General features: G+C 62.1%; 61 protein-coding genes and 1 tRNA gene (1 of these 62 cut by a window edge). 42 read left to right on the forward strand and 20 right to left on the reverse strand.

The window, feature by feature from the left end; all coding sequences use genetic code 11:
* From L2I41_RS17690 to L2I41_RS17835, 30 genes are all read left to right on the forward strand, one after another.
* On the forward strand, nt 1–761 hold a 761-nt coding region (locus L2I41_RS17690; RefSeq protein WP_237154907.1), incomplete at its 5' end, for an elongation factor Tu.
* A gap of 67 nt (nt 762–828) precedes the next feature.
* Complete coding sequence (gene rpsJ / locus L2I41_RS17695; RefSeq protein ID WP_026782425.1) at nt 829–1,137, forward strand: 30S ribosomal protein S10; 309 nt, start codon at nt 829–831, stop codon at nt 1,135–1,137.
* A 28-nt stretch (nt 1,138–1,165) separates the two neighbouring features.
* Nucleotides 1,166–1,873, forward strand: coding sequence for a 50S ribosomal protein L3 (gene rplC, locus L2I41_RS17700; protein ID WP_237154908.1), 708 nt, complete (start codon nt 1,166–1,168; stop codon nt 1,871–1,873).
* Entirely contained in the window at nt 1,873–2,493 is a 621-nt protein-coding gene (gene rplD, locus L2I41_RS17705) for a 50S ribosomal protein L4 (RefSeq protein ID WP_237154909.1), read from the forward strand. Before rplC ends, rplD begins: the two co-directional genes overlap by 1 nt.
* Nucleotides 2,490–2,783: a 50S ribosomal protein L23 gene (locus L2I41_RS17710; protein ID WP_237154910.1), complete on the forward strand. Its 294-nt coding sequence runs from the start codon at nt 2,490–2,492 to the stop codon at nt 2,781–2,783. Before rplD ends, L2I41_RS17710 begins: the two co-directional genes overlap by 4 nt.
* A gap of 16 nt (nt 2,784–2,799) precedes the next feature.
* Nucleotides 2,800–3,639 carry a 50S ribosomal protein L2 gene (gene rplB, locus L2I41_RS17715; RefSeq protein ID WP_237154911.1) on the forward strand — a complete coding sequence of 280 codons (840 nt, stop codon included), beginning with the start codon at nt 2,800–2,802 and terminating at the stop codon, nt 3,637–3,639.
* Between the two features lie 15 nt (nt 3,640–3,654).
* Nucleotides 3,655–3,933 carry a 30S ribosomal protein S19 gene (gene rpsS / locus L2I41_RS17720; RefSeq protein ID WP_237154912.1) on the forward strand — a complete coding sequence of 93 codons (279 nt, stop codon included), beginning with the start codon at nt 3,655–3,657 and terminating at the stop codon, nt 3,931–3,933.
* A 1-nt stretch (nt 3,934) separates the two neighbouring features.
* The gene (gene rplV / locus L2I41_RS17725) at nt 3,935–4,315 is read left to right on the forward strand and encodes a 50S ribosomal protein L22 (RefSeq protein ID WP_237154913.1); all 381 of its coding nucleotides are present in this window, start codon (nt 3,935–3,937) and stop codon (nt 4,313–4,315) included.
* Entirely contained in the window at nt 4,315–5,106 is a 792-nt protein-coding gene (gene rpsC, locus L2I41_RS17730) for a 30S ribosomal protein S3 (protein ID WP_237154914.1), read from the forward strand. Before rplV ends, rpsC begins: the two co-directional genes overlap by 1 nt.
* Nucleotides 5,107–5,128: 22 nt before the next feature.
* A complete protein-coding gene (gene rplP, locus L2I41_RS17735; RefSeq protein WP_237154915.1) occupies nt 5,129–5,542 on the forward strand; it encodes a 50S ribosomal protein L16 in 414 nt (137 codons plus the stop codon).
* Nucleotides 5,543–5,585: 43 nt separating this feature from the next.
* Nucleotides 5,586–5,786 carry a 50S ribosomal protein L29 gene (rpmC, locus tag L2I41_RS17740; protein ID WP_237154916.1) on the forward strand — a complete coding sequence of 67 codons (201 nt, stop codon included), beginning with the start codon at nt 5,586–5,588 and terminating at the stop codon, nt 5,784–5,786.
* 12 nt (nt 5,787–5,798) lie between these two features.
* Nucleotides 5,799–6,041 carry a 30S ribosomal protein S17 gene (gene rpsQ / locus L2I41_RS17745; protein ID WP_237154917.1) on the forward strand — a complete coding sequence of 81 codons (243 nt, stop codon included), beginning with the start codon at nt 5,799–5,801 and terminating at the stop codon, nt 6,039–6,041.
* 270 nt (nt 6,042–6,311) lie between these two features.
* Entirely contained in the window at nt 6,312–6,680 is a 369-nt protein-coding gene (rplN, locus tag L2I41_RS17750; protein ID WP_237154918.1) for a 50S ribosomal protein L14, read from the forward strand.
* Between the two features lie 2 nt (nt 6,681–6,682).
* On the forward strand, nt 6,683–7,000 hold the full coding sequence (gene rplX, locus L2I41_RS17755; RefSeq protein WP_237154919.1) for a 50S ribosomal protein L24: 318 nt from the start codon (nt 6,683–6,685) through the stop codon (nt 6,998–7,000).
* Nucleotides 6,993–7,550, forward strand: a complete 558-nt coding sequence (rplE, locus tag L2I41_RS17760) for a 50S ribosomal protein L5 (protein WP_304610564.1) — start codon at nt 6,993–6,995, stop codon at nt 7,548–7,550. Before rplX ends, rplE begins: the two co-directional genes overlap by 8 nt.
* 18 nt (nt 7,551–7,568) lie before the next feature.
* The gene (rpsN, locus tag L2I41_RS17765; protein ID WP_237154920.1) at nt 7,569–7,874 is read left to right on the forward strand and encodes a 30S ribosomal protein S14; all 306 of its coding nucleotides are present in this window, start codon (nt 7,569–7,571) and stop codon (nt 7,872–7,874) included.
* Between the two features lie 13 nt (nt 7,875–7,887).
* Nucleotides 7,888–8,289, forward strand: coding sequence for a 30S ribosomal protein S8 (gene rpsH, locus L2I41_RS17770; RefSeq protein WP_237154921.1), 402 nt, complete (start codon nt 7,888–7,890; stop codon nt 8,287–8,289).
* Nucleotides 8,290–8,315: 26 nt separating this feature from the next.
* Entirely contained in the window at nt 8,316–8,852 is a 537-nt protein-coding gene (gene rplF, locus L2I41_RS17775) for a 50S ribosomal protein L6 (protein ID WP_237154922.1), read from the forward strand.
* A gap of 10 nt (nt 8,853–8,862) precedes the next feature.
* Complete coding sequence (rplR, locus tag L2I41_RS17780) at nt 8,863–9,222, forward strand: 50S ribosomal protein L18 (protein ID WP_237154923.1); 360 nt, start codon at nt 8,863–8,865, stop codon at nt 9,220–9,222.
* Between the two features lie 29 nt (nt 9,223–9,251).
* The gene (gene rpsE, locus L2I41_RS17785; protein WP_237154924.1) at nt 9,252–9,827 is read left to right on the forward strand and encodes a 30S ribosomal protein S5; all 576 of its coding nucleotides are present in this window, start codon (nt 9,252–9,254) and stop codon (nt 9,825–9,827) included.
* A gap of 65 nt (nt 9,828–9,892) precedes the next feature.
* Nucleotides 9,893–10,093, forward strand: a complete 201-nt coding sequence (gene rpmD, locus L2I41_RS17790) for a 50S ribosomal protein L30 (protein WP_237154925.1) — start codon at nt 9,893–9,895, stop codon at nt 10,091–10,093.
* A 28-nt stretch (nt 10,094–10,121) separates the two neighbouring features.
* On the forward strand, nt 10,122–10,592 hold the full coding sequence (rplO, locus tag L2I41_RS17795) for a 50S ribosomal protein L15 (RefSeq protein ID WP_237154926.1): 471 nt from the start codon (nt 10,122–10,124) through the stop codon (nt 10,590–10,592).
* Between the two features lie 292 nt (nt 10,593–10,884).
* The gene (secY, locus tag L2I41_RS17800; RefSeq protein ID WP_237154927.1) at nt 10,885–12,219 is read left to right on the forward strand and encodes a preprotein translocase subunit SecY; all 1,335 of its coding nucleotides are present in this window, start codon (nt 10,885–10,887) and stop codon (nt 12,217–12,219) included.
* Complete coding sequence (locus tag L2I41_RS17805; protein WP_237154928.1) at nt 12,216–12,794, forward strand: adenylate kinase; 579 nt, start codon at nt 12,216–12,218, stop codon at nt 12,792–12,794. The genes secY and L2I41_RS17805 overlap by 4 nt, the downstream gene beginning before the upstream one ends.
* A gap of 345 nt (nt 12,795–13,139) precedes the next feature.
* Nucleotides 13,140–13,508, forward strand: a complete 369-nt coding sequence (gene rpsM, locus L2I41_RS17810; protein WP_237154929.1) for a 30S ribosomal protein S13 — start codon at nt 13,140–13,142, stop codon at nt 13,506–13,508.
* 294 nt (nt 13,509–13,802) lie between these two features.
* Nucleotides 13,803–14,195, forward strand: coding sequence for a 30S ribosomal protein S11 (gene rpsK / locus L2I41_RS17815; RefSeq protein ID WP_237154930.1), 393 nt, complete (start codon nt 13,803–13,805; stop codon nt 14,193–14,195).
* Nucleotides 14,196–14,310: 115 nt separating this feature from the next.
* Nucleotides 14,311–15,339, forward strand: coding sequence for a DNA-directed RNA polymerase subunit alpha (locus L2I41_RS17820; protein WP_237154977.1), 1,029 nt, complete (start codon nt 14,311–14,313; stop codon nt 15,337–15,339).
* 92 nt (nt 15,340–15,431) lie between these two features.
* Nucleotides 15,432–15,869, forward strand: coding sequence for a 50S ribosomal protein L17 (gene rplQ / locus L2I41_RS17825; protein WP_237154931.1), 438 nt, complete (start codon nt 15,432–15,434; stop codon nt 15,867–15,869).
* Between the two features lie 129 nt (nt 15,870–15,998).
* Nucleotides 15,999–17,423 carry a DegQ family serine endoprotease gene (locus L2I41_RS17830; RefSeq protein WP_390634429.1) on the forward strand — a complete coding sequence of 475 codons (1,425 nt, stop codon included), beginning with the start codon at nt 15,999–16,001 and terminating at the stop codon, nt 17,421–17,423.
* A complete protein-coding gene (locus L2I41_RS17835) occupies nt 17,420–18,727 on the forward strand; it encodes a replication-associated recombination protein A (RefSeq protein ID WP_237154932.1) in 1,308 nt (435 codons plus the stop codon). The genes L2I41_RS17830 and L2I41_RS17835 overlap by 4 nt, the downstream gene beginning before the upstream one ends.
* Nucleotides 18,728–18,774: 47 nt before the next feature.
* Here L2I41_RS17835 and L2I41_RS17840 read toward each other — a convergent pair whose 3' ends face one another.
* Both L2I41_RS17840 and L2I41_RS17845 read right to left on the reverse strand, forming a co-directional pair.
* Entirely contained in the window at nt 18,775–19,005 is a 231-nt protein-coding gene (locus tag L2I41_RS17840; RefSeq protein WP_237154933.1) for a DUF2798 domain-containing protein, read from the reverse strand.
* A 206-nt stretch (nt 19,006–19,211) separates the two neighbouring features.
* Nucleotides 19,212–19,655, reverse strand: coding sequence for a c-type cytochrome (locus tag L2I41_RS17845; protein ID WP_237154934.1), 444 nt, complete (start codon nt 19,653–19,655; stop codon nt 19,212–19,214).
* A gap of 410 nt (nt 19,656–20,065) precedes the next feature.
* Between L2I41_RS17845 and L2I41_RS17850 the strand changes: the two genes are divergently transcribed.
* Nucleotides 20,066–21,070 carry a hypothetical protein gene (locus L2I41_RS17850; protein ID WP_237154935.1) on the forward strand — a complete coding sequence of 335 codons (1,005 nt, stop codon included), beginning with the start codon at nt 20,066–20,068 and terminating at the stop codon, nt 21,068–21,070.
* A gap of 204 nt (nt 21,071–21,274) precedes the next feature.
* Here L2I41_RS17850 and L2I41_RS17855 read toward each other — a convergent pair whose 3' ends face one another.
* The 9 genes from L2I41_RS17855 to gph all read right to left on the reverse strand — a co-directional run bounded on the left by L2I41_RS17855 (nt 21,275) and on the right by gph (nt 30,826).
* Complete coding sequence (locus L2I41_RS17855; protein WP_237154936.1) at nt 21,275–22,303, reverse strand: extracellular solute-binding protein; 1,029 nt, start codon at nt 22,301–22,303, stop codon at nt 21,275–21,277.
* A gap of 26 nt (nt 22,304–22,329) precedes the next feature.
* Nucleotides 22,330–23,139 (reverse strand): ABC transporter permease, encoded by an 810-nt coding sequence (locus L2I41_RS17860; protein ID WP_237154937.1) that lies wholly within the window; start codon nt 23,137–23,139, stop codon nt 22,330–22,332.
* On the reverse strand, nt 23,132–24,052 hold the full coding sequence (locus L2I41_RS17865) for an ABC transporter permease (protein ID WP_237154938.1): 921 nt from the start codon (nt 24,050–24,052) through the stop codon (nt 23,132–23,134). The genes L2I41_RS17860 and L2I41_RS17865 overlap by 8 nt, the downstream gene beginning before the upstream one ends.
* A 4-nt stretch (nt 24,053–24,056) precedes the next feature.
* Nucleotides 24,057–25,160, reverse strand: a complete 1,104-nt coding sequence (locus L2I41_RS17870) for an ABC transporter ATP-binding protein (RefSeq protein WP_390634432.1) — start codon at nt 25,158–25,160, stop codon at nt 24,057–24,059.
* Nucleotides 25,161–25,630: 470 nt separating this feature from the next.
* Nucleotides 25,631–27,295 carry an amidohydrolase gene (locus tag L2I41_RS17875; RefSeq protein WP_237154939.1) on the reverse strand — a complete coding sequence of 555 codons (1,665 nt, stop codon included), beginning with the start codon at nt 27,293–27,295 and terminating at the stop codon, nt 25,631–25,633.
* A 307-nt stretch (nt 27,296–27,602) separates the two neighbouring features.
* Nucleotides 27,603–27,677: transfer RNA gene (locus L2I41_RS17880), tRNA-Val, on the reverse strand.
* 155 nt (nt 27,678–27,832) lie between these two features.
* Nucleotides 27,833–28,234, reverse strand: a complete 402-nt coding sequence (locus L2I41_RS17885) for a response regulator (RefSeq protein WP_237154940.1) — start codon at nt 28,232–28,234, stop codon at nt 27,833–27,835.
* 28 nt (nt 28,235–28,262) lie between these two features.
* Nucleotides 28,263–30,131 carry a PAS domain-containing sensor histidine kinase gene (locus L2I41_RS17890; protein ID WP_237154941.1) on the reverse strand — a complete coding sequence of 623 codons (1,869 nt, stop codon included), beginning with the start codon at nt 30,129–30,131 and terminating at the stop codon, nt 28,263–28,265.
* 5 nt (nt 30,132–30,136) lie between these two features.
* Nucleotides 30,137–30,826, reverse strand: coding sequence for a phosphoglycolate phosphatase (gph, locus tag L2I41_RS17895; protein WP_237154942.1), 690 nt, complete (start codon nt 30,824–30,826; stop codon nt 30,137–30,139).
* Between the two features lie 134 nt (nt 30,827–30,960).
* Here gph and rpiA point away from each other — a divergent pair, with 134 nt between their 5' ends.
* From rpiA to L2I41_RS17915, 4 genes are all read left to right on the forward strand, one after another.
* A complete protein-coding gene (rpiA, locus tag L2I41_RS17900; RefSeq protein WP_237154943.1) occupies nt 30,961–31,665 on the forward strand; it encodes a ribose-5-phosphate isomerase RpiA in 705 nt (234 codons plus the stop codon).
* A gap of 20 nt (nt 31,666–31,685) precedes the next feature.
* Entirely contained in the window at nt 31,686–32,195 is a 510-nt protein-coding gene (locus L2I41_RS17905) for a DUF2059 domain-containing protein (RefSeq protein WP_237154944.1), read from the forward strand.
* A 65-nt stretch (nt 32,196–32,260) separates the two neighbouring features.
* Complete coding sequence (gene gor / locus L2I41_RS17910) at nt 32,261–33,628, forward strand: glutathione-disulfide reductase (RefSeq protein ID WP_237154945.1); 1,368 nt, start codon at nt 32,261–32,263, stop codon at nt 33,626–33,628.
* Nucleotides 33,625–34,218 (forward strand): tyrosine phosphatase family protein, encoded by a 594-nt coding sequence (locus L2I41_RS17915; RefSeq protein ID WP_237154946.1) that lies wholly within the window; start codon nt 33,625–33,627, stop codon nt 34,216–34,218. Before gor ends, L2I41_RS17915 begins: the two co-directional genes overlap by 4 nt.
* 454 nt (nt 34,219–34,672) lie before the next feature.
* Here L2I41_RS17915 and L2I41_RS17920 read toward each other — a convergent pair whose 3' ends face one another.
* From L2I41_RS17920 to L2I41_RS17930, 3 genes are all read right to left on the reverse strand, one after another.
* Nucleotides 34,673–36,421 (reverse strand): ATP-binding protein, encoded by a 1,749-nt coding sequence (locus tag L2I41_RS17920; protein WP_237154947.1) that lies wholly within the window; start codon nt 36,419–36,421, stop codon nt 34,673–34,675.
* 9 nt (nt 36,422–36,430) lie between these two features.
* Nucleotides 36,431–37,456: an SIR2 family protein gene (locus tag L2I41_RS17925; RefSeq protein ID WP_237154948.1), complete on the reverse strand. Its 1,026-nt coding sequence runs from the start codon at nt 37,454–37,456 to the stop codon at nt 36,431–36,433.
* 1,128 nt (nt 37,457–38,584) lie between these two features.
* The gene (locus tag L2I41_RS17930; RefSeq protein ID WP_237154949.1) at nt 38,585–39,637 is read right to left on the reverse strand and encodes an aldo/keto reductase; all 1,053 of its coding nucleotides are present in this window, start codon (nt 39,635–39,637) and stop codon (nt 38,585–38,587) included.
* Between the two features lie 212 nt (nt 39,638–39,849).
* Between L2I41_RS17930 and L2I41_RS17935 the strand changes: the two genes are divergently transcribed.
* From L2I41_RS17935 to gmk, 3 genes are all read left to right on the forward strand, one after another.
* Nucleotides 39,850–41,322, forward strand: a complete 1,473-nt coding sequence (locus L2I41_RS17935; RefSeq protein ID WP_237154950.1) for a C13 family peptidase — start codon at nt 39,850–39,852, stop codon at nt 41,320–41,322.
* 93 nt (nt 41,323–41,415) lie between these two features.
* Nucleotides 41,416–42,300, forward strand: coding sequence for a YicC/YloC family endoribonuclease (locus tag L2I41_RS17940; RefSeq protein WP_237154951.1), 885 nt, complete (start codon nt 41,416–41,418; stop codon nt 42,298–42,300).
* Nucleotides 42,301–42,305: 5 nt separating this feature from the next.
* On the forward strand, nt 42,306–42,956 hold the full coding sequence (gmk, locus tag L2I41_RS17945) for a guanylate kinase (protein WP_237154952.1): 651 nt from the start codon (nt 42,306–42,308) through the stop codon (nt 42,954–42,956).
* 122 nt (nt 42,957–43,078) lie between these two features.
* Here gmk and rsmA read toward each other — a convergent pair whose 3' ends face one another.
* The 6 genes from rsmA to L2I41_RS17975 form a co-directional block, all read right to left on the reverse strand.
* A complete protein-coding gene (gene rsmA / locus L2I41_RS17950; protein ID WP_237154953.1) occupies nt 43,079–43,927 on the reverse strand; it encodes a 16S rRNA (adenine(1518)-N(6)/adenine(1519)-N(6))-dimethyltransferase RsmA in 849 nt (282 codons plus the stop codon).
* Nucleotides 43,924–44,964 carry a 4-hydroxythreonine-4-phosphate dehydrogenase PdxA gene (pdxA, locus tag L2I41_RS17955; RefSeq protein WP_237154954.1) on the reverse strand — a complete coding sequence of 347 codons (1,041 nt, stop codon included), beginning with the start codon at nt 44,962–44,964 and terminating at the stop codon, nt 43,924–43,926. The genes rsmA and pdxA overlap by 4 nt, the downstream gene beginning before the upstream one ends.
* Nucleotides 44,964–45,929, reverse strand: coding sequence for a SurA N-terminal domain-containing protein (locus tag L2I41_RS17960; protein WP_237154955.1), 966 nt, complete (start codon nt 45,927–45,929; stop codon nt 44,964–44,966). The genes pdxA and L2I41_RS17960 overlap by 1 nt, the downstream gene beginning before the upstream one ends.
* Before the next feature lie 108 nt (nt 45,930–46,037).
* Nucleotides 46,038–48,416 (reverse strand): LPS-assembly protein LptD, encoded by a 2,379-nt coding sequence (locus L2I41_RS17965; RefSeq protein ID WP_237154956.1) that lies wholly within the window; start codon nt 48,414–48,416, stop codon nt 46,038–46,040.
* A gap of 2 nt (nt 48,417–48,418) precedes the next feature.
* Nucleotides 48,419–49,510 (reverse strand): LPS export ABC transporter permease LptG, encoded by a 1,092-nt coding sequence (gene lptG / locus L2I41_RS17970; protein WP_237154957.1) that lies wholly within the window; start codon nt 49,508–49,510, stop codon nt 48,419–48,421.
* A complete protein-coding gene (locus tag L2I41_RS17975; protein ID WP_237154958.1) occupies nt 49,507–50,676 on the reverse strand; it encodes an LptF/LptG family permease in 1,170 nt (389 codons plus the stop codon). Before L2I41_RS17975 ends, lptG begins: the two co-directional genes overlap by 4 nt.
* Before the next feature lie 363 nt (nt 50,677–51,039).
* On the opposite strand from L2I41_RS17975, the gene L2I41_RS17980 reads away from it, so the two are divergent.
* The 4 genes from L2I41_RS17980 to gltX form a co-directional block, all read left to right on the forward strand.
* Nucleotides 51,040–52,533, forward strand: a complete 1,494-nt coding sequence (locus tag L2I41_RS17980; RefSeq protein ID WP_237154959.1) for a leucyl aminopeptidase — start codon at nt 51,040–51,042, stop codon at nt 52,531–52,533.
* Between the two features lie 24 nt (nt 52,534–52,557).
* Complete coding sequence (locus L2I41_RS17985; RefSeq protein ID WP_237154960.1) at nt 52,558–53,010, forward strand: DNA polymerase III subunit chi; 453 nt, start codon at nt 52,558–52,560, stop codon at nt 53,008–53,010.
* Between the two features lie 569 nt (nt 53,011–53,579).
* Nucleotides 53,580–54,230: a methyltransferase domain-containing protein gene (locus L2I41_RS17990; protein ID WP_237154961.1), complete on the forward strand. Its 651-nt coding sequence runs from the start codon at nt 53,580–53,582 to the stop codon at nt 54,228–54,230.
* Between the two features lie 53 nt (nt 54,231–54,283).
* Nucleotides 54,284–54,601, forward strand: the start of a protein-coding gene (gene gltX, locus L2I41_RS17995; protein ID WP_237154962.1) for a glutamate--tRNA ligase. 1,065 nt of this gene lie beyond the right edge of the window; the window shows 318 of its 1,383 coding nt (coding positions 1–318); it begins with the start codon at nt 54,284–54,286; its stop codon lies off the right edge, out of view.

Consider the following 54,601-nt stretch of genomic DNA (forward strand, 5'->3'; position numbering starts at 1 on the left):
CGGAACTGCTCGAGCTGGTGGAGATGGAAGTTCGTGAGCTTCTGTCGTCCTACAACTTCCCCGGCGATGACATTCCGATCATCAAGGGTTCGGCTCTGTGCGCCCTGGAAGGCACCAATCCGGCCCTGGGCCATGATGCCATCCTCGAGCTGATGAAGGCGGTCGACGCCTACATCCCGCAGCCGGAGCGTCCGGTTGACCAGCCGTTCCTGATGCCGATCGAAGACGTGTTCTCGATCTCGGGCCGTGGCACCGTGGTGACCGGTCGCGTCGAGCGCGGCATCGTCAAGGTCGGCGAGGAAGTCGAGATCGTTGGCATCCGTCCGACGACCAAGACCACCGTGACCGGCGTCGAGATGTTCCGCAAGCTGCTCGATCAGGGCCAGGCCGGCGACAACATCGGTGCTCTTCTGCGCGGTACCAAGCGTGAAGACGTCGAGCGCGGCCAGATCCTGTGCAAGCCGGCTTCGGTTACCCCGCACACCGTCTTCAAGGCTGAGGCTTACATCCTCACCAAGGAAGAAGGCGGCCGTCATACGCCGTTCTTCACCAACTACCGCCCGCAGTTCTACTTCCGTACAACGGACGTGACCGGCATCTGCACGCTCCCCGAAGGCACCGAAATGGTGATGCCGGGCGATAACGTGTCGATGGAAGTCAACCTGATCGTTCCGATCGCCATGGAAGAAAAGCTGCGCTTCGCCATCCGCGAAGGCGGTCGCACCGTCGGTGCCGGCGTCGTTGCCGCCATCATCAAGTGATTGATCGTTTTGGGACGAAACGGGGCGGGGCTTTCGCTCTGCCCTTGTCGTCTTAAGAGGAATAAAAATGAACGGTCAGAATATCCGTATCCGTCTCAAGGCGTTTGACCATCGTATCCTCGATGCGTCGACCCGTGAGATCGTCAACACGGCCAAGCGCACCGGCGCCCAGGTTCGTGGACCCGTTCCGCTCCCGACGCGGATCGAGAAGTTCACGGTTAACCGGTCGCCTCACATCGACAAGAAGAGCCGCGAACAGTTCGAGATGCGCACGCACAAGCGCCTCCTGGACATCATCGATCCGACCCCCCAGACCGTGGACGCGCTGATGAAGCTCGACCTCGCCGCTGGTGTGGATGTCGAGATCAAGCTCTGAGAACTAGAGCCGGGTTGAGAGAAACGCTATGCGCTCAGGTGTCATCGCACAGAAGGTCGGCATGACCCGCGTCTATAACGACGCTGGCGAGCATGTTCCCGTGACAGTCCTCAAGGTTGAGAACTGCCAGGTGGTCGCTCACCGTACCGAAGAAAAGAACGGCTATACCGCGCTCCAGCTTGGTGCGGGTACGGTCAAGGTCAAGAATGTCTCGAAGGCTATGCGCGGTCATTTCGCCGTTGCCGAAGTCGAGCCGAAGCGTGAGGTCGCTGAATTCCGCGTCTCGCCGGAGAACATGATCGAGGTCGGCGCTGAGCTGACGGCCGATCATTTCGTCCCCGGTCAGTTCGTGGACGTCACCGGCACCTCCATCGGTAAGGGCTTCGCCGGTGCCATGAAGCGCTGGAACTTCGGTGGTGGTCGCGCCACCCACGGTAACTCGGTCTCGCACCGCGTCCTGGGTTCGACCGGTCAGCGCCAGGATCCGGGCAAGGTCTTCAAGAACAAGAAGATGCCTGGTCACATGGGTGACGAGCGCATCACGACGCAGAACCTCAAGATCGTCCGCACGGACGCCGATCGTGGCCTGATCCTCGTCGAGGGTGCAGTTCCCGGCGCCAAGGGTGGCTGGATCCTGGTTCGCGACGCGGTCAAGAAGAAGCTTCCGGAAGGTGTTCCCACCCCGGGCAAGTTCCGCAAGGCGGTGGAAGCCGTGGCTGCGGAGGCAGGTGAGTGATGGAACTCGAAGTCAAGACCCTTGACGGCGCCGTCGCTGGTACGGTCGCGCTTTCCGACGAGATCTTCGGTCTCGAGCCGCGCGCCGACATCCTTCAGCGCGTCGTCCGCTGGCAGCTGGCCAAGCGCCAGGCCGGGACCCACAAGACCCTTACCCGTACGGAAATCTCCCGCACGGGCAAGAAGATGTACCGCCAGAAGGGCACCGGTGGCGCCCGTCACGGCAACAAGGCGGCTCCGCAGTTCCGCGGCGGCGGCAAGGCCTTCGGTCCGGTTGTGCACAGCCATGCGCATGACCTGCCCAAGAAGATCCGCGCCCTCGGCCTGAAGCTCGCGCTGTCGGCCAAGGCTCAGGGTTCGAACATCGTCGTCCTCGATGAGGCCGTCGCTGGGGATCACAAGACCAAGGCTCTGAGCGTCAAGCTCGCGGCTCTCGGCCTGACCAATGCGCTGATCGTCGATGGGGCCAATCCGCAGGATGCGTTCCGTCTGGCTGCTCGTGCCATTCCGCAGATCGACGTCCTGCCCATCCAGGGCATCAACGTCTACGACATTCTGCGTCGTGACACGCTGGTGCTGACGAAGGCGGCCGTTTCGGCGCTCGAGGAGCGGTTCAAATGACCAATCTGAAGCACTACGACATCATCCGTACGCCGGCTGTCACCGAAAAGGCGACCATCCAGGCGGAAAACAACAAGGTGGTCTTCAACGTTGCCAAGACCGCAACCAAGCCCGAGATCAAGGCGGCCGTCGAGGCCCTCTTCTCGGTGAAGGTCAAGAGCGTCAACACGCTCGTGCGTAAGGGCAAGGTGAAGCGCTTCCGTGGCACCATCGGTACCCAGTCCGACGTGAAGAAAGCGATTGTGACCCTCGAAGAGGGCCACTCGATCGACATCACGACGGGTCTCTGAGCGGAGCGGCAGTAACATGGCACTCAAATATTACAAGCCGACGACGCCGGGCCAGCGCCAGCTGGTCCTTGTCGATCGCTCCGAGCTCCACAAGGGCGCGCCGGTCAAGAGCCTCACCGTCGGTCTCAACAAGTCCGGCGGCCGCAACAATCTCGGTCGCATCACCTCCTTCCAGCGTGGTGGCGGTCACAAGCGTTCGTACCGTATGGTCGACTTCAAGCGTAACAAGCTTGATGTCATCGCCACGGTCGAGCGTCTCGAGTATGACCCGAACCGCACGGCCTTCATCGCTCTGATCAAGTATGCAGACGGTGAGCTGAGCTACATCCTGGCTCCGCAGCGCCTTGCCGCTGGCGACGTCGTCGTCGCCTCGGCCCAGGCCGACGTGAAGCCCGGTAATGCGATGCCGCTGTCGGCCATCCCGGTCGGTACGCTGGTCCACAACGTCGAACTGAAGCCCGGCAAGGGCGGTCAGATCGCTCGTTCGGCCGGTTCCTACGCTCAGATCGTGGGTCGTGACCAGGGCTACACCATCGTTCGCCTGAATTCGGGCGAGCAGCGCAAGGTGCTCGGCACTTGCTTCGCCACCATCGGCGCCGTGTCCAATCCGGACCACGCCAACGTGTCGATCGGCAAGGCTGGCCGCAATCGCTGGCTGGGCAAGCGCCCGGTCGTCCGCGGTGTTGCCATGAACCCGATCGACCATCCGCACGGCGGTGGTGAAGGCCGCACCTCGGGTGGCCGTCATCCGGTTACCCCGTGGGGCAAGCCGACCAAGGGCAAGAAGACGCGTTCGAACAAGTCTACGGACAAGTTCATCGTTCGCAGCCGTCACGCCCGCAAGAAGACGCAGTAAGAGAGAGGAACGACCGTGACTCGTTCGGTATGGAAAGGTCCGTTCGTTGACGGCTACCTCCTCAAGAAGGCGGAAGCTGCTCGTTCTGGCGGACGTAATGAAGTCATCAAGATCTGGAGCCGTCGCTCCACGATCCTGCCCAATTTCGTCGGACTGACGTTCGGCGTCTACAATGGGCAGAAGCACATTCCCGTGTCCGTGAACGAGGACATGGTGGGTCACAAGTTCGGCGAGTTTGCGCCGACCCGGACCTACTATGGCCACGGCGCTGACAAGAAGGCGAAGAGGAAGTAACATGGGCAAGCCGAAGCGCGAACGCTCGCTCGCCGACAACGAGGCGAAGGCTGTGACCCGTAACATCCGGGTCTCGCCGCAGAAGCTCAATCTTGTCGCGGCCATGATCCGCGGCAAGAAGGTCAATGCCGCTCTTGCTGACCTCACCTTCTCCCGCAAGCGCATTGCGCTCGATGTGAAGAAGACGCTGGAGTCGGCGATTGCCAACGCAGAGAACAACCACGACCTCGACGTCGACGCCCTCGTCGTCAAGGAAGCCTACGTGGGCAAGGCGCTTGTTATGAAGCGCTTCTCCCCCCGGGCTCGTGGTCGCGTCGGCCAAATCCAGAAGCCGTTTGCGAACCTGACGATCGTCGTTCGCGAAGTCGAGGAGACCGCCTGATGGGTCACAAAGTCAATCCGATCGGTCTGCGCCTCGGCATCAACCGCACCTGGGACAGCCGTTGGTTCGCTGGCAAGAACGAGTACGGCTCGCTCCTGCACGAAGACCTGGCGATCCGCAAGTTCCTCCTCGAGGAGCTGAAGGCTGCCGCTGTTTCGAAGGTCATCATCGAGCGTCCGCACAAGAAGTGCCGCGTGACCATCCACTCGGCTCGTCCGGGCGTGGTGATCGGCAAGAAGGGTGCTGACATCGAGAAGCTTCGCAAGCAGATCGGTCGCTTCACCAAGTCGGAAGTGCATCTCAACATCGTTGAAGTGCGCAAGCCCGAAACGGATGCGAACCTCATCGCTGCGTCGATCGCTCAGCAGCTCGAGCGTCGTGTTGCCTTCCGCCGCGCCATGAAGCGTTCGGTGCAGTCTGCCATGCGTCTCGGCGCTGAAGGCATCCGCATCAACGCCGGTGGCCGTCTGGGCGGCGCTGAAATCGCTCGTCTGGAGTGGTACCGCGAGGGCCGCGTGCCCCTGCACACCCTCCGTGCCGACATCGACTACGGCATTGCCACCGCTCACACCGCCTATGGCACCAACGGCCTCAAGGTCTGGGTGTTCAAGGGCGAGATCCTCGAACACGATCCGATGGCGTCTGAACGTCGCGCTCTCGAAGGTGGCCATGACGGCGACCGTCCGCAGGGCAACGAGCGTCGCCGGGATCGCGATCGTGAGAATCCGCGTGGCGATCGCGAAGGCCGCGGCCGTGGCCGTCGTGACCGCGACGCCGACGGTGCGCGTTAATTAAAGGTTTGGGAGAGGTACAATGCTTCAACCGAAGCGCACCAAATTCCGCAAGCAGTTCAAGGGCCGTATTCACGGCGTGTCTAAGGGCGGCACTGAGCTGAACTTCGGCGCCTTTGGACTGAAGGCGATGGAACCCGAGCGCGTGACGGCGCGTCAGATCGAGGCGGCTCGCCGCGCGATCACGCGTCAGATGAAGCGCCAGGGCCGTGTCTGGATCCGCGTGTTCCCCGATGTTCCGGTGACCGCAAAGCCGACCGAAGTTCGTATGGGTAAGGGCAAGGGTTCTCCGGAATACTGGGCCTGCCGCATCAAGCCCGGCCGCATCATGTTCGAGCTGGACGGCGTCCCTGAGGATGTCGCCCGCGAGGCTCTGCGCCTGGGCGCTGCCAAGCTTCCGATCAAGACGCGCTTCATCCAGCGCATCGCCGAGTGATCGATTTCGGTCCAAGGCGACAGACTATTAGGACGAAAAGAAAATGAAGGCGAACGATGTTCGGGCCCTCACGCCCGACCAGCTCGAAGACGAGCTGGCGAAGCTGAAGAAAGAGCAGTTCAACCTGCGCTTCCAGAAGGCCACGGGCCAGCTTGAGAACACGTCCCGCGTGCAGGTCGTGCGTCGCGACATCGCCCGCATTCAGACGGTCCTGCGCCAGAAGCGCACGGCCGAAACCGCTTAAAGGAGAGGCGAGATGCCGAAGCGCATACTGCAGGGCGTCGTCGTCAGCGACAAGACCGACAAGACGGTCGTGGTGAAGGTGGAGCGTCGCTTCACTCATCCGGTGCTCAAGAAGACCGTTCGTCGGTCCAAGAACTACCAGGCCCACGACGAAGCCAACCAGTTCAAGATCGGCGACGTGGTCTCCATCGAGGAGTCCAAGCCGATCTCCAAGACCAAGCGCTGGGTGGTCCTGTCTTCCGTAAGCGCGAGCTGAACGGACGATTAAACGATAATTCCCCTCCGGGCGATTGACTTATGGCTCGGGGAGGATTATGCGGCTAACGCGAAATTTTGGGACGGAGTGGTGGGAACCCACCGCTCCGTGCCGGAATGTCTTTTTCCAAGACCTTAACGGTTTGGAAACAGGCACCAGGAACTCAAGGCGCTCCCGGTCCACTCCGGGCAGGAGGTGCCTTAAGTCAGATCAAGGCACCGGGCTGCGGATACGGTCCGGGGCAGCTAAAAAAGATAAGGCGGCCAAGTCATGATTCAGATGCAAACCAACCTCGACGTGGCGGATAATTCCGGCGCACGTCGTGTTATGTGCATCAAAGTGCTCGGCGGCGCGAAGCGGAAGTATGCCTCGGTGGGCGACATCATCGTCGTTTCCATCAAGGAAGCCATCCCTCGTGGTCGCGTGAAGAAGGGCGACGTGATGAAGGCGGTCGTGGTCCGCACGGCCAAGGACATCCGTCGCACGGACGGTTCGGTGATTCGGTTTGACCGGAATGCCGCCGTTCTCATCAACAACCAGAAAGAACCGATCGGGACCCGTATCTTCGGACCGGTTCCGCGCGAACTTCGCGCGAAGAACCACATGAAGATCATCTCGCTCGCCCCGGAGGTGCTGTAACCATGGCCGCCAAGATTAAGAAGGGCGACAAGGTCGTAGTTCTCACGGGCAAGGACAAGGCCAAGACCGGTGAGGTCCTGGAAGTCCGTCCTAGCGAGAACCGGGCCGTTGTTCGTGGCGTGAATATCGTCCGCCACCATCAGCGTCAGAGCGCTCAGTCCGAAGGCGGTATCATCGCCAAGGAAGCTGCGCTGGACCTGTCCAACATCGCGATCGCCGATCCCAAGGATGGCAAGCCGACGCGTGTCGGTTTCAAGGTTCTTGAAGATGGCCGCAAGGTGCGTGTCGCCAAGCGTTCCGGAGAAGTGATCGATGGCTGATGCGACCTATATCCCGCGCTTGAAGCGCGTTTATGACGAACAGATCCGCCAGAAGATGGTGGAGCAGTTCGGCTACAAGAATCCGCTCGAGATTCCGGCGATCGAAAAGATCGTCCTGAACATGGGCGTTGGCGAAACTGTTGCTGACGGCAAGAAGATCAATTCGGCCGTGGGTGACCTGACGCTCATCGCCGGTCAGAAGCCGGTGATCACCAAGGCCCGCAAGTCGGTCGCCACCTTCAAGGTGCGCGAAGGCATGAACATCGGTGCCAAGGTGACCCTGCGTCGCCAGCGCATGTACGAGTTCCTCGATCGCCTGGTCACCATTGCGCTCCCGCGCGTTCGTGACTTCCGTGGTCTGAACCCGAAGTCCTTCGACGGCCGCGGCAACTATGCCATGGGCGTTAAGGAACACATCGTTTTCCCCGAAATCGAGTACGACAAGGTCGACCAGGTTTGGGGAATGGACATCATCGTCTGCACGACGGCGAAGACCGACGACGAGGCGCGCGCGCTTCTCAAGGCCTTCAATTTCCCGTTCCGGCAGTGACGAGAAGGGTTCGGACAAATGGCTAAAAAGAGTGCCATCGAGAAGAACAAGCGACGCCAGAAGCTGGTCAAGCAGTTCGCCGCCAAGCGTGACGCCCTCAAGGCTGTCGCCAACGATCAGAACCTTTCGATCGAGGAGCAGTTCGCTGCCCGCCTGAAGCTCGCTGAGCTTCCGCGCAATTCCTCGCCCGTGCGTGTTCGTAATCGTTGCGAAGTCACCGGCCGTCCGCGGTCTTATTATCGCAAGCTCAAGATGAGCCGTATTGCCCTGCGCGAGCTGGGCTCTCTCGGTCTCATCCCGGGCCTTGTGAAGTCGAGCTGGTAAGGAGAACGGTCCCATGGCGATGACCGATCCTTTGGGTGATATGCTCACCCGCATCCGTAACGCCCAGATGCGCAAGATGTCGAAGGTGTCGACGCCGGCTTCCAAGCTGCGTAAGCACGTTCTCGACGTTCTGGCCGCTGAGGGCTATATCCGCGGTTATGCCGAGGTTGTTACTGCAACCCACGGCCAGTCCGAGTTCGAGATCGAGCTGAAGTACTTCGATGGCCTCCCGGTCATCCGTACCATCGAGCGCGTCTCCAAGCCGGGCCGCCGCGTTTACGCTTCGGTAAAGAACCTCCCGCGCGTTGCCAACGGCCTCGGCGTGTCGATCCTCTCCACCCCCCGCGGTGTGATGGCTGACCACGATGCCCGCGAGCAGAACGTCGGCGGCGAAGTTCTCTGCCGCGTCTTCTAACCTTCGACTGGAAACGGGTTAATACCATGTCGCGCATTGGCAAGAAGGCTGTTCCGGTCCCCAAGGGGGTCACAGCCGACATCGCTGGGCAGACCGTTTCGGTCAAGGGGCCGAAGGGTACGCTCTCTTTCGTTCTGAACGATCTCGTCCTGGCCTCCAAGGCTGAAGACGGTTCGGTCAAGATCGAACCCAAGGACGATTCCAAGCCGGCTCGCGCCAGCTGGGGCATGTCCCGCACTCAGGTCGCGAACCTCATCAAGGGCGTGACCGTGGGCTTCGAGAAGAAGCTCGAGATCACCGGCGTCGGCTACAAGGCCGCTCTGCAGGGCAAGAACCTGCAGTTGTCGCTGGGTTACAGCCACGATATCAGCTTTCCGGTTCCGGAAGGTATCGTGATTGCGTGCCCGAAGCCGACCGAAATCACCGTCACCGGTATCGACGCCCAGAAGGTCGGTCAGGTGGCTGCCGAAATCCGTAAGTACCGTCCGCCGGAGCCCTACAAGGGCAAGGGTGTAAGGTACGCGGGCGAGTATATCGTCCGTAAGGAAGGCAAGAAGAAGTAAGGGGACGATCATGGCTCACCTCACCGGAAATGATCGCCGTCGCGCTCGCGTGCGCCGTGCGATCAAGGCGGCGGCCAACGGTCGTCCGCGCCTTTCCGTGCATCGTTCCTCGATGCACATCTATGCCCAGATTATCGACGACGTTGCGGGTCGTACCCTGGCGTCCGCGTCGACCATCGACAAGGACCTCCGGGACGCCCTCAAGACGGGGGCCGACAAGGCCGCCGCGGCCGTGGTTGGCAAGGCTATTGCCGAGCGCGCCAAGGCTGCTGGCGTCACCCAGGTCATCTTTGATCGTGGCCAGTTCCTGTATCATGGCCGTATCAAGGCGCTCGCTGACGCTGCCCGTGAGGGCGGCCTCGACTTCTAAGCCGGTCCCGATCGAGAGAGATAAAGACAATGGCTGAACGTGAACGCAACAACCGGGAGCGGGATCGCAACGAAGAGCGCGACAGCGAGTTCGTCGATCGCCTGGTTCACATCAACCGCGTCGCCAAGGTGGTGAAGGGTGGCCGTCGCTTCGGCTTCGCAGCCCTCGTCGTCGTTGGTGACCAGAAGGGCCGCGTGGGCTATGGCCACGGCAAGGCCCGCGAGGTTCCCGAGGCGATCCGCAAGGCGACGGAAGCCGCCAAGCGCGCCCTGGTCCGCGTGCCGCTGAAGGAAGGTCGTACCCTGCACCACGACGTCGCTGGACGTTGGGGCGCTGGCCGCGTCTTCCTGCGCATGGCTCCTGCCGGTACCGGCATCATCGCTGGTGGTCCGATGCGCGCCGTGTTCGAGACGCTCGGCGTCCAGGACGTGGTTGCCAAGTCGCTCGGCTCCTCCAACCCCTACAACATGATCCGCGCTACCTTCTCCGCCCTGGCGAACGAAGATAGCCCGCGGTCGGTTGCCGCCCGTCGTGGTCTCAAGGTTTCGGCCCTGCAGTCCCGTCGTCGCGACATCGACCCGGAAGCGGCTTCGGCTGAAGGCTGAGAATGGGGAAGGGGAGATCACTCTCCCCTTGACCGTTCCAAGCGAGCTTTCGGAAGGTAAGAACCATGTCGAACACCAAGTCTGGCAAGACCGTCACGGTCGAGCAGATCTACAGCCCCGCCCGCCGTCCGGCTGACCAGCGTGCTACGCTGGTGGGCCTTGGCCTCAACAAGATGCATCGCACCGCGACGCTCGAGGATACTCCCTCGGTGCGCGGGATGATCGCGAAGGTCCAGCATCTCGTCCGCATCGTGGACGAGGCCTGAGAAACCGCCGGTCGAAAGGATCGATGAAATGAAGCTCAACGAGCTCAAGGACAACGAAGGCGCGACCAAGAAGCGCATGCGCGTCGGTCGCGGTATCGGCTCCGGCAAGGGCAAGACCGCCGGTCGCGGCGTCAAGGGTCAGAAGTCCCGTACCGGCGTCGCCATCAAGGGCTTCGAAGGCGGCCAGATGCCCCTGCATCGCCGTCTGCCGAAGCGCGGCTTCACCAACATCTTCGCTCTCGATCTCAATGAGATCGGTCTCTCCAAGATCCAGGCCGCCGTTGAGGCTGGCCAGCTGGATGCCAAGGCGACCGTGACCGTTGAGGCCCTGGTCTCTGCCGGCCTGCTGCGTCGTCCGCTTGACGGCGTGCGCGTGCTGGGTGGCGAGATCAAGACGGCTCTGACCTTCGAGATCGCTGGCGCGTCTGCTCCGGCCCTGGCTGCCATCGAGGCTGCCGGCGGCAAGGTTGTCGTGCTGGGTGCCGCTGAAGCGGCCTGAGTTGCAAGCCCTCGGGGCGCCTGAAATTGTCTCCCTTGAAGGAAGGCGCATTTCAGGTGCATCCGGGGGCTTATTTTGTCTGGACCTGTGGCTATATAAGCTCAGAAATCGGTTGCCACTTGCGGCCCTCGGCCCGAACCGGTAGCTCATTGTCCGGACTGATCTTCCCTTGCGGGTATCCGGTGCCGTCTGGCGCCGTATGTTGAGGGAAGGCTGGATACATTTTGGGAGCGATGCGCCGGGTCTGGCGAGGCGCGAAGCGACCCGTTCCCCTCATCGGGTGGAGTGAGACATGGCCTCGGCGGCAGAACAACTCGCTGCGAATATCAACCTTGGGTCCCTCTGGAAGGCTGAAGAGCTGAAGAAGAGGATCTTGTTCACCCTTGGTGCGCTTCTTGTGTATCGTCTGGGAACCTACATTCCGCTTCCCGGCATCAATCTTCAGGCACTCGAAGAAGCGTTCAAGCAGCAGAGCACAGGCTTCCTCGGCCTGTTCAACATGTTCTCCGGCGGTGCCGTCGGTCGCATGGCCATCTTTGCGCTGGGCATCATGCCCTACATTTCCGCCTCTATCATCGTGCAGCTGCTGACATCGGTCGTGCCGGCGCTCGAGACGATGAAGAAGGAAGGCGAATCGGGCCGCAAGAAGATGAACCAGTACACCCGCTATCTGACGGTGTTGCTGGCGGCGGTTCAGTCCTACGGCATTGCGGTTGGTCTTGAGTCTCAGAGCACCCTTGTGCTCGATCCAGGCCCGTTCTTCATTCTGTCCACCGTTCTGTCGCTGATGGGCGGCACCATGTTCCTGCTGTGGCTGGGTGAGCAGATCACCTCGCGCGGCATCGGGCAGGGCACCTCGCTGATCATTTTCTCGGGTATCGTCGCCGGTTTGCCCCGTGCCTTCGTCGGCATGCTGGAGCTGGGCCGTCAGGGCGCGCTCGCAACGCCGATCATCATTGGGATCATCGTCCTGGCCGCTGCGGTCATCGGTGCCATCGTGTTCATGGAACGCGCTCAGCGCCGCCTGATCATCCAGTATCCGAAGCGCCAGGTCGGCAACAAGATGTTCCAGGGCGAGTCGAGCCATCTGCCGCTCAAGCTGAACACCTCGGGCGTCATCCCGCCGATCTTTGCATCATCGATCCTGCTGATTCCCGGCACGCTCAGCGGCTTTGCCGGCACCAATGCCGCCGGTGGCTGGCTGCAGACCATCGGCACCCTGATGGCGCATGGTCAGCCGCTCTACATGGTGTCCTACGCCGCCATGATCGTGTTCTTCTCCTTCTTCTACACGGCCATCGTGTTCAATCCGACCGATACGGCCGAGAATCTGAAGAAGCAGGGCGGCTTTGTCCCGGGCATCCGTCCCGGCGAGCGCACCGCGCAGTTCATCGACTACGTGCTCACGCGCATCAATGTGCTCGGCGCTATCTATCTTGTGGTGATCTGTCTATTACCCGAATTTCTCATTTCGGCCACCGGCGTTCCGTTCTATTTCGGTGGTACCTCCCTTCTGATCGTGGTCTCGGTGACCATGGATACGGTTGCCCAGATCCAGGGACATCTGCTGGCGCACCAATATGAAGGGCTGATCAAGAAGTCGAAACTTCGGGGGAAGCGCAGATGAGGCTTATTCTTCTCGGACCGCCGGGCGCCGGTAAGGGGACACAGGCGCAGCGGCTGGTCGAGCGTTATGGGATCGTGCAGCTGTCGACCGGCGACATGCTTCGGGCGGCCGTGGCTGCCGGTACCGAGATCGGGAAGAAGGCCAAGGCGGTCATGGATGCCGGTCAGCTGGTGTCCGACGATATTGTCATCGGCATCGTCTCCGACCGAATCGAAGAGCCCGATGCCAAGAATGGTTTCGTCCTCGACGGTTTCCCGCGCACGATCGCTCAGGCGGAGGCGCTGGAAAAGCTCCTGGCCTCGAAGTCCATGAAGCTCGATGCCGTCATCGAGTTCCAGGTGGATGAGACCAAGCTGGTCGACCGAATCGTTCGTCGCGCTGAAGAAGCCAAGGCCGCCGGTCAGCCGGTGCGCAAGGACGACAATCCGGAAGTTTTCGTCAAGCGTCTGGAAGAGTTCCGTGCTCTGACGGCCGCGTTGACGCCCTTCTACCGCGAACGCGGTCAGCTGACATCGATCGACGGCATGGCGCCGATTGATGTGGTATCTGAGGAAATCCGTAAGGCTCTTTCTTGAGAGCCGGCAAATAGCGCCACGGTTCGGCCCTTCTCTCGCGGGAAGGGCACACTGCGGCGCGATAGTGCGGAAAAACAAGCGGGAACTTGCTTGGGTGAGGTTGACGGGAAGGCCGGTGTCGGCTATGAACCCGCACCTATTCCCGGGTTCTCGTGTGAATGGGCGGTCTTGCTTTGTCTTTTGAGTCGCGACTCAGTGAGGACAGGGCGCCCAGCCGAAACCAAGCGGTGAACCCGAGCGGTGTGGCCGGACATCCGGTCGCCGTCAATCATCAGACCTCCACGACGTGCATTCGGGGGAGGGAGCATCCGGTTAAACCGGCTGCGACGACAGGAGTGAAGTGAAGTGGCCCGTATTGCTGGCGTCAATATTCCCACGGCCAAGCGCGTTCTGATCGCGCTTCAGTACATTCATGGCATCGGCCCGAAGTTCGCCGCCGAGATCCTTGAGAAGACCGGCATTGCCGACACCAAGCGCGTGAATGAGCTGAGCGACGCGGAAGTTCTGCAGATCCGTGAAATCATCGACCGCGACTACATGGTGGAAGGCGACCTGCGTCGCGACACCGCCATGAACATCAAGCGTCTGATGGACCTCGGCTGCTACCGCGGCCTGCGTCACCGCAAGGGCCTGCCGGTCCGTGGTCAGCGCACGCACACCAACGCCCGCACCCGCAAGGGTCCGGCCAAGGCGATTGCTGGCAAGAAGAAGTAATTTCTTTGGAAGCCGGGTGGTGGGTCAAGGCTCACCGCTCTGGTTTCCGGGGTTGGACATGGCGCCGGCTCCGCGAGGCATCGCGGTCGGCGCTTTGTCCATGGTGGAAGGTGCTCTTGGGTGCTTCCGCCGGGTGATTGCCCCGTTGGGGTGGTCATTTGTATGTCCGGTGCGCGGGTTCGACTACAGGCGTGCGCTCCGGTGTAGCCGCTGGAACTACGGCGGTGACGAGATCGACAATGACGTTCGTCGTCAGGCTGAGGCCTGGGGCGAACTGGAACAGAGTGAGAGAGCATGGCCAAGGAAGCCGCTGGTCGCGTTCGCCGTCGCGAACGCAAGAACATCACCTCGGGCATCGCCCACGTGAATTCCACGTTCAACAACACCATGATCACCATTACCGACGCGCAGGGCAACACCATCTCCTGGTCGTCCGCCGGTACCATGGGCTTCAAGGGCTCGCGCAAGTCGACCCCCTATGCCGCCCAGATGGCTGCTGAAGACGCTGCCCGCAAGGCCGCTGAACATGGTGTGAAGACCCTTGAGGTCGAGGTTTGCGGTCCGGGCTCCGGTCGCGAATCGGCGCTCCGCGCGCTTCAGGCTGCCGGTTTCCTGGTCAGCTCGATCCGCGACGTGACCCCGATCCCGCACAACGGCTGCCGTCCGCGCAAGCGTCGTCGCGTCTGACCTCGGCACACGCGTTTCCTCCAGAGCCCCGTCCGGCTCTGGATACGGCCGTCATCAAGGCGGTGCGCCAAACAGGACTGCCGCCTGTGGCGGACCGCTTCATGAGGAAAGGGTTATAACCGTGAGCATCCAGAAGAACTGGCAAGAGCTCAAGAAGCCGAACAAGCTCGAGGTCATCCCGAGCCGCGACCCCAAGCGCGTTGCGACCGTTGTCGCCTCGCCGCTGGAGCGTGGCTTCGGTCTGACCCTCGGCAACGCGCTGCGTCGCGTTCTGCTGTCCTCGCTGCAGGGCGCGGCGGTGACGGCGGTGCAGATCGACGGAGTTCTGCATGAGTTCTCGTCGATCGCCGGCGTTCGCGAAGATGTCACCGACATCATCCTGAATATCAAGGAAATCGCCGTGCGCATGCAGGGGCAGGGCCCCAAGCGCATGGTCGTGCGCAAGCAGGGCCCCGGCATCGTTACCGCTGGCGACATCCAGACGGTTGGCGATATCGAGATCCTCAATCCCGAACTCGCCATCTGCACGCTGGACGAAGGCGCTGAAATCCGCATGGAATTCACCGTCGACACCGGCAAGGGCTACGTTCCGTCCGACCGCAACCGTCCTGAAGATGCTCCGATCGGTCTGATTCCGGTCGACAGCCTCTACTCGCCGGTGCGCAAGGTGTCCTACAAGGTCGAGAACACCCGCGAGGGCCAGGATCTCGATCTGGACAAGCTGACGCTGACCGTCGAGACTGATGGTTCGATCAAGCCGGAAGACGCTGTGGCCTATGCCGCTCGCATCCTGCAGGACCAGCTGGCGATCTTCGTGAACTTCGAAGAGCCGCAGAAGGATACCAAGGTCGAGACCGTTCCGGAACTCGCCTTCAATCCGGCGCTGCTCAAGAAGGTCGACGAACTCGAGCTTTCGGTGCGTTCGGCCAACTGCCTCAAGAACGACAACATCGTCTACATTGGCGATCTGATCCAGAAGAGCGAAGCAGAGATGCTGCGTACGCCGAACTTCGGCCGCAAGTCGCTCAACGAGATCAAGGAAGTTCTGGCGCAGATGGGCCTGCATCTCGGCATGGAAGTGCCGAACTGGCCGCCCGAGAACATCGAAGATCTGGCCAAGCGCTACGAAGACCACAATTACTGAGCCGCAAGGCTCGCCGGGGAGGGGACTTCCCGGCTTCCCAAGTAACCCAATCAAGCCCGGCGTGAGCCGCGCGAAAGAACCAGGAGTCAGCTATGCGCCACGGAAATAGGGGCCGCAAGCTCAACCGTACCCAGAGCCACCGCAAGGCCATGTTCGCCAACATGGTTGCTTCGCTTGTCGAGCACGAGCAGATCGTCACCACCCTGCCGAAGGCGAAGGACCTGCGTCCGATCGTCGAGAAGCTGGTGACGCTCGCCAAGAAGGGCGACCTTGCCGCCCGTCGTCAGGCCGTTGCCGAACTGCAGAACAACGAAGTTGCTGCCAAGAAGCTCTTCGACGTTCTCGGCCCCCGCTACAAGGCCCGCGCCGGCGGCTACACCCGCGTCCTCAAGGCGGGCTTCCGCCATGGCGACTCGGCTGCCGTTGCCGTGATCGAGTTCGTCGATCGCGACGTCAATGCCAAGGGTGCTGCCGACAAGGCCCGCACCGCCGCTGCCGCTGAAGCGGCTCCGGCCGAAGCCGCTGCCTGATTTCAGGCCGAGCTTTGATCGATAAGAGGGGGTGGCCATGCGCCGCCCCCTTTTTTATTGGCTGAACTCTCTTTCCTTGCCACAATTGGGCGCATAGATAGGCGCGGTTCAGTTTTCAGGAGATCTGAGATGCTCGGCAGACGATTTTTCGCCTGTGCCTTCACCCTGTTGGCCCTGATCGTAACGCCTCTCTCAATGGCAGGCGCCCAGGATCGGGTGGTGCCGGAATCTTCTGGCCAGGTGAAGCTCTCCTTCGCCCCCATCGCCCATTCCGCCGGGCCTGCCGTGGTCAACGTCTACTCGACCAAGACCATCAAGGTCTCCGCGTCGCCGCTGATGGACGACCCCTTCTTCCAGCAGTTCTTCGGCAACAACTTCCCCGGCATGGGACAGCAGCGAGAGCGCCACCAGCAGTCGCTCGGCTCCGGCGTCATCGTCGACCCGTCCGGACTCATTGTCACCAACAACCACGTCATCGCCGACGGCGACGAGGTGAAGGTGGCCCTTGCCGACAAGCGCGAGTTCGAATGCGACGTGGTCCTGAAGGACGACCAGCTCGACCTCGCCGTCCTCAAGATCCGCGTGCCCAAGGGCGAGCTTCCCACGCTGGAACTCGCCAACTCCGACGAACTGCAGGTCGGCGATCTCGTGCTCGCCATCGGCAATCCCTTCGGCGTCGGCCAGACCGTGACGCAGGGCATTGTCTCGGCGCTTGCCCGCAGCCAGGTCGGCATCTCCGACTATCAGTTCTTCATCCAGACCGACGCCGCCATCAATCCCGGCAACTCCGGTGGCGCGCTGGTGGATATGAACGGCAAGCTGGTTGGTATCAACACCGCCATCTTCACCCGTGGCGGCGGCTCCAACGGCATCGGCTTTGCCATCCCCTCGAACATGGTCAAGGTCTTCGTCGATTCGGCCAAGCGGGGCGGCAGCACCGTTGAGCTACCCTGGATCGGAGCCGAATTGCAGCCGGTGACGGCCGAGATCGCCGAGAGCCTCGGCCTTGATCGCCCCTCCGGCGTGCTGGTGACCTCCGTGGTGGCCGACAGCCCCGCCGCCGCTGCCGGTCTCGATGTGGGGGACCTCGTCACGGCCGTCGATGGCATCGAGGTCTCCGATCCCCGAGTCTTCAACTACCGCCTCGCCACCAAGGGCGTCGGCAATACGGCCAAGCTCACCGTCAACCGCTCCGGCAGCACCATCGACCTCGATGTTCTCCTGAAGCCGGCGCCCGAGACCACGCCGCGCGATCAGGTGACCATTTCCGCGCGCTCCCCGTTCCAGGGCGCCACCGTGGCCAATCTGTCGCCGGCCGTCGCCTCGGAGGCTGGCATCTCCTACCGGGGGCAGACCGGTGTCGTCATCCTCTCCGTCGATCCCCGGTCGGCCGCGGCGCGCATCGGCCTCTCCCGGGGTGACATTATCCTGACCGTCAATGGTTCGGAGGTGACCGGCACCGCCATGCTCAACGATCTTCTCAACGCCGATCCCCTGTTCTGGCGCGTGTCCATCGACCGCGATGGCCGGATCCTGCGCATGGCCTTCAGATGAGTGACCTGTTTTCCGCCAGTGAACCCGATCTGCGCTCGCGGCCGCTTGCCGACCGCCTGCGCCCCGATCGCCTTGCCGACGTTGTCGGTCAGGATCATCTGGTCGGACCTGGCGGAACCATCACCCGCATGCTGGAGTCCGGCAGCCTTGGCTCCCTGATCCTCTGGGGGCCGCCGGGTTCGGGCAAGACAACCGTCGCTCGCCTGCTCGCCCGTGAAACCAGCCTCGTGTTCGAACAGGCATCGGCCATCTTCACCGGTGTCGCCGATTTGAAGAAGCTGTTCGAAACGGCCCGCATGCGCCGGCAGACCGGCAAGGGCACCTTGCTGTTCATCGACGAGATCCACCGCTTCAATCGCGCCCAGCAGGACAGCTTCCTGCCGGTGATGGAAGACGGCACCATCACCCTGATCGGCGCCACCACCGAGAACCCCTCCTTCGAGCTCAATGCGGCGCTTCTGTCGCGCTCGCATGTCCTTGTCTTCAAGTCGCATGACGAGGCGTCCATCGGACAACTGCTCGCCCGCGCCGAGGAAGTCACCGGCAAGCCGCTGCCGCTCGATGAGGAAGCCCGTGGCGTCCTGATCCGCATGGCTGACGGCGATGGCCGTTCGGCGCTGACGCTGGCCGAGGACGTCTGGCGAGCCGCCCGTCCCGATGAGCTGTTCGACGCCAAGACGCTGCAGGAAGTGGTGCAGCGCCGCGCCCCGGTCTACGACAAGGCGCAGGACGGCCACTACAATCTGATCTCAGCGCTGCACAAGTCGGTGCGCGGCTCCGATCCGGACGCCGCTCTCTATTATTTCTGCCGCATGATCGACGCCGGTGAGGATCCGCTCTACGTCATCCGACGGGTCATCCGCATGTCGGTCGAGGATGTCGGGCTGGCCGATCCGCAGGCGCTCTCGGTCTGCGTCGCCGCCCAGGCGGCCTACGAAATGCTGGGCAGTCCGGAGGGGGAACTGGCCATCGCCGAGGCTGTTGTCTATGTAGCCACGGCGCCCAAGTCCAACGCCATCGAGGTTGCCTATATCAAGGCGATGCGGGCGGCCAAGCAGAATGGCTCGCTCCTGCCGCCCAAGCATATCCTCAACGCCCCCACCAAGCTGATGAAGGGGGAGGGCTATGGCACCGGCTATCGCTACGATCACGACGAGCCCGATGCCTTTTCCGGCCAGGATTACTTTCCCGAAAAGCTGGGGCGCCAGACCTTCTACGATCCGGTCGAGCGCGGCTTTGAACGTGAGTTGCGCAAGCGGCTCGACTACTGGAGCCGCCTGCGACGCGAACGCAATCCGAGGTGACGGCGCGTGCCGTCACGGTTTTCGTTCGGTTGGGTGGAGGGATCGGCTCAGGCTGGGCTGGCGCAGAGGCGGCCGACGATGCGCCGGACGAGAGGCGCAACCACCAGCACCACCGGGAAGGCAACGAGCCACGAGCTCAGCCAGGACGCCATCCAGTGTCCGACAAAGTCCGAGGCGGCGCTGCGATAGGTGGCAATCCCCGAAACCATCAGGGACATGAAGCCCGAGAGCAGGAAGCCAAACAGGATCGGCGCTGCGCGAGCAGGAAAAATAGGCATGAGAATCTCCGTAAACGTCCATCCGCTGAAAAAGGCGGACTTGGCTTTGCACGTTGATTGACGTTAACGCTTACGGCCCACATTCGCGGGGACAGGGGATAAATACTTAAGTCCTGGCCGTTTTGCAAGCCGCTGGGGTTTCCAAAAGAAAGCACCCGCCGGTTTGCCGACGGGTGCCCCGTATTCACACCTCAGCACGGAAGCGATCAGCTCGGCTTGCGGTAGGCTTCGTGGCAGCTCTTGCAGTTGCCGGCCATCTTCATGAAGGCGGGCTTGAAGGTGTCGAGGCTGGCGGTCGCGGCAAGCGCGGCCTTGGCATCGGTCTCGAGGCTGGTGGCGTGCGCCTTGAAGTCGTCCATCTTTTCCCAGATGGCCGGCATGGCGTCGGTCTTGCCCTGGTCGGAGCCGGCCGGGAAGTGGTTGGGGAAGTCGGCGATGTTGGTCGCAACCGCGTTGAGGGCGTCCGTCGCCTTGGCAGCGTCATAGGCGGTCTTGCCCTGGGCCATCGGCACCAGAACCTTCATCGCCTTGCCGATGCCGCCCATCAGGTCCTGACGGGTCTTGATCGGATCGTCGGCAGCAACGACCGAAACGGAGGCGCAGCCGAGAATAACCATCGCCAAAGCGGCGGACTTGGCCAGAAAATGCATTCGCTTTCCCCTTGTCAGTTCTTTTGGCCACCCTGCAGGCCAAAACACACAAATCACCTGCCCACTTTGCTAGGGGACAAATCCCGGAAGCAAGTCTGGGGCAAACGCGCGGCACTCACATCTACGTGATAATGCGCAAATCGCATCTTTCCCGTCAACATGGACGAACAGCGCCTCACACGCTTTGCCTGATCCTAGCACAATATTCCCTGTCCAAGCCCTGTCCGGAGGGCGTTTTCGCCAAGTCCATGACAATAAGGATCTTTTAACCTCTTCTCTTAAGCGGAAAGTCGCGTTTGCGTATTACATTTGCTCACAATGAATAACCGCGGCGTCGGCATGGAGCGGGGCAGGGAATCCTGAAACCCGCAACAGTACGGCGGCGTGAACACGGGGGCTCGTAGCCAGTCATGACCATCAAGGTCGGAGTGCAGCTGTGCGCAGCTGATTTTTCCGGTCGCGATCTCAGCGCGGCCGATGTGCTCGACCTGCGACGCCAGGTCTATGGCGACGGCGTCGTGCAGGTTCGCGATGCCGAACTCCTCTGCGACATCGACGCGGTGGCTGGACATACGTGCCAGGAATGGTCCGAGTTCTTCGTCGAGGCCATCACCGACTTCATCGTCCACCAGCAGATCCCCACGGGCTATGTGTCGGAAGACAATGCCTCCTGGCTGATGGCTCGCATCCAGCGCGACGGCATCGTCAAGACCACCACGGAACTTGAACTGCTGGTCAAGGTCATCGAGGCGGCCAACCGGGTTCCGGTGGCGCTGTCGGCTTTCGCCCTGCAGCAGGTGGCCAAGGCGGTGATCGAGGCCAAGGGGCCACTCGCTGCGCGTGGTCATACCGAGCCCGGCGTCATCGGCAAGGACGACGTCGCCCTCATCCGCCGCATTCTCTATGCCTTCGGTCACGAAGGATCTGTCGGCATCTCGCGCGAGGAAGCTGAGGTCCTGTTCGACCTCAACGACAGCACCCGCGAAGCCGACAACGACCCCGCCTGGTCCGACCTCTTCGTCAAGGCCATCGCCAATTTCCTGATGGCCTCGCGCGGTTATTCGGTGCTGTCGCGCCAGGATGCCCTGCGCCGCGAAGCCTGGCTGGATGCGCCTTCCGGCGGCGTCACGGCGCTCTTCGGCGACATGCTCTCCACCATGCTGTCCAACGGCCTGCGTGGCATCTGGTCGGCCTGGCGACAGGAAGAGGGCGCCTGGGCACGCCGCAACCGCGCCGTTGAGGAGGCCGCCCGCGAATCCGAGATCGTCACCTCCGAAGAGGTGAAGTGGCTGGCCAGCCGTATCGGTCGCGACGGCGTCATCCATGCCAACGAACGCGCCCTGCTGAAGTTTCTGTCCGAGGAAAGCCCGGACATCCATCCCTCGCTGCGTACTTTGCTCGACACCGCCGCCTGACCCGGTCGCCGAGCCTTCCCCATACGCAGCGTCTCACGAGCGGCGCCCGGGAACCACCCCCGGGCGCCGCAGACTTTTGAGCCTGATCCAGCCGGTGCGAGGCGCGCGTCGCCAGCCCTCAAAACACTTGGAGCGCCGCTCCACCTGAACCAGCCAGGCCGAACGGCGCTCCATGAGCGTCGACAGAAGTCGCAAGCGCCGAGCTTACTTCTTCAGATTGGTCCAGATCTTGTTGTACATCTCGACCACTTCCTTCGGGCAGGGCGGAGTGAACTCCGACGCAAAGCCGGCCGGCATGTTCATCTCCGGCGAGTCGCCCATGCCATTGGGCATGTACTTGTGGCTGTCCATGATGCCGTTGTCATAGCCGGCGAAGGCCGAGATCAGGCCGGCATTCTCCGGGGCCATGATGAAGTTCTGGAACAGCTTGGCATTCTCGATGTTGGCAGCACCCTTCAGCACCACCACGTTGTCCATCCAGCCTTCCATCACTTCCTTGGTATAGGCGAACTTGATGGCCGGGTTGGCCTGGCGCATACGATAGGCGGCACCGTTCCAGGTCTGGCTCGCGTCCACGTCGCCGGAGGTCATCTTGGGGATCGTGTCATAGGAGAATGTCCGCCAGTTTTCCTTGGCCTTCAGCAGCAGCTCGCTGACCTTCTTGAGGTTTTCCTTCTCGCCGCCGCAGCGCGGCAGGTTGAGATAGCGTTCGGCGGCATGAATCACCGAGTTCATGTCGTCCAGCATGTTGATGCGGCCCTTGAGCTCGGCCGGCGGGTCGAACAGGATGCCGAGCGAGTCGATGGGCCCCTTGTACTTGTCGGTGTTCACCGCGAAGACGGTCAGGCCGAACTGCCAGGGCACCGAGTAGTTGCGACCCGAATCCCAATAGACGTCGACGAACTTCGGGATCATGTACTTGAAGTTTTCCATCGTGTTGGGCTTGGTCTCTTCGAGCATGCCCTCGTCGACCATCACCTTCACGGTATAATCAGAGGGAACGACGATGTCGTAGCCCGACGCACCGGCGCGCACCTTCGCCAGCATGGTCTCGTTGGAGTCATAGGTGTCGAGGCTGACCTTGACGTCATACTGCTTCTCGAACTTGGCGATCAGGTCCGGATTGGTATAGTCGCCCCAGTTGTAGATGTGCAGCTCCCCGGCCGCCAACGCCGGACCGGCAAACGCCACTGCAGCGACGCCGGCAATCAGTATGGACTTGAGTGTCTTCATTTTTACCTCCGGAAGGTCCTTTCCGTTCAGCGGCGCTTCTGGCCGATCAGCACGGAAAGGGAAATGAACAGGATCGAGATCGACAGCAGGATGGTGCACATCGCGTTCAGTTCCGGCGTGATCGGCCGCCGAACCTGGGTCCAGATGTAGATGGGCAGCGTCGTCTGGCCCGGACCTGCCACGAGCTGGGTTATGGTGAAGTCGTCGAAGGAGACGATGAAGGCCAGCGCAATACCCGAGGCAATGCCCGGCATCAGCAGTGGCAGCGTCACCCGGCGGAAGGTCATCCACGGCGTCGCATACAGATCCGCCGCCGCCTGATCGAGGGTGAAGTCCATGTCCTCGAGCCGCGCCCGGATCGGCATGTAGGCGAAGGGGATGCAGAACACCGAATGCGCCAGGATCAGGTTGCCGATCCCGAGATTGATGTTGAACACCTGACCCAGCAGGGCGAAGAAGGACAGCGCCGAAACCGCGGTGATGATTTCCGGCACCATCAGCGGCAGGTTGATGGTCATGAAGGCTGCGGTCTGGCCGCGCCAGGCCTTCACGCGTGTCGTCCCCAGGGCCGCCGCCGTCGCCGCCATCGTCGCAATGATCGTTGCGGAGACGGAGATCAGCATCGTGTTCAGCGCAGCGGCATGGAAGGACTCGTTGAACAGAGCCGTGGCGAACCACTTGGTCGAAAAGCCCGTCCACTGCGCCACGCTGGCGTTGGCATTGAAGGCGAAGGCCACCAGCACCAGGATCGGTGCGTAGAGCACAGCAAGGCAGATCATGGCCAGCGGGCCGAAGCCCGGCTGATAGCGCATGTCGGTCGAACGATCCTTAGCCATGGAGTTTCGCCTCCGACGTGGTCCGCACATAGAAGAACAGGGCAACCAGCACGCCCGCCATCAGGATGATGGCCTGGGCGGCACCCAGAGGCCAGTTGCGCGAGGATCCGAACTGCTGGGCAATCAGGTCACCCACCATCAGATGCGTGCCGCCACCGAGGATCAGCGGCGTCACATAGGCGCCGATCGTCGGGATGAACACCAGTAGACAGCCCGCCACGATGCCCGGCTTGGCCATGGGGACGATGATCCGCCACAGCACCCGCGAGCGCGTCGCATAGAGGTCATAGCCCGCTTCCACCAGGCGGAAGTCCAGCTTTTCGAGCGAGGAGTAGAGCGGCAGCACCATGAAGGGCAGGAAGGAATAGAACAGCCCCAGCACGATGGAGAAGTTGGTGTAGAGCATCACGATCGGCTGGTTGATCAGCCCCATCCCGATCAGCGTGTTGTTGATCAGCCCCTCGTCGCGGATGATGAACATGATCGCATAGGTGCGGATGAGCAGGTTCGACCAGAAGGGAATGGTCACCAGCAACAGCCACCACTTCCGGCTCTCCACCGGCCGCGTCACCATGAAATAGGCCGTCGGAAAGCCGAGCAGCAGGCAGACGAAGGTGGTTCCCAGGGCAAAGGTCAGCGACCGCAGATAGATCAGCACATAGTCGGGCGTGAAGGTCAGCGTGTCGTCGAAGATATCGCGGGAGAAAAGGAAGGAGACATAGGCTTCCAGCGTGAAGGGCGGCTCCACACCTCCATAAGCCCCGGGACTCATGAAGGAGAAGGCCACGATCACCAGAAGCGGCAGGATGCCGAAGATGGTGATGACCAGCACCGCCGGCAGCGTCAGAAGGCGCGACCGCCTTCGTTCGGCTTTTTCGCGCAGGGCCAGGGAGACGGAGGCAGTGTCGCTCATGGGCTCAGTCCTCCACCAGCTGCGCAACGCCTTCGCCGATCAGAACGCCAACCTCGTCGCCGATCGCCGGGCCGAAGCTCAGACCGTGCCGGTTCTGGCGGCGCACGATGAAGCTGCTCTCGTCCTTGAGGCGCAGGTGGTAATGCGTGTCGGTGCCGAAGTAGACGATGTTGGTCACCGTTCCCGCCAGATTGCCGGCGCCGGCGCCGACGAGCTCGGCATGCTCAGGGCGCACCACGATGGTGGCCTTGCCGGGGCTGAACTTGACGCCATCGGGCACACCGGCGTGGATCACCGTGCCGCCCGGCAGTTCCAGCTCGCCCGAGGTGGCGCTGACCGTCAGGAGCTTCACCGTCACGAAGTTGGTCTCGCCGATGAAGCTCGCCGCAAAGCGGTTGGCCGGCCGGTCATAGATGTCGCGCGGGCTGCCGATCTGCTGCACGCGACCCGCGCTCATCACCGCGATGCGGTCCGACATGGTCAGCGCTTCTTCCTGATCATGCGTCACGAAGATGAAGGTGATGCCCGTCTCGTGCTGCAGCCGCTTCAGTTCGATCTGCATCTCCTTGCGCAGCTTGAGATCAAGCGCCGACAGGGGCTCGTCGAGCAGCAGGAGCTTGGGATGCGGCGCCAGCGCACGGGCCAGCGCCACGCGTTGCTGCTGGCCGCCGGAGATCTGCTGGATCTTGCGATTGCGCATCTCCGTCATCCGCACCAGCGCCAGCATGCGCGTCACGGTCTCGTCGATGCTCGCCTTGGGGCGCCGCAGCATTTCCAGACCGAAGGAGATGTTGTCCTCGACGGTCAGATGCGGGAACAGCGCGTAACTCTGGAAAACGGTGTTGACGGGCCGCTCATAGGGGGCCTTCACCGAGATGTCCGCACCGTCCAGCCGGATCTCACCTTCGGAAGGATGCTCGAAACCGGCGATCATGCGCAGGAGGGTGGTCTTGCCGCACCCCGACGGCCCGAGCAGCGTGAAGAACTCGTTCGGCCGGATGCGAATGGAAACGTCGTCCAGTGCGCGGAAGTCCGGGCGCCCCGGTTGGCTGAACACCTTGCCAACGTGATGAATTTCGAGGCCTTGTCGACTCTCCAGTACTGTCAATCTCGAACCCCCAAGCTGTTGACCTCCCGACGGACGCGGGACTGGCACACTCCGAACCGGCGACATGAGCACATGTCATCGGCGCCCCGCCTGAGCGGCAGGGCAGGCGTTACGTCAAGCAAAGGGACGGATGTCGTTCAGATACAGGCACGCATTCGCCGTGCGCATCGAGGCGCACGCGTCTGGCCGGCGGGTCAACCGCCGTCTCCCGTTGCCGCTGCTCGCAAGAGCCGCGACTATCCCTGATGTCACCTGTCTTGGCCGCAGCCGCCGATGTTTCCCGGCTGACCGTGGCTCCCCTCTGCTGCGAGCCGAACTTCACACCATTTCCGTCGTTGTGACGGCCCTGTTGATGTGATTTCCGGCTCGCTCTTATTTTGAGCACGGCTTTGCGCATTTGCAAAGTGAAAATGTGATCACAAAACCGATTATTTTGGCGCACCCGGCCAATGGCATCGCTGACGAGGCTGTCAGGCCTCGTAGACCACCTTGCCGTCGAAGATGGTCGCCGCCACGGTCATCTCGCGGATGCCCTCCGGATCGATCGTCTCGATATTGTCGCTGAGCAGCACCAGATCGGCGAGGAAACCCTCGGTGATCTTGCCCTTCTCGTTCTCGGCGAACTCGGCATAGGCGCCACCGGCGGTGAAGCCGGCGATGGCCTGGTCGAGCGTCTGGCGATGATCGCGCAGCCCGGCTTTCCACAGCTTGCGCGTCACGGCCGCCTGGATGCCCGGCAGCGGATCCACCGGACACACCGGCCAGTCCGACGAGAAGGCGATCGCCGCGCCGGTGTCGCGAATGTCGTTCCACGGGAAGGCATCCTTCCAGCGGGCTTCGCCGATGTTGTCGAGGAAGGGCTGCAGCGGGAAGCACAGGTTGCCCGGCGGATGCAGCGGCTGCATGGAGGCGAGAATGTCGAGCTCGCCGATGCGCGGCACGTCCGTCGGATCGATCAGCTCGATATGCTCGATGCGATGGCGGCTGTCGCGCGCGCCATTGGCCTTGCGGGCCGCCTCATAGCCGTCGATGGTGGCCCGCACCGCCGCGTCGCCGATGGCATGCACGGCGATCTGCAGCCCGCGCCGGTCGATGTCGACGCAGATGTCCTTGAAGCGCTCAACGTCGAACAGCGGATCGCTGCGCCAATCGGGCCGCGAGGCGTATCCCTGCAGCATGAAGGCGGTCTCGCTGTCGATCACGCCGTCCATGAACATCTTCACATGGCCCGAGGACAGGCGGTTCGAGGTGTAGCGCCGCGCCATCTCCTCGGCCTTGTCCAGCTCGGAAATATCCATGAAGGGCAGGAAATGCATGGGAACGCGCCCGCGCGCCGTCAGTCCGCCTTCCTGGTCGATCTCGTCCAGCAGCTCGAGCTGGTAGAGATTGCCGTCCATGTTGTGGAAGCTGGTGATGCCGTGTCGCGCCAGATGCTTGAGGCCGTCGCGCATGATCTGGCGATCGACGGCCCGGTCGGCGGCACTGAGGTTCTCGGGCTCGCCGCCGGTGGTCAGCCCAAGCCGTGTCCGCTCGGCGGCCGGATTGAGCGCCATCACCGGCGAAATCGCCTCCGCTTCGCGCAACTCGCCCGAGGCCAGCCCGTCGGCCGCCATCACCACTTCATTGCCGGGATTGACCACCTTGCCCTTGAGGAGGCCCCCCATTTCCAGCGCCATCGTGTTGGCCCAGGCGGTGTGGTGATCCGGCGCGAACATGATGAAAGGCCGGTCGGACACCACCGCATCCAGGTCGTGTCTTGTGATCACAGCTTCGGCGTTGAGGATCGTATAATCGGCGCCATTGGCAATCAGCAGTCCCTTGCCGGGGCGCTTGCCCAGCTGGCTGCGCACGGCATTTTCAAACGCCGCCCGGCCGGAAAGACCGGCGAGATCGATCCCGCTCAGCTCGAATCCGCCGCCAAAGATGTGGATGTGGCTGTCGTTGAACCCCGGCAGAAGCGCCGCCCCCTGCGCGTCAATCACGCGGGTTCCTGCGCCGCGCAGGGCAGCAAGCTCGGCCGCATCCCCCACGGCAAGGATCCGGTTCCCGGCAACCGCGACGGCACGCGCCCGCGGCCGAGCCGTGTCCACGGTCATGACATTGGCATTGATGATGAGAAGGTCCGCAAAGGCCAAGGCTGTTCTCCACTGTGTTATTTTACGGATAGCAAACAGGACCCAACTCGAATTGTCAATGTGATCACATTTGTGCACAGGCGCGCTGATGGCAACCGGCATCAACGCCCTCACCCCCGACCATTTCCGTCTCCAGGGAAATGCGGGCCAAGGCATCGGTCAAAAGGTGAAAGAGGAGGGGGCTCGCAGCGGCCAGGAACAACGCTGCCCGCACAAGCCGCAAAGGCCATCCAGAGACGGCCTCAGCCTATCCGACGATAGACAACCACCCGCAAGAACGGGCTTGGACTACAACATGAGGAAGGAATGGTGGGCGCGACAGGGATCGAACCTGTGACCCCCTCGGTGTGAACGAGGTGCTCTCCCGCTGAGCTACGCGCCCGCCGTCTGCGGTGTGGCGGATATAAGGGTGGTCGGGGGGGCAAGTCAAGCCGGCAATGGAAAAAGTCTTGGGTTGCCCGGGATAATCCGGTTAATTTCGGGCAACCATCTGAAAGCGCACGATTATCCGGCGTCAACTTTGGCCCAGGGTGCCAGTCAGCACGCGCGCGCCACCTTGTCGAGCCAGAAATGCGACAGCGAATCCACCATTTGCAGGTAGCCGCCCATGGAGGTCGGCTTCATCACATAGGCGTTGGCGGCGTTTTCATAGGAGTTGCGCACGTCGAAGCGGCTCTGCGAGGAGGAGAGGATGATCACCGGCGTGCGCTTCAGCTGATCGTCCACCTTGATGCTCGCCAGCACCTCCATGCCGGACGTGCCGGGCATCTTGAGGTCCAGCAGCACGAGGTCGGTTCCCCCGCTGCGAAGATACTCAAGACCTTCCGCACCCGACCAGGCATGGTGGATTTCGATATCGGTGCCAACAGCCTCGAAGGCCTTGACGAGAAACATCACGTCCGTTTCGTCGTCATCGATGACCAGAATGCGCCGCCCCATGACCATGCCTCATGCGTAAGTGTCGCAGTCAAGCTGCTGGAAACGTGAAGCAAAAACGCGCCCCGTCACTATTGCTGGCGTCGAGCCAGATTTCCCCTTTGTGACTCTCCACAATTTGCTTGCAGAGAGCAAGACCAATTCCCATGCCGGGGTAGGTCTTTTCGTCCCGGTGCAGCCGGGTGAACACGTCGAAAATGCGTTTTGAAAAGCGTGGATCTATGCCGATGCCGTTATCCTTGACCGATACCTGCCAGACGCCGCGGCTGAGGCGACTGTCGATGCGGACGATGGGCGGCGCTTTGCTTCGATATTTCAAGGCATTGGAAATCAGGTTCTGGAACAGCCGCACCAGGAGTTCGCGATCGCCGACGACGGTGGGCAGCACTCCCACGTCGATCATCGCGCCGGTCGTTGCGATATCTGTTTCCAAAAGTCGCCGCACCTCCTCGACAACGGATTCGAGATCCACGTCGTCGCGGCGAATCTGCGCGTATGCCACCGAGGTATAGTCGAGCAGGCTGGTCACCATCCGCTGCATGCGCGAGATATTCTCGCGGATGCGCCCGGCGATGAACACGGCCTCCTTGTCCTTGCCGTCGAGTCGGCCTTCCAGCATCTCGGCGAACAGGCTGATATGCCTCAGCGGTGCCTGCAGGTCGTGGCTGACGATGCCGGAGAACTGCCGCAACGCATCGTTGGATTTCTTGAGGCTGATCTCGCGCTGCTTGGAATCGGTGATGTTGATGAAGGTGATGGTAATCCCGCTCGCCGCGGTCCGCATGGCCCGCACGAGATACCATTCGAGACCGATCTCGCTCGGCCCGATTTCAACGGCAAACCCGGCACCTCGCTCACCGACGTCCTTGAGGCGCGTGAACAGTACCGAATGCTGGAACTCCGGCATGATCTCGGTGAGGCGCGTCCCGATCAGCGGCCCACCGAAGCGGTGGAACTGGCGGCGCAGCGCGTGATTGGCGGCAACGATCTGGTAGTCCACCACCTGATCGTCTTCCAGAACCGGCTGCAATCCTGCGATGCCGTCCGACACCGAGTTGAGGATGACGTCATTGAGTTCCTTGGTCGCTTCCAGTTCCCGTTCGCGCGCCCGCTTCTCCGAGATGTCGGTGATGAAGGCGATGAAGACGGAACCGGAAGTCGATGCGCTGAACTCGTAGTGAACGGCAATGGGATACGTGTCGCCATTCTTGCAGATATGGAAGGTCTCGAAGGAGACCGATTGCACTTCGCCGCGGCGCAGGGGCGCGATGATCAGCTCGAAGTCCGACCGCTTGCGGATCGGCTTGATGTCGAGCGGCGTCATGGCCTTGAGTTCGGCCATCGTATAGCCCAGGCGCTGGCGCGCGCCGCTGTTGACCTGCAGAAAGTTCAGCGTCTCCGCGTCGAAGACGTAGATCTCGGTGATGCAGTTCTCGATGATCGTGCCGAAACGGTCGACCTGCTCCATTTCCATGAGCCGTGTCGCATCCACGTGGCAGCCAAGCAGACGGATCGGCTTGCCCTCGGCGTTGCGGATCAGGTGGCCTCTGCAATGCACCCAGATCGTTCGCCCGTCCTTGTGCCGGAACCGAACCACATGGGCATAGCGATAGTTCGGGTCGGCCACCGCGCGGCGGAAGTTCTCGTCGGCGATCTCCACGTCCTCGGGAAACATCGCCGTACGCCACCACCCGATCGGGTTGTCTATTTCATCATCCGCGTAGCCGAACAGTTCCTTGTAGCGCGGGCTGAGCCATTCGTGCTCCGGGTTCTCGAGGTCTGCATACCAGACGCCGTCGAGCACTCCGTTCATCAGGAAGTCGATCGCCTTCTCGTCCGTCTGCATCAGGCGATAGAGTTCGTCGCGCAGGCGAAGACTGGATTCGGGTGCATTGCCCATGGGCATCATCCAAGTGCGGTTCGGAAGGCGGGGCTGACCTGCTGCAAGGCGTCATAGAGATCGTCGAAATGGTCGATCACCGCGTCCGGCTCGAAGGTGGACACCGGCACCGGCGAATAGCCGAAATTGACCCCGATCACCGGAATGCCCGCCGCCTTGGCCGCCTTGATGTCGGCGTCGCTGTCGCCCACCATCACCGCCTGCGTCACCTCTGCCGCCGCCGCTTCGATGGTGCTGAGGATATGCTGCGGATCCGGCTTGCGCACCGGCAGGGTGTCGCCGCCGATCACCGCGTCGAACCGGTCGAGCAGGTCGAGTTGGCGCAAGAGCGGACGCGCCAGATACTCCCGCTTGTTGGTGCAGACGGCAAAGCCGACGCCGCGGTCGGCCAGCCGGTCCATCGCCGCGACCGCGCCGGGGAAGGCCTCGGTATCCACCGCAACGCCGGCGGCATAAAGGTCCAGGAACCGCCGCACATAGGGCTCGACCTCGTCGTCGGACAAGGCGTGCCCCGCGCGGCGGAAGCCTTCCACGATCAGCGATTTCGCCCCGTGCCCGAAGTTGTATTCCACCGACGAACGATCCACGGCCGGCATCCCGGCTTCGGCCAGAACCGTGTTCAGGGCGCGCAGCAGGTCGGGCGCGGTATCGAGAAGCGTACCGTCAAGGTCGAAGATGACGAGCGGGCGGGCCATTGGAACTCCGAAGCAGGCGAGGGCGCGGCATAATACACGAGCCGATTGCCTTTGCGATCGCCTTATCGGAACCTTGACCGCCTTCCTGCCTGTGGTATGACCCTGCCACCACCTAACAAGGGACCCCGATTGCAATGACTGCCGATGAGATGAAACGGGCCGCTGCAGCCGCCGCTCTTGAGTTCGTCCAGCCTGGCATGCGTTTGGGTCTCGGCACCGGTTCGACAGCGTCCTGGTTCGTGCGTCTTCTCGGTGAAAAGGTCGCCGCCGGTCTCGACGTGGTCGGCGTTCCCACCTCCGAGGCGACCCGCGATCTCGCCTTGAGCCTCGGCATCCGCATCATCAGCCTCGACGATGTGGCCGATCTCGACATCACCGTTGATGGCGCCGACGAGTTTGATCCCGCCTTCAACATGATCAAGGGCGGCGGTGGCGCGCTCCTGCGCGAAAAGATCGTGGCGTCATCCTCGCGCCGCATGATCGTCATCACCGACGAGAGCAAGCGCGTTCAGCATCTCGGCGCCTTCCCGCTGCCGATCGAGGTCGTCACATTTGCCGCCGGCACCACCTTGCGCGCCATCGCTGACGTTGCCCGCGCCAACGGCCTGTCCGGCACGCTTGCCTTCCGCCAGACCAAATCTGGCGACCGTTTCGTCACCGATCAGGGAAACTGGATCGTCGACGCATCATTTCGCCAGATTCTGGACCCAAAAGCTCTGGCGGCATCGCTTCTGTGGATTCCCGGCGTCGTCGAAACCGGCCTGTTCGTGGGGCTGGCCTCGGTCATCGTCGTCGGAAGCCCTGACGGCATCACGGTCATCGACAAACCTGTTAAATGATTTCTTGCGGAGAAAACTTCATGCGTCGGACACTGTCCAGCCTTATCCGTCGTTCCCTGGTGGCCGCTTGCCTGGCGACGGCGTTGACCGTTCCGGCCATGGCCGATGATCTGACCGAGGCTCATCTGGCTGCCGCGCGCGACACCATCGCCGCCGCCCATGCCTCCGAGCAGTTCAACCAGATCCTGGTCGTGCTGTCCGACCAGACCAAGGCCCTGTTCCTGCGCTCCAATCCGGGTGCCGTGAAGGACGTGGAAGAGGTCGTCAACAACGTCGCCCTCGAGCTGGCCAAGCGCCGTCCCGAGCTCGATCGCGAGCTGGAGCGCGTCTGGGCTTCCCGCTTCACCGAGGAAGAGCTCAAGCAGATCGCCGACTTCTATCGCTCGCCCGTCGGCGAGAAGTTCGGCCAGACCATGCCGCTGATCATCCAGGACTCCATCCGCTCGGCCAACATCTGGCGCGACGCCATGTCGACGGAAATCGTCACCAAGGCGCGCGAAGAATTGAACAAGCGCGGCTATCAGTTCTGATCGGCCGGGTTGCCATCTGTCGGGCCGATGGTAAGAGAGGATATCTCTTCTCCTGAGGCGGTGGCATGGCTTCCTACGACTATGATCTCTTTGTCATCGGCGCGGGCTCCGGCGGAGTTCGCGCCGCTCGCATTTCAGCGGGCTATGGCGCGCGCGTCGCGGTCGCCGAGGAGTTCCGCGTCGGCGGCACCTGCGTGATCCGCGGCTGCGTGCCCAAGAAGCTGCTGGTCTACGCCTCCCGCTTTGCCGGTGAGTTCGCCGACGCCGCCGGCTTCGGCTGGACTGTGGGTGAGAGCACCTTCAACTGGTCCGCCCTGCGCGACGCCAAGGAGAAGGAAATCACCCGCCTCGAAGGCGCCTATGGCGGCAATCTCGATCGTTCCGGCGTCGAGATCCTCCGCACCCGCGCCGAGGTGACCGGACCCAATTCCGTCCGCCTCTCCGATGGTCGCGTCGTCACCGCCGAACGCATCCTGATCGCCACCGGCGCGCGCCCCTTCCTGCCGGTCCTTCCCGGCATCGAGCTTGCTATCACTTCCAACGAGATCTTCGATCTCCCCGATCTGCCCGAGCGCGTGATCGTGGTCGGTGGCGGTTATATCGCGGTAGAATTCGCCTCCTTGCTCGCCGGTCTCGGCGCCCGCACCACGCTCCTCTATCGCGGCGAGCAGATCCTGCGCGGCTTCGATTCAGATCTGCGCGACAAGCTCGCCGTGGCGCTGTCCCGCCGTGGCGTCGAGATCTGCACCCACGCCGACGTCACCGCCATCGCCCGCGATGCCGATGGTCTCTCCGTCACCCTTGGTGACGGCGCCATCCTTCAGGCCGACGCCGTGCTCTACGCCACTGGCCGCATCCCCAACACCGCCGGTCTCGGTCTCGACACCGCCGGTGTCGCCCTCGATGCCACCGGTGCCGTCAAGGTCAATGCGGCCTCTCAGACCAACGTGCCCTCCATCTACGCCGTCGGCGACGTCACCAACCGCGCCCAGCTCACCCCCGTCGCCATCCGCGAAGGGCACGCCTTCGCCGACACCGTCTTCGGCAAGCGCGACAGCCTCGCCGATCACAGCATGATCCCCACCGCCGTCTTCACCACGCCCGAGCTCGGCACCGTCGGCCTTACCGAGGCCGAAGCGCTGGCCGCCTTCAAGGCGGTCGACGTCTACAAGACCGAGTTCCGCCCCATGCGCAACATCCTCGCCGGTCGCGACGAGCGCACCTTCATGAAGGTTCTTGTCGACGCCGCTTCCGATCGCGTCCTTGGCGTGCATATCCTGGGGGAGGGCGCCGGCGAGATGATTCAGCTTGTCGGCATTCCGCTCACCATGGGTGCCACAAAACGCGATTTCGACCGCACCATGGCCGTCCATCCCACGGCCGCCGAGGAACTCGTCACCCTGCGCACGCCTTCCGAGAGACACCGTTCATGACGCTCGCCATTGCCAGCATATCCCGCCTCACCATCTGCGGCATCGAGGAACTGCCCGCCCAGAAGGACGCCGGCGTCACCCACGTCCTGTCCATGCTCGACCCCGACCGCGCCGATGTCGCCGTGCTCTCCCAGTTCGATCTGCGCCATCGTCACCTGATGCGCTTCCACGACATCATCGACCCCGAGGACGGCAAGCTCATGCCCTCCGCCGAGACGGTCGAGGCCATCGTGCAATATGGCGAACACCTCGCCGCCTCCGTCGAACCTGATACCGACAATCACCTGCTGGTGCATTGCCACATGGGCCTGTCCCGCTCCACCGCCGGCCTCTTGATCCTCCTCGCCGCCGCCAATCCAGACGTCGACGAGGAAACCCTCTTCACTTATCTGCGCACCATCCGCCCGCCGGCCTGGCCCAACTCGGTGATGATCGAACTCGCCGACCACCGCCTCAACCGCCACGGCCGCCTCCTCGCCGCCCTGCGCCGCCACTACGCCCACCAGATCGCCACCGACCCCCGCTACATCGCCTGGATGACCGGCATCAAACGCGACCGCGAACTGAGGCTGGGGGGATGGGAAGGGTAGGGGAGTGGGGAGACGCTGGCGGAGCACGACGAAGGCCGGTGACTGGGGCAACGTGAGCGGGAACTGTCACCTTTTCGCCGACGGCTTTGCGACGGCGAGCGCGCTTGGCCGAGGTCAGGTGGCGGATCAAGCGGATTGAGAGTTGCGCACCGAATGGGAGGCCGCTCTGGTTTTTGTTGGGGGCGATGGTCGAGTTCAAATGAAACGTTTGCAACGTAGCTGCTTTGGGGTCGATTGCGGACCGGCAGGTTATGGGACGCAAGCATACTGAAGTGGACATTGTCCCTCTTTGGGCGCACTGACGCTTGCGTTCCAAAGCCGCCGCTGGTGCGCGATGCAGCACACGGCCAAAGATTGAAGCTAAATGGCCGAATGTAGAACCTAAGCGAACTCTCGATCAGTGTGCAACTCTCGCCGCTCACAGTGATTGAAACAAATAGACAAATTTTCTGCTTCAAGACGTGCTCTGCCTTCGCCACGAGCGTACAGCATTCTGAGTATCAGACTTGGGATTTTCTTCATTCCAGCGATCCCAGAAGGCTACTGTTTGGCTGTCTGGCTTCATCTTTGGCTCAGCTATTCGGACGCGTGTCGGTAGCAGGCTGGCGTCACCAACAACCAACGCCTCGCCAATGTCCAGGACGGGTAACAGGTCGCCGAAACTACCTAGGCTATCCGGCAGAAGTCGCTTGATGACGCCTTGATCGTCGCCGTTGGTCAGACGCATGGCCACCACGTTGTTGCACTGACTGAGTACGGTCCGGTTTACTTCTGACGGCCGCTGGCTGATAACCACAAGGCCTATCCCGTATTTTCGGCCTTCTTTGGCGATCCGTTCAAATATCTCGACAGCAACTGCGTCAGAACTGTCGGCCTGCATGCGTTCTGGGATGTACAGGTGGGCCTCGTCACACATGATCGCAATTGGATGGCGTTTGTCAGATTTCGTCCAAAGGCTCGTTGAGAAAATGATCTGGGCCAGTAGACTCACCATCAGCGGCAATACGTCTGAAGGCACCTCCGAAAAGTCGATTATTTTGATGCCACCTTCGTTGGTGTCTTGTGCGCCACGACCGGCGGAGATGGCGTGGACCATGCGTTCGAGCCAAACCATGTTCATACATTCACGTGGAGGTTGGAACAGGAAAGCCAACCGGCGGTCATGTCTCTTAGCTTCTAGACGACCAATCAACCTGCTGAGTTTGCCGTGATACGGCCCCTGCTTCTCAGTCCCGGGCTTTGCACCTGCGACCATTTCCTCGTCCAGATCCTTCAGGCCCTTGAGGACGGTGTTGATGTCGAATGGCACCGGGCTGTCAATAGTAAAATTCTCTAAAATATCTTTGTGCTCAACGTGATCAAGGGAGCTCTTTTTCGCGTCCACGATGGTTCTTGTCATAACCATCGACTGATTGGGCGCATTCTGGTCACTGCGATCGACAAACATTGACACCAAGGCTTCGTAGCCCAGCAACCAGTAAGGCAGGTGAAGAACCCCGTCAGCCAAACCTCGATTGTGTTCAATGTCAGATGGTCCGGCGATCCGAAGATGCTTGAAAGCTTCGCTCTTCAGCGGTCGGTATTCGCCATGAATATCGAACAATACGACGTTGGCTTGGGGCAACTCGGCAATCTGGTCGAGCAATCGTGCTGTTGTCCAGGATTTGCCTGAGCCGGTGCCGCCAACTATGACGGCATGGCGCTGAAAGAGCTTGTTGCCATTGAGAAACGCAATTGCTTCTTCATCCAGCGTGAAACAGCCCAATGACAGCTTTGGGCCGTCAGTTTTTACGTCAGCGATTACTTGCATGAACTTGGTAAGCCGCTCACCCTCCAGAGAGAAGCAGTTCGCGTCGATCTCTGGAACGGTCTCAAGGGTGCGGCGAAATACATTTTGATCACTGCCAATGCGGTCCAGCAGTGTGCCTATTAGGGTAACCTTCACGAGGTTGTTTTCGTTCGGAACAAAACCTTCATCGCCTAGCTCCTCTTCGTCCAACTCGCGTGTATCCGGCTTGCGGGTGATCTTCACGACAACACCGATCAGGTGTTGACCTGGCTTGCTACTTTGGAGAACCGCCAGTCGGTTAACCTGGATACGCTTCAGCCGGTCAAGATCATCGACTCGGATAGTGACCGCCGCAGTGTCAACAGAAATGACGCTACCAAGCGCTTCTGCGTCTACAAAATCAAAAATGGACATGTGCATTACCTACAAGACTAAATTGTTGAAGCCATCGAGAGACCAAAGTTCAAGCGTGGTTACCTCAGCCCCGTCAGGGGAGGTTGGCGAGAAAACTCGGCTTCCGGTCGCAGATCGTTCGATACCCAAGTAGTTCGTACCCGCCTTGTTTCTGAGGAAGTCTTTCGCCTCATTTGTCAGCGTGCGTGCCAGCACCACAGTTGGGACATTCTTCTCTCGGCATCGCTCGATGATTTTGGGATGAATGTGCTGGTCTCGAAACCCGAAGCCAACACAAAGGAAAGCGGAGGCATTTTTCAGTGCGGCATCCGCCCCGTTGATGGTTGTTCGAAACGGATCCTCATAGGTTTTCTCGTATTTATTCAGGCCGGGGGTCACGATAAGCGGCGTGTAGTGCTCAGCGGATGGCAGTTCGAAAACGGGTAACCCGATTGTCCTCTCATCTGCAGTGCGGAACCAGTCGAGGGATCCGTGAACTTTCCAGATTTTTACGACGCGGGATGGCTTGGCAGCATGCCTAAACTTCACACCACCCGTGCTTTCCCATTTTTGAATGTAACCTGGTGCAAAGCCGGTCTGAAACAGCACATTCTTGGAATTACAGGCGAATTCGGCAACGCGGTCATAGTTGGTCGTGACCACCTGAACCTCGTTGTTGGTGCTGCTCAACATACTCACAAGCAACCTCCCCAACGCGAAATTGCCATCGTTGGCAGCTGCGACGTGCAAGAGCAGTTTGTCTTTGTCGTTCACGCAGCGCCAGGTTAACCCTACGATCTTTGACAGAAGTGACGCGGGCAGAGTCTTACCTTCCAAAGCTGCTTCGAGGTGATCGCCGTTGGCTAGCGCTGTCTTGACCAACAACCAGGCGTCTCTTTCGGCACCGTCTTCTACTTCGATGTTTTTGCGAAGGTAAGTGCTCAGGTCTCCCATGCTGGGAAGCCCATGAGGCATCGACGCCCCGCTGCCGAGGACTATTGTTGGGCAGCCTTGAAAACATGCCTGGGCGATCTTGGAGGCCTCGTCAGCTGTCACGGGAATTTTATCCAACTTCAAACATTTTCGCGCAATTCAGCGACTCAGAATTGTACCCTAAGCTGGAAAGATTGGAAAGGTGCTCTCGACACGCACTTCATCTAGTAATTGTTGGCACTTGCCAGTTCGGCAAAGAAGTATTTTCATGCGCTAACCTGTCGCTCGTACCTATAGTTGCGAAAGTCCACATTGCCACCTTCCTGAGCTTTCGGCGAACGGCCGCTCCCAAGAGGCGGAGCCGCAAAGGCAAATGATCGAAATGAAGCCGCGAAGCAGTTACGCTCCGGCAAGTCCGTACTTTTAACTCGCAAAACACATCCCCTCGAAAAATCTTATCCCCCTCCCACATTCCCACCTCATAATCCCACCCCATCCGCGGCCGGCGGGGAGGTGTCAGGATCCAGCACCGAGCATCTGGCCGGGGACCGGTCCCGCGCCTGCCGACTGGCGGCAGTCCCGGGCGAGCCTGACCTCGGTACCACTGCCTGGCACTAGGACTAGGTGCCCTGAAGCAGGAGGGCGATAGGGGTGTCGGGTGGGTCCAGAGCGACGGAGGCGGCACTGATGGCGATGAGTCACGCAGCCCGTCCTTGCGTAACCGGGACCGCCCGGCTCCGGCCGATGGGCCACCGTCTTTCCCCGCGCGCCCCCATGGCGTTGCGGCAGACGGAGGCTCGGGAGGTGTCTCTTGAGGCATCGCCCAAAGCCGGGACAGCCTCGAAGACGTACCGTTTAAAATCGGGGGTGGTCCGCCACCTTCGGACAGGCTTCGTACACACCGGACGGGAGCGCGGGCGACCGCTATCCTACTACAATCCTTACCGCGGCCCCGCCGCGCTCCCGTCCCCGCATTGCGTGGGGAGATGACGAAAGCAAAGCTCCGGTGGCCTCTGCCTCGCGGAGGTGAAGGTGTTTGTGGGGGAATGGCTGCAGTGAGCGGCAGCCGGGGAATACCCCCCTCTCCAACTCTCCCCCTCAAGGGGGGAGAGAGTATGACGAGCTAACCAGTTCAAATCTTTGACGGTTCTGACGAGACTCCACACCAAACTCTCTCCCCCCTTGAGGGGGAGAGTTGGAGAGGGGGGTACTTCCACCCACAAATCAGGCTCAGCCTAACCGGTCTCCCCCTCACTCATGCCCCTCCAGCAAGGCCATATCCGCCGGGCCCATGCGGTCCTTGGCGGTCCAGAGCTGGTGCCAGTAGGGATACATCAGCGGCGGGCGGCTGACGGCGTCGAGCTTGGCGCGCTCCTCGTCCGAGAGCTTGAAGTCGGCGGCCTTCAGGTTGTCGGCGATCTGGGCCTCGTTGCGGCCGCCGATCACCAGCGAGGTGACGCCCGGTCGGCCAAGCGTCCAGGCCAGCGCCACCTGCGCGCCGGAGACGCCGCGCGCATCGGCGATCTCGACGAGAACGTCGATGATGCGCCACAGCCGGTCCTCGTCGTGGATCGGCGGTTCGCGCCAGCCGGCGAACTGGCGCGTGCCCTCGGGTGTCGCCGCGTTGCGCCGGTGCTTGCCCGACAGCAGGCCGCCGGCCAGCGGGCTCCACACCAGGATGCCCAGGCCCTGGTCGAGCGAGATCGGCACCAGCTCGAACTCCGCCTCCCGCGCTTCCAGCGTATAATGGATCTGCTGCGACACGAAGCGCTCGCTCTGGCGGACGCCGGCGGCGGCCAGCGCCTTCATGATGTGCCAGCCCGAATAGTTGGAGCAGCCGATGTAGCGCACCTTGCCCTGGTGCACGAGCTGGTCGAGCGCCGCCATGGTCTCCTCGATCGGCGTCAGTCCATCCCACTGGTGCACCTGATAGAGATCGATGACATCGGTCTTGAGGCGGGTCAGGCTGGCCTCGCAGGCGGCGACGATATGATGCCGGCTGAGCCCCTCGTCATTGGGGCCGTCGCCCATGGGAAAGCGCACCTTGGTGGCGATCAGCACGCCGCCCTTGCGCTTGCCGCCAAGGATCTCGCCGATCATTTCCTCGGACGTGCCCTGCGAATAGGCGTTGGCCGTATCGATCAGGTTGACCCCGTGATCGAGGCAGAGATCGATCAGGCGTTCGGCTTCTCTCAGATCGGTGTTGCCCACCTTTTCGAACACCCCCTTGCCGCCAAAGGTCATGGTGCCCAACGTGATGGTGGAAACCTTGAGGCCGGAGCGGCCGAGCAGACGATATTCCATGAAAACCTCCCAAGGCCGCATGTCCTGGCGGGTCTTCCCACACTGCAATGCGGATCTTCGGACTGATCCTAAGCGCTGGCATCGCCGCTGTGAATGGCAATGTCGTCCTCGTGGCCCTTCAAGGCAAACATTTACCAAGAGCGGCAGTTTGATTTGCTATCCTCTCCCATAAGTTGCTTTGATACTATTTCCATGATTGCCAAGGATCAGCGATGCAGGATTTCGTCCGTGCGGTCTGGCGTTGCCTGACCTTCCGCCGCTTCGACCCCTATGACCTCCCGCAGTCCTTGCCGCTGGTGCTGGGTGGGGTGTTTGTCTGGTGGGGCACCAACCTCTTGGGGCAATGGGCTTGCACCTTCGATGGCTGGCGCTTCAATGAGTATGGCGTGAATTACAGTGTCGCAACCGCGGCCGTCTTTGTCGGCTTGATGCTGGTGGTCTATGCCGGCAATCGGCTCCTTGCCAAGATGGCGGTCAGTCTCTGGTCCTTGTCCGTGGTCAATCTCATTGCCACCGTCTATGGAGCCGTACTCGGGCAGACTTGGCGTCCGCTTCTCCAATCGGGGCACTGGCTGGGACTGGCCATCGGAGCCGGTACTGGTGTCATCCTGTTCGGCCTCTGGTGGCTGTCGAATTTTGCCATCGTTCTGCGCTCCTTCGATCCGTTCCAGTGGCGCCGCCCGATCATTGTCTGCCTGGCACAAGTCGCTGTCACAGTCTCCTTGCCCTATCTCCTCCCTTTCGATCCCATCTTCTACAGCGACGCCGTGGCCGATGCCGCGCCCCGTCCCGTCTGGATGGCGACCGTCGACTACATGGCCCCTGCCGAGGAACCCGACGAAAAGCCGGCCGAGGTCGTTCAGGCGGAACAGGAAGCCTGGTATCGCGACGAATGGGACCAGACCCGCGCCATCGATCAGACCCTGGCGCGCCTGCCCGAGACGAACCCGGACAAGCCGACGCTCTACATGCTCACCCTCGGCGGCATGACCCAGGGCGTGTTCGACCGCGAGAGCCGCCGCGCCGGCGAGATCATGACCAAGACCTTCGACATCGGCACACGGTCGGTCCGTCTCAACAACGGCGAGACGGGCGGTGGCGAACCGGTGGCAACCGTCGATACGCTTCAGCGCAGCATCGCCGCCATCGGCAAGCGCATGCACGGCGATCGCGACGCGCTGATCCTGTTCCTCACCTCGCACGGCAGCGAAACCGGCGTTGCGCTGTCCGGCCCGCATGCGGTGGAGAGCCACATCCGTCCGCTCGATCTGCGCTTTGCCCTCGATCAGGCCGGAATCAGGAACCGCATCCTGATCGTCTCGGCCTGCCATTCCGGCGTCTTCGTGCCGGTCTTCTCCGATGACCACTCGGCGGTCTTCACCGCCGCCGCCACAGACCGCACCTCCTTCGGCTGCAACGACACCAACACCTGGACCTTCTTCGGCGATGCCTTCTTCGCCCACGGTCTCAAGGAGCAACACACGCTCGTCGGTGCCTTCGTCGCCGCCCGCAAGCTGATCTGGACCTGGGAGGCCAAGCTTGAGCAGCATTCCCTGCCGCAGGTACATGTGGGCAAGGCCATTGCCGCCGATTTTGCCACCGTGATTGGCAATCCGGCCGAGCTTGTCGGCACCGATCCGGCCAGCGAGGTTGCGCCCTCTCCACAGAAGACAGCGCAGAATTGAGGGACAAAGCCGCGTCCGGATTCAACGTCATCTTGGCTCGGGCCCGGGATCGTGCCACAAGGCGGCTCAAGATGAGCGAGGAGCCTGGAATCGATGTCACTCAACTCCATGACGGGATTTGCCCGCTTCGACGGAACGGCCGGCGACAGCCGCTTCGCCTGGGAGATCCGGTCGGTCAACGGGCGCGGCCTCGATCTGCGCCTGCGCCTGCCGTCGGGCTATGATGCCGTCGAGGCGGCCGTGCGCAAGCGCGGTGCCGAAGTGCTCTCCCGTGGCAACGTGTCGATCAACCTCACGGTCACCCGCGAGGGGGCGACCGAGGTGTTCCGCATCAACGAAGCGCTGCTCGCCTCCCTCATCGAGACGGCGTGCCGCTTCTCGGGCAAGCCCGGCCTGCGCGACGCGTCCATCGACGGCCTGATGGCCGTGCGCGGCGTGGTCGACGTGGTCGAACATGTCCCCGACGAAGACGAGCGCAAGTCCTTCGAGGCCACCTTGCTCAAGGGCTTCGAGACGGCCCTTGTCTCCTTCGTCGAGGCGCGCCGTTCCGAGGGCGAGGCGCTGGCCCGCATTCTCGGCGGTCAGATCGACGAGATCGAACGGCTGGTGTCCGAGGCCGAGGCTTTGCCGGCCCGCACGCCGGAGGCCATCAAGAACCGCCTGCTCGAGCAGCTGGAAGTGCTGCTGAAGCGCGATGACATCGACCAGCAGCGCCTTGCCCAGGAAGCGGCGATGCTCGCCACCAAGGCCGATGTGCGCGAGGAACTCGATCGCCTCAAGGCACACATCGCCCAGGCGCGCGAGTTGCTGGCCGGCAGCGCCGCCGTCGGCCGCCGCCTCGACTTCCTGGCTCAGGAATTCAATCGCGAAGCCAATACGCTTTGTTCAAAGTCCAATGATACGGTGCTCACCAGGCTGGGGCTGTCGCTGAAGGCGACCGTCGACCAGTTCAAGGAGCAGGTTCAGAACGTCGAGTGAGACCCATGACAAGCAGCGATCCCAAGCGCGTCACCTTTGCCCGCCGCGGGCTGATGCTGGTGATCTCCTCGCCGTCGGGGGCCGGCAAGGGCACCCTGTCGCGCCTCCTGCTCGACAGCGATCGGGAGCTGACCCTCTCCGTTTCCGTGACGACGCGCGATCGCCGCCCGTCCGAGGTCGACCGGGTTCACTACCATTTCATCTCCAAGCAGCGCTTCATGTCCATGCGCGATGGCGGTGAGTTGCTCGAATGGGCCGAAGTGCATTCCAACCTCTATGCCACGCCGCGTGGCCCGGTGGAGGAGGCGCTCGCCGCCGGCCGCGACGTCCTCTTCGACATCGACTGGCAGGGTGCCGCGCAGCTGCGCGAGAAGATGACCGACGATGTCGTCTCCGTCTTCATCCTGCCGCCCACCATGGCCGAGCTGAAGGCGCGCCTTACCCGCCGCGCGGAAGACGCACCGGACGTCATCGAAAAGCGTCTGCACAACGCCAAGGCCGAGATCGAGCAGTGGCCGAACTTCGATTATGTCGTCGTCAACGACGACCTGCAGGGCGCTTTCGAAGACCTGAAGTCCATCCTGCGCGCCGAGCGCCGCAAGCGCTCACGCATTGCCGGTGGTCTGAAGGGGTTTGTCGAGACGCTGGTGGGGTGAGGTTCCCAGTCGCATTTCTGGCTAAACTGCGAAGCGGCTTTGCGTCCGGAAACTAGGCCAACCGGCACGGAAGCTCCCAGGCACCGCAAGCGCGCAGCGAGCTTTGCCGGGCTACGCCGTTCTCAGTCGCCCCGCATGGCTTTCCAGGTATTGGCCAGATCGACAAAGCCCTTCACCGGCACCACCTCTGCCCGGTCGGTGGGCTCGATGCCGACGGCTTCGCAGAGCGCAATCGGATCGACGTTGAGCGCCTTGAGGCTCTGCCGCAGCATCTTGCGGCGCTGCCCGAAGGCGGCGGCCGTAACCGCTTCAAGGTCGGCCTGCTCGCACGGGTAGAGCATCGGGCGCGGAGCGAAATGCACCACGGTCGAGGTCACCTTCGGAGGTGGGACGAAAGCCTTGGGCGATATATCGAACATCTGCGTGGCATAGGACCGCCAGCCGCAGAGCACGCCAAGCCGCCCATAGGCGTCGTCGCCGGGCTGGGCGGTGATGCGGTCGGCCACTTCCTTCTGGAACATCAGCACCATCGACGTCCAGCGCGGCGGCCAGCTTGTCGGCGACAGCCAGCGGGTCAGCAGCGGCGTCGCGATGTTGTAGGGCAGATTGGCGATGATGATCGGCGCATCGTCTCCAAGACTGGCCGTATCCACTTCCAGCGCATCGCCTTCGATGATGGTCAGCCGTCCGGCGTAGTGCGCCCCGATCTCTTCCAGTGCCGCAATGGCCCGTCGGTCGCGCTCGACGACGAACACCTTCTCCGCTCCGTTGGCCAGAATGGCGCGCGTCAGCCCCCCCGGTCCCGGCCCGATCTCCACCACCGTCTTGCCGGCGAGCGGACCGGCCGTCCGGGCGATCTTGGACGTGAGATTGAGGTCGAGCAGAAAGTTCTGGCCAAGGCTCTTCAGCGCCTGCAGACCGTGCCGCTCGATCACGTCGCGCAGCGGCGGCAGTTCGTCGATCTGGCTCATGCCCCTGCCTCCGCCGCCATGCGGCCGGCCAGTCGAATGGCCGCGATCATGCTGTCGGGATTGGCGATGCCCTTGCCGGCAATGTCCAGCGCCGTGCCGTGATCGGGCGAGGTGCGGATGAAGGGCAGGCCGAGCGTCACGTTCACCGTCTCGTCAAAGGCAATTGTCTTCACCGGGATCAGCGCCTGATCGTGATACATGGCCAGCACCACGTCATAGCGGCGCCGTGCCCGCCCGTGAAACAGCGTGTCCGACGGCCAGGGGCCGCTGGCGTCGATGCCCCGTGCCTGCAAGTCCGCGACGGCAGGCGCAACGATGTCCTGATCCTCGCGCCCCATCGTGCCGCTCTCACCGGCATGCGGGTTCAGTCCGGCCACCGACAGGCGCGGGGTTGCTAGGCCGAACCGCTGCCGGAGGTCGCGATCCACGATCTGACCGATCGATACGATCATCTCCCGCGTCAGCGTCTTCGACACGTCAGCGAGCGGAATATGCACCGTGACAGGCACCGTCGACAGATCGGGTCCCGCGAGCATCATCACCGGCTGATTGGGCACTCCCGGCCAGAGCTTGCCGGCCAGTTCACCCAGAAACTCGGTATGTCCCGGAAAGGTGAACCCGGCCGCATAGAGTTGCGATTTCTGGATCGGCGCCGTCACTAAAGCCCCGGCCAATCCATCGCGGACATGCAAAACGGCCGTCTCGATCCACGCAATGGTCGATGCCGCGGTCTCCGGCGCCAGCACGCCGGGGCGATCGGTGAGAGACGGGCCAACCTGGACAAGGGGCAGGGCGGTCGAAAACGCGTTTGCCGCGGCGCCTGGTGTCACCACCGCCACCGGCAGGTCCAGACCCAGATGGCTCAGCCTGGCGCGGGCCTGCTGCTCATCACCCACGAGATAGAAGGGCGGCAGGGCAGCATCGCCCCGGGCACTCCAGGCACGTGCAACAATCTCCACGCCGATTCCCGCCGGTTCGCCGGCGGAGATCGCAAGGGGAAGACGGCATGTGGTGCCGCTGGCTTGAGCGAGAGCCATCAGCGATAGGCGATGTTGGCCTTCTGGCGCAGTTCCTGCGTCAGGGTCTTGGAGATCTGTTCGCCCTGAGCACTCATGGCTTCCGCGTCCATGCCGGCGCCCACGGCGGCCTCGCCGGTCACCTGCACCTTTTCGCAAACCGCATACATCTCGAAGCCAAGGTCGGTCCGCTGCGGCTTGGTGAGGTGGCCCTGATCGGTCGCCTTCAGCTCGTCCTGGAAGCCGGGCGGAACCTCGCTGGCCAGCTTGCGGCCGACATTCTGCACGGCCACTTCCTTCATGCCCTTGACCATGGGAATGCCCGTGGAGCAGCTCGTGAACTTGCCGCGCAGGGCTTGCGCCTCGCGCAGACGGGTTGCGGCAACGGCGTCGCTGGCACTGCGCTGGACGGTGAACACGATACGCTGCAGCACATAGTCCTGCGCCGTCACGGTCGAGGCCGACGTTTCCTTGTCACGCATCTGGGCAATCAGATCGGAGTTCTGGTTGCGCACCTGCAGCTGCAGCTTGGCACGAATGATCTTGCCCCAGGCCATCTGGGTGCGGATACGATCCTTCAGCGTCCGGATGGGAACACCTGCGTGGCCGAGTGCGGCCGCAAACTGGCTGGCCGACATCTTCGAACGGGACGCGATGGAGGCAATCGCAGCGTCAACCTGCGCATCGTCGATCACGACACCGCGCGCCGTGGCGTCCTGCATGCGAAGCGCTTCGTCGATCAGTTCGTCCTGAGCAGCCTTCGTCGCCGCACCGGCCCCGACGTGGTTGGCGATCTGCAGAAGCTTGGCGCGCCCCTGAATGTCCATCGCCGTGATCGCCTGGTCGTTGACCACGATCTTGATCGAACCGGCGGAGGCGCCGTGCATGTCCAGTCCCGTCAGCGGGAGGGCGAGAAGGGCCGAAACACCCGCAAGAAAAACGCTGCGCGCAATCTTGTTCGCAATCTTGGAACCATCAATCATCATATCTCAATCCGCCCGATTCCGAGCCGCCCCGTGATCATTCCGGCCATGGTGCTGCAAGAATTTGTCAAGTCAATGGTATTTTGCTTGTTTCGCCTTGCAGTCAATCAATCACTTGCCAATCCCGGCAGAGGTGCTGAGGTTACCCAGCGTCCGGAAACCGGCGCGTAGGTAAATCGTCTGATCGGCGGGCGAAGAAGTCAGGTCATCCGAATAGGAAAGCGACAGCGAGAACTCTTCGCTGTCATAGGCGATGCCGACCGCGTGGCGCACGAAATCCTTGTTCACGAGGTCATACCGGCTCGCCCCGAACAGGCGCCAGTTCTCCGCAAGGCGCAGACTGACCGCCCCCTGAACTTCAGAACGATCCGACGTGATGCCGAGATCCGGCTGAGCCCCGATGAAGGCATAGGTAACCGCCGCAGTCATCGAACCGCCAATGCCGAGGAGCTGGGCATCAAACCGGTTCACCTGGAAATTGTCCGGGTCGACGCGAACCCCCGTGCTCGCCATGAGGCCCATGTTGGTGTTGACGCTGAGGCCTGCCACATAGTCCGAAACGTTGTTTTCCAGTCCGGAATAAGCGCCCGTGTCATAGGCGGTCGCCATTGCAAATGAGTTGTCGCCGGCGAGCTGGAAGGACTGCCCGGCGGTGGCATTCACACTGATGCCATGCTCGAACGTGCCCGAATAGCGGAAGCCCACATTTGCGCGGGTACCGCCCTCGATCCGATCGAAACCGGAGAACTTGTCGTAGTCGAACAGCGACGTTGCATCGAACACGAGGCTCTGCGCGTCCTCGTTCGGTATGTAGGCAGCTTCGGTTTCATTCGGGCGAGCAATGACTTGCGCCACCGGCTCGATGACCTGATGGCCAAACGAAGAGGAGATGCCGATGGGGAAGCTGTATTCCAGACCGGCCGCCGGCATGGCACGGGCATAGAGGTCCGTACTGTTGCCCTGTGTCAGGCCCGAACTGTCCGATGGGTCGGAATAGATGGCATCGCCCTTGAAATAGAGGAAAGGCGTGAAGGTTTCGCCGATACCGTCAACAAAGCGGCGGCGCCACAGGGCGTCGATACTGGCCCGGTCGAAGGTGCCAGCGGCGCCGCGCAGGCGAGTTTGCGCACCGGGCGTATGCAGGCCGTCGCCGTCGACATCGAACTCGTATTTGTCCGACTTCAGCCGCGTGATCGACGCAAAATTGGTGGTGATGGACGCCTCACCGCCAAAGACCGGCTCCGGCGCAAACACCTGATAGTCGAGCACGGGATGGACGACCGGCTGCTTTTCCTGCAGGTCCTTGTTCTGCGGCAAGGCGCCGGCGACCGTCGAGTCGTCCTGCTGGACAAAGAACCCATAGCCGTGCAGGTCGAGACGATTCCGCCCGTCCACGCCCGTCAGATAAATCTGATTGACGGCCACATCGCTGTTGCCGGCCTTCCGGTCATACTTGTCCATGAAGGTGGCGTCAGAGGCGACCGCGACATCCCAGCCCCAGTTCCAGCGGTCATTGATCTTGAACCGGCCGCCGGTCTCGATCGAGCCGCGCCACTCTCGGTCTCCCGAAGTCCCGGAAAACGCGTGCGGATCATTCTGGTGAATGCCGGCGACAGCGACGTTATACTCGCCGTTGACGAGCTTCTGCCGCCATTCGGCGTCAAACAGCAGCCCTTGTTTGGTGTAATAGCTCGGCGACAACGTCAGCGAATAATCCGGCGCCAGCGCAATATGATAGGGTGCCCTGACCGAGAAGCCTTGTTGAGTGTTGTACTGAAAACTCGGCAACAGGAAACCGGTCTTGTTCTTCACGCTCGGGTCGGGCTGCGACAGCACCGGTACCCAGGCAATGGGCACGCCCAGAAAGTCGAACGTCGCGTTTTCCATCACGATCGTCTTGTCTTTCTGGCGATGAATGATTCGGTTCGCCCGGATCTTCCAGATCGGTTCGCGCCCCTTCTGGCCATTGCAATCGACGCAAGGCAGATAGGTCGCATCCTCGAACGTGGTCTCGTCACCGTCCTTGCGCGTGGCTTGCCGTGCTCGGAACGCGATGCGATCGGCGGTTACCAGTTCCAGCGCCTGAGCGACACCTTCCTTGAGGTCGTCGGTCAACTCGATATGGTCGCTGCGAGTCACGTTGCCGGACGGATCGGTGATCTCCACATTGCCCTGCGCCGAAACGTGCTTGGTCTTGCGGTTGACCGCAACCTGGTCGGCCAGGAGCACATAGGCGCCATAGTAGATGACGACCTTGCCGTCCGCCGTCACCACGTCCTGGTTCATGTCATAGGTGACCGAGTCGGCCTCGACCAGCATCTTGGCGTTCGGATCCTCGGGCGCCTTCAGCAACCCCAGCAGCGAGGTGTCGGCCGACGCTTGCTGCGCGGATGCGGGAGCAATCAGGCAAAGCACAGCCGTTGCCGCAACAGCGCCAAGCAGGCGCATCCGCAGCTTCGGATACTGGTCCGGGACGACGAAATTACGCAACGTCACCCATCCTCGCGAAACAAGAGTGCTGTACAGCCCAACAGAAATGCAACGATTGCTGGTGCCCAGGCAGCCAGAACCGGTGACACCAGCCCCTCATTACCCAATCCCCTCGCAATCTCGGTAACCACATAAAGCACGAAGCCAGCAACGATGCCACTCAGAATCATGCGCCCGGTACCCCCGGCGCGTGTCAATCCAAGGGATACTGTTGCGGCAATGACGACCATGGCCGCCAACAGCAGCGGACGAGCCAAAAGCGATTGATACTGAAGACGGAAACGCTCCGAGGGCAGGGCGAGTGACTTGGCTTCGCTGATGGTTTGCGGCAACCGCCAGAAAGACACGGTTTCCGGAGAACCGAGGCCGCTGGCCACCTGTTCGGCCGTCAATGCCGTGGGAAGTTCATAGCTGTCGTAGGTTTCGGGCTCGCCTGTGCCCCCCACGACTGTGGCAAGCGACAAACGCCACTGTCCATCGACGAGGTCTGCCGACTCCGCTTCGATTCGCTTGATCAGGATACCGTCGCTGCCAAACACCCAGAAAGTTGGTGTCGAGACCGTTGCGCCGGCGTTGCTCACCGTGCCCACGTGCATGACCACGTCATTGGTGCCGGATTTCTGACGCATCCATTTCGAACTGCCGCGCTCGGACAGCAGCGAGGCGACCGTGTCTGATTGCGATCCGGCAAGCAGCCGCTCGGATGTGGCCTTGGCGACAACCGCCAACGGATCGTAGGCCGTGGTCATGATCGCGCCAAGCAGGAAGGCGAAGGTGGCTCCCGGCAGAATGAACTGCCAGGCCGATACGCCCGCTGCGCGCGCCACCACAAGCTCGGAGCTGCGTGAAAGGCTCAGGAAGGCCGCCAGCGAACCGAGCAGCACCGTGAAGGGAACGATGCGCCCCATCAGCACTGGAACGCGCAGCGCGCTGGCAGCCATCAGCAAGGGCACCGACATGCCCTTGTCGGTCGCGTGCTGGCGGATCAGTTCGATCGCATCAATCAGGAACACGAGCAGCAGCAACCCACCGAAGATCCCGAGGATCCACTTGGCAAAATGCCGTGCCAGGTAGAGGGAGAGCATGCGGGTCATTGGGCAGCCCCTCCCTTGCCAAAGCGCTTGGCGACCACCGACGCCAAGCCGGCCTTCAAGACGGCGGCGGCCTCGCTCCAGCGCGTTGGCAACTTCGGCTCCAGTCCGAACCAGAGCATGGCACCGACGAGGATGATTCCGAGGAGCGGCAACGGCACCAGCAATTGGGTCACCACTGGATTGTTCTTGCTGATGCCGGCCAGGATGAGGCCGAAGATCCGGGTCAGGGTCGGCACGAAGAGGGCGCTGAGCACAGCCAGCGACCGCCCGGTCCGCGTGGTCTTGGGATAGCCCAGGAACAGCAAGGCGATCAGGGTCATCAGCGGCGGATAGAGCATGGTCGAAACGCGGTTCGCGATCTCGTGGGCGACCGTGGCGTCGCTGAACCCGGCCGTCTGTGCGTCTCGGCTCAGAAGGTCCACGATGGTGCTCTCGTCGATATCCGCGCTTTTCGCCGTGTTCTGCGGCGTGAGCTGGCTGAGATCGAAGGCATAGGACCCGAACTTCACCAGCGTTCCGGCATTGTCGCTGCGGCGGACCCGCTCCACCGTACCCCGTTCCATCACCACCATGGTGCGAGCGCCGAACTGGGCGATCCGGCCGACATTGGCAGTATAGGTGTAGCTGTAGGCTGGGTCCCTGTTGTCGAAGATGAAGAGCCCCTGCAGCGAGCCGTCGCCGAGACGATCGCGAATATGGAAGGTGAAGGAGTCCTCGATGTCCGAGAACTGTCCGGGCTGGATCACGTTGGAGACCACATCGGCCCGGATGTGATTGCCGATGTCGCGCACGCTGCGCAGAGCCATCGGGTCGCCGAACATCACAGCCCATGCCGTCACCAGGGACACCACAAGCGATACCGCGATGAACGGCTTGGCCAACTGCCGTTGCGATACGCCGGCCGCCGTCATGGCCACCAGTTCGCTTTCGCTGTGCAGCTGATTGAGAACGATGACGAGAGCCAGCACCATGGCAAAGGGCGCCACCACCGCGACGATCTGCGGCACCAGCAGTAGAGTGATGCCGAGATAGAGGGCGATCGCCTGTCCCTTGGCCGTCACCAGGTCGAACTTGCGCAGCGCCTGTGTGATCCAGGCGATTCCGACCAGCGTGAACAGCGTGCCCGTGAAGGCCGCCAGCACCCGCGTGAACAGAAAAACTCCCAATCGCCGCATCATCTGTCCACGCTCAACCATCCCGGAGACGATCCGTCGTCCGGGTACCAGGATACCAGTCGCCTGCCGGGGCCGCGATCCGTCGCATTCGACGAATTTCGCTAACCCTCGAGGAACCTACCAGATACCTTCTGAAGCATTCGTATCCAAGGTCTTCAAACGAGGAATCTGCCTTGGACACGTCGAATTTACGGCGCGAAGCTTTGAGAAGAGGTGGCCGATCAAATCGATGAGATAACCTGCCGCGCCGCGCTTCTATTGACTTGCCGTTGCATTTGTCTCACGCCAAGCTGTTGCCGAACCACGGCGAGCGCCTGCGCATGAAGCGCGGGCCTGTGAATTCAGGATGGGACCATGGCTCCGCTTCCCAGCATTTCGTTCTCCAAGTCGGTCAGTTCCGACGCCAGCACCCTCGTGCTTTTCCTTGACTCCGCCAATGCCTGCGGGCCGGCGGCTACCGGCGTGCTGGCCGGCGTTTCCGGGGGTATCGGCCGGGCTCTGGCCACCAGCTCCTTCACCGGCAAGGCCGGCTCCTTGCTGGAGATCCTCGCGCCGTCGGGCCTCACCGCCAGCCGTTTGCTGCTGGTCGGTATTGGCGAAGCCGGCGAGCTCGACGCCAAGGCCGCGCTGAAGCTCGGCGGCCAGGTCTACGGCAAGCTCAAGGACTTCAAGGTCGCCAGCGCATCCATCCTCTTCGAAGCCGCCACGGGCGAGCTGGCGCCTGAACTTGCTGCCGAGTTTGCCCTCGGCCTGCGCCTGCGCGCCTACGATTGGGACAAGTACAAGACCAAGAAGAAGGACGAGACCATCACCCTTGCCGACGTCGAGATCGTCGCGACCAATGCTGGCAAGGCCAAGAAGGTCTGGGCTGAGGCGCTGGCGGTTGCCGAAGGCGTTGAACTTGCCCGCAACCTTGTCAATGAGTCGCCCAATCACCTCGGCCCGCAGGACTTTGCCTCCGAGGCCGGCAAGCTTGAAAAGCTCGGGGTCGACGTCGAGGTTCTCTCCGAGAAGGACATGAAGAAGCTCGGCATGGGCTCGCTGCTGGCCGTGGGCCAGGGCTCGGCCCGCCCGCCGCGTCTGGTGATCATGCGCTGGAATGGCGCCAAGGACAGCGTCCAGCCCGTCGCCTTCATCGGCAAGGGCGTCGTCTTCGATTCGGGCGGCATCTCCATCAAGCCCGCCGCCAACATGGAAGACATGAAGGGCGACATGGCAGGCGCCGCCGCCGTGGTCGGCCTGATGAAGGCTCTCGCCGGGCGCAAGGCCAAGGTCAACGCCATCGGCGTCATCGGCCTGGTCGAGAACCTGCCCGACGGCAACTCCTATCGCCCCGGCGACATCCTCACCTCCATGTCGGGGCAGACCATCGAGATCGTCAACACCGACGCCGAAGGCCGTCTGGTGCTGGCCGATGCCCTTTGGTACACGCAGGACCGCTTCAAGCCGCAGTTCATGGTCAATCTCGCCACGCTCACCGGTGCCATCACCGTTGCGCTCGGCAACCAGATCGCCGGCCTGTTCTCCAACGACGACGCCCTTGCCGGCAAGTTGGCCGAGACGGGCGACGTCACCGGCGAGCGTCTCTGGCGCATGCCGCTCAGCGCCGAGTTCGACAAGGCGATCGACAGCCGCTTCGCCGACATGAAGAACTCCGGCGGTCGTCTCGGCGGCGCCAGCACGGCGGCGCAGTTCCTCAAGCGCTTCGTCAACGATACGCCCTGGGCGCATCTCGACATCGCCGGCACCGCCATGGGCAGCGTCGATACCGACATCAACCGCTCCTGGGGCTCGGGCTTCGGCGTGCGTCTCCTCGATCGTCTTGTCCGCGATCACTATGAAAGCTGAGGCTCTGTGCCTCCGTATGCATGAATGACCGAGGTTCTGTTCTATCATCTCGATAGTCAGTCTCCCGAGCGGGTCCTGCCGGTCCTGCTCGGGCGGTCCCTTGAGCGCGGCTGGAAAGTCGTGGTGCAGGCCGGTTCGCGTGAGCGGCTCGAGGTCATCGATTCCCATCTCTGGACCTTCGATGACGCCGCCTTCCTGCCCCACGGCACCGTCGACGACGGTCACGCGGCGCTGCAGCCCATCTTTCTGACCACCGAAGGGCAGGCGCCCAACAGCGCCAATGTCCGTATTCTCGTCGATCGCGCCCCGCTGCCCGACGACATCAGCCGCTACGACCGCGTCGTCATCCTGTTCGATGGCACCGACACCGAGGCCCTTGCCGAAGCGCGCCAGAACTGGAAGACGCTGAAGGACGGCGGGCTCGACATTTCCTATTGGCAGCAGGCCGACGGCGGCAAATGGGTCCGCAAGGCCTGACCCTCTCCTTGCCCAAGCCTCGTATCCCGGACCAGCCACAGACACCGCCCGATTGATGGCGGTCGTGTTGCGTTGCGGTACTTCTGCCGCCACATCTCCGGCGCACCCGTCAATCCCACCATGAGCATGGCCTGCGGCGCTTGATCGGGCAAATCCATGAAGCCCGGGATTCTCGCTGGGTTTAAAAATTTCAAACAAACGCATTTTCAAAAATAGCGTCTTCAATCGGGAGTCTTGGCGCAAAAATCAATTCAAGATACGTTATGATAATTGGCATTTTTAACAATAACGTATGGTCTTTGGTCTATGTAACAGGCGTCAGCTCCGTCTTTGCATCGATATTCATCGGCATGGGCTATCATGTGAGAGGAAGTTTCGATTAGTGTTTATCCCGGTCGGGACTAGAATGACCCGCATAAACGCGTAGCAAGAACTACCTAGGCCTCCGATTTTTCAATCGATTGAAGGCTTTGGCATCAACCCGCGGGAATGAGGGCCGGCGGTGAGATGATCTTGGATACCGCGTCCGCTGTGAGGACAGCGCAATCTGGGTCTGGGAGGACACGGACATGAGTGCAGTTCAGGGTTTTGGGCGCAGAGCCGGGCCGTCTCGCCTGCTGTCCGCTCTTGCTGAGTTCATCGCCGCGCCTCGCGTCGATGCTGCGGCTCCTGCGGCCCGCAAGGTCGTCGTGGGCGCTCCGGATCGCGTGCAGTCGCTGATCGAGCGGCAGCTTCGGAGCCTTCCTCCCGGTGCCACCGTCATCGAGCTCGTCTACGCTGGTGCCGGCCACGCGGCCTGGGTCCAGGGTCCGCTCCGCTATCGCGCCATCGACATCGCCGAAGATGGCAACCGCGACGCCACGCTCGCAGCCTTGCGCAAGCTTGAGGACGACAGCGTGCACATGGTCTTCTCGATCAACGCCATCGAGCGCATTCGCACGCCTTGGCGCGTCGCTGACGAGATCGAGCGCGTTCTCCGCCCCAAGGGCGTCACGCTGCATTCCTCGCGTTTCTCCACGCGCTATGATTCGGTACCCGAGGATTACTGCCGCTTCACCCCGGATGGCCTCAAGGCGCTGTTTGCCGACTTCGACTGCGTTTTCGCCGAGTTCGAAGCAACCGATGAAGCCCGCGCGCTGCGCCGCCGGGGCGAGGTCGATCTGTTCGGCGGCTCCCGCGAGGGCTGGCTCACGCATTTCTGTGGGCGCAAGCGCGGCTAATCGCGTGCATGAGGGTTCCGTTTGCAGCCGATTGGTCTTAAAACGGCATCATCATGACCGTCACCGTTCGCTTCGCTCCGTCGCCGACGGGCCGTATCCACATCGGAAACGCCCGTACGGCCCTGTTCAACTGGCTCTTTGCGCTGAAATCAGGCGGTCGCTTCATTCTGCGCCTTGATGACACCGATCAGGCGCGCTCCACCGAAGAGTTCGCCAGCGGCATCGTCACCGATCTCGCCTGGCTCGGCGTTGAACCGCACGAGTCCTTCCGCCAGTCCGATCGCTTCGCCCGCTATGACGAGGTCAAGGCGGATCTGGTGGCCCGTGGGCTGCTCTATCCCTGCTATGAGACCGCCGAAGAGCTGGACTAC

Origin of the sequence: Oryzibacter oryziterrae (genome assembly GCF_021864535.1) — a bacterium.
GTDB lineage: Bacteria > Pseudomonadota > Alphaproteobacteria > Rhizobiales > Pleomorphomonadaceae > Pleomorphomonas > Pleomorphomonas oryziterrae.

What these genes read in the sequence shown, in the direction of transcription:
- L2I41_RS17980 (WP_237154959.1), top strand. Translation starts at nt 51,040, where the DNA reads ATGGCTCCGCTTCCCAGCATTTCGTTCTCCAAGTCGGTCAGTTCCGAC.
- rplN (WP_237154918.1), top strand. Translation starts at nt 6,312, where the DNA reads ATGATTCAGATGCAAACCAACCTCGACGTGGCGGATAATTCCGGCGCA.
- rpmD (WP_237154925.1), top strand. Translation starts at nt 9,893, where the DNA reads ATGTCGAACACCAAGTCTGGCAAGACCGTCACGGTCGAGCAGATCTAC.
- L2I41_RS17920 (WP_237154947.1), bottom strand. Translation starts at nt 36,421, where the DNA reads ATGTCCATTTTTGATTTTGTAGACGCAGAAGCGCTTGGTAGCGTCATT.
- pdxA (WP_237154954.1), bottom strand. Translation starts at nt 44,964, where the DNA reads ATGGCTCTCGCTCAAGCCAGCGGCACCACATGCCGTCTTCCCCTTGCG.
- rpsJ (WP_026782425.1), top strand. Translation starts at nt 829, where the DNA reads ATGAACGGTCAGAATATCCGTATCCGTCTCAAGGCGTTTGACCATCGT.
- rplE (WP_304610564.1), top strand. Translation starts at nt 6,993, where the DNA reads ATGGCTGATGCGACCTATATCCCGCGCTTGAAGCGCGTTTATGACGAA.
- rplO (WP_237154926.1), top strand. Translation starts at nt 10,122, where the DNA reads ATGAAGCTCAACGAGCTCAAGGACAACGAAGGCGCGACCAAGAAGCGC.
- rplR (WP_237154923.1), top strand. Translation starts at nt 8,863, where the DNA reads ATGGCTCACCTCACCGGAAATGATCGCCGTCGCGCTCGCGTGCGCCGT.
- rpsH (WP_237154921.1), top strand. Translation starts at nt 7,888, where the DNA reads ATGGCGATGACCGATCCTTTGGGTGATATGCTCACCCGCATCCGTAAC.
- L2I41_RS17830 (WP_390634429.1), top strand. Translation starts at nt 15,999, where the DNA reads ATGCTCGGCAGACGATTTTTCGCCTGTGCCTTCACCCTGTTGGCCCTG.
- rpsQ (WP_237154917.1), top strand. Translation starts at nt 5,799, where the DNA reads ATGCCGAAGCGCATACTGCAGGGCGTCGTCGTCAGCGACAAGACCGAC.
- lptG (WP_237154957.1), bottom strand. Translation starts at nt 49,510, where the DNA reads ATGACCCGCATGCTCTCCCTCTACCTGGCACGGCATTTTGCCAAGTGG.
- L2I41_RS17905 (WP_237154944.1), top strand. Translation starts at nt 31,686, where the DNA reads ATGCGTCGGACACTGTCCAGCCTTATCCGTCGTTCCCTGGTGGCCGCT.
- L2I41_RS17850 (WP_237154935.1), top strand. Translation starts at nt 20,066, where the DNA reads ATGACCATCAAGGTCGGAGTGCAGCTGTGCGCAGCTGATTTTTCCGGT.
- rplD (WP_237154909.1), top strand. Translation starts at nt 1,873, where the DNA reads ATGGAACTCGAAGTCAAGACCCTTGACGGCGCCGTCGCTGGTACGGTC.
- L2I41_RS17960 (WP_237154955.1), bottom strand. Translation starts at nt 45,929, where the DNA reads ATGATGATTGATGGTTCCAAGATTGCGAACAAGATTGCGCGCAGCGTT.
- L2I41_RS17855 (WP_237154936.1), bottom strand. Translation starts at nt 22,303, where the DNA reads ATGAAGACACTCAAGTCCATACTGATTGCCGGCGTCGCTGCAGTGGCG.
- gph (WP_237154942.1), bottom strand. Translation starts at nt 30,826, where the DNA reads ATGGCCCGCCCGCTCGTCATCTTCGACCTTGACGGTACGCTTCTCGAT.
- L2I41_RS17915 (WP_237154946.1), top strand. Translation starts at nt 33,625, where the DNA reads ATGACGCTCGCCATTGCCAGCATATCCCGCCTCACCATCTGCGGCATC.
- L2I41_RS17885 (WP_237154940.1), bottom strand. Translation starts at nt 28,234, where the DNA reads ATGGGGCGGCGCATTCTGGTCATCGATGACGACGAAACGGACGTGATG.
- rpiA (WP_237154943.1), top strand. Translation starts at nt 30,961, where the DNA reads ATGACTGCCGATGAGATGAAACGGGCCGCTGCAGCCGCCGCTCTTGAG.
- L2I41_RS17805 (WP_237154928.1), top strand. Translation starts at nt 12,216, where the DNA reads ATGAGGCTTATTCTTCTCGGACCGCCGGGCGCCGGTAAGGGGACACAG.
- rplB (WP_237154911.1), top strand. Translation starts at nt 2,800, where the DNA reads ATGGCACTCAAATATTACAAGCCGACGACGCCGGGCCAGCGCCAGCTG.
- rplC (WP_237154908.1), top strand. Translation starts at nt 1,166, where the DNA reads ATGCGCTCAGGTGTCATCGCACAGAAGGTCGGCATGACCCGCGTCTAT.
- gmk (WP_237154952.1), top strand. Translation starts at nt 42,306, where the DNA reads ATGACAAGCAGCGATCCCAAGCGCGTCACCTTTGCCCGCCGCGGGCTG.
- L2I41_RS17940 (WP_237154951.1), top strand. Translation starts at nt 41,416, where the DNA reads ATGTCACTCAACTCCATGACGGGATTTGCCCGCTTCGACGGAACGGCC.
- rpmC (WP_237154916.1), top strand. Translation starts at nt 5,586, where the DNA reads ATGAAGGCGAACGATGTTCGGGCCCTCACGCCCGACCAGCTCGAAGAC.
- rplX (WP_237154919.1), top strand. Translation starts at nt 6,683, where the DNA reads ATGGCCGCCAAGATTAAGAAGGGCGACAAGGTCGTAGTTCTCACGGGC.
- L2I41_RS17865 (WP_237154938.1), bottom strand. Translation starts at nt 24,052, where the DNA reads ATGAGCGACACTGCCTCCGTCTCCCTGGCCCTGCGCGAAAAAGCCGAA.
- L2I41_RS17930 (WP_237154949.1), bottom strand. Translation starts at nt 39,637, where the DNA reads ATGGAATATCGTCTGCTCGGCCGCTCCGGCCTCAAGGTTTCCACCATC.
- rpsE (WP_237154924.1), top strand. Translation starts at nt 9,252, where the DNA reads ATGGCTGAACGTGAACGCAACAACCGGGAGCGGGATCGCAACGAAGAG.
- rsmA (WP_237154953.1), bottom strand. Translation starts at nt 43,927, where the DNA reads ATGAGCCAGATCGACGAACTGCCGCCGCTGCGCGACGTGATCGAGCGG.
- L2I41_RS17935 (WP_237154950.1), top strand. Translation starts at nt 39,850, where the DNA reads ATGCAGGATTTCGTCCGTGCGGTCTGGCGTTGCCTGACCTTCCGCCGC.
- L2I41_RS17845 (WP_237154934.1), bottom strand. Translation starts at nt 19,655, where the DNA reads ATGCATTTTCTGGCCAAGTCCGCCGCTTTGGCGATGGTTATTCTCGGC.
- rpsN (WP_237154920.1), top strand. Translation starts at nt 7,569, where the DNA reads ATGGCTAAAAAGAGTGCCATCGAGAAGAACAAGCGACGCCAGAAGCTG.
- L2I41_RS17990 (WP_237154961.1), top strand. Translation starts at nt 53,580, where the DNA reads ATGAGTGCAGTTCAGGGTTTTGGGCGCAGAGCCGGGCCGTCTCGCCTG.
- rpsC (WP_237154914.1), top strand. Translation starts at nt 4,315, where the DNA reads ATGGGTCACAAAGTCAATCCGATCGGTCTGCGCCTCGGCATCAACCGC.
- rplV (WP_237154913.1), top strand. Translation starts at nt 3,935, where the DNA reads ATGGGCAAGCCGAAGCGCGAACGCTCGCTCGCCGACAACGAGGCGAAG.
- rplQ (WP_237154931.1), top strand. Translation starts at nt 15,432, where the DNA reads ATGCGCCACGGAAATAGGGGCCGCAAGCTCAACCGTACCCAGAGCCAC.
- L2I41_RS17840 (WP_237154933.1), bottom strand. Translation starts at nt 19,005, where the DNA reads ATGCCTATTTTTCCTGCTCGCGCAGCGCCGATCCTGTTTGGCTTCCTG.
- L2I41_RS17860 (WP_237154937.1), bottom strand. Translation starts at nt 23,139, where the DNA reads ATGGCTAAGGATCGTTCGACCGACATGCGCTATCAGCCGGGCTTCGGC.
- L2I41_RS17890 (WP_237154941.1), bottom strand. Translation starts at nt 30,131, where the DNA reads ATGGGCAATGCACCCGAATCCAGTCTTCGCCTGCGCGACGAACTCTAT.
- rplF (WP_237154922.1), top strand. Translation starts at nt 8,316, where the DNA reads ATGTCGCGCATTGGCAAGAAGGCTGTTCCGGTCCCCAAGGGGGTCACA.
- gor (WP_237154945.1), top strand. Translation starts at nt 32,261, where the DNA reads ATGGCTTCCTACGACTATGATCTCTTTGTCATCGGCGCGGGCTCCGGC.
- rplP (WP_237154915.1), top strand. Translation starts at nt 5,129, where the DNA reads ATGCTTCAACCGAAGCGCACCAAATTCCGCAAGCAGTTCAAGGGCCGT.
- rpsK (WP_237154930.1), top strand. Translation starts at nt 13,803, where the DNA reads ATGGCCAAGGAAGCCGCTGGTCGCGTTCGCCGTCGCGAACGCAAGAAC.
- L2I41_RS17835 (WP_237154932.1), top strand. Translation starts at nt 17,420, where the DNA reads ATGAGTGACCTGTTTTCCGCCAGTGAACCCGATCTGCGCTCGCGGCCG.
- L2I41_RS17710 (WP_237154910.1), top strand. Translation starts at nt 2,490, where the DNA reads ATGACCAATCTGAAGCACTACGACATCATCCGTACGCCGGCTGTCACC.
- secY (WP_237154927.1), top strand. Translation starts at nt 10,885, where the DNA reads ATGGCCTCGGCGGCAGAACAACTCGCTGCGAATATCAACCTTGGGTCC.
- L2I41_RS17985 (WP_237154960.1), top strand. Translation starts at nt 52,558, where the DNA reads ATGACCGAGGTTCTGTTCTATCATCTCGATAGTCAGTCTCCCGAGCGG.